Annotated in this window: 49 protein-coding genes and 2 riboswitches; of the genes, 29 read left to right on the plus strand and 20 right to left on the minus strand. The window is 68.0% G+C overall.

Annotated features, from left to right (window positions below; all coding sequences use genetic code 11):
- Positions 1–134: 134 nt before the first annotated feature.
- Together G6035_RS10285 and G6035_RS10290 are read right to left on the minus strand one after the other, a co-directional pair.
- Entirely contained in the window at positions 135–1079 is a 945-nt protein-coding gene (locus tag G6035_RS10285) for an ABC transporter substrate-binding protein (RefSeq protein ID WP_176617001.1), read from the minus strand.
- A gap of 1 nt (position 1080) precedes the next feature.
- Entirely contained in the window at positions 1081–2154 is a 1074-nt protein-coding gene (locus tag G6035_RS10290) for a succinylglutamate desuccinylase/aspartoacylase family protein (protein WP_176617002.1), read from the minus strand.
- Positions 2155–2267: 113 nt separating this feature from the next.
- On the opposite strand from G6035_RS10290, the gene G6035_RS10295 reads away from it, so the two are divergent.
- The 3 genes from G6035_RS10295 to G6035_RS10305 all read left to right on the plus strand — a co-directional run bounded on the left by G6035_RS10295 (position 2268) and on the right by G6035_RS10305 (position 7478).
- Positions 2268–2915 carry a GntR family transcriptional regulator gene (locus tag G6035_RS10295; RefSeq protein WP_176617003.1) on the plus strand — a complete coding sequence of 216 codons (648 nt, stop codon included), beginning with the start codon at positions 2268–2270 and terminating at the stop codon, positions 2913–2915.
- A 569-nt stretch (positions 2916–3484) separates the two neighbouring features.
- Positions 3485–6673 (plus strand): DEAD/DEAH box helicase, encoded by a 3189-nt coding sequence (locus G6035_RS10300; protein ID WP_371130967.1) that lies wholly within the window; start codon positions 3485–3487, stop codon positions 6671–6673.
- Entirely contained in the window at positions 6666–7478 is an 813-nt protein-coding gene (locus tag G6035_RS10305; RefSeq protein WP_176617005.1) for an SWIM zinc finger family protein, read from the plus strand. Before G6035_RS10300 ends, G6035_RS10305 begins: the two co-directional genes overlap by 8 nt.
- 552 nt (positions 7479–8030) lie before the next feature.
- On the opposite strand, the gene G6035_RS10310 is transcribed toward G6035_RS10305, so the two are convergent.
- Complete coding sequence (locus G6035_RS10310) at positions 8031–9488, minus strand: MFS transporter (RefSeq protein WP_176617006.1); 1458 nt, start codon at positions 9486–9488, stop codon at positions 8031–8033.
- 325 nt (positions 9489–9813) lie between these two features.
- On the opposite strand from G6035_RS10310, the gene G6035_RS10315 reads away from it, so the two are divergent.
- Both G6035_RS10315 and ppsA read left to right on the plus strand, forming a co-directional pair.
- Positions 9814–10632, plus strand: coding sequence for a pyruvate, water dikinase regulatory protein (locus G6035_RS10315; RefSeq protein WP_176617007.1), 819 nt, complete (start codon positions 9814–9816; stop codon positions 10630–10632).
- Between the two features lie 143 nt (positions 10633–10775).
- Positions 10776–13190, plus strand: a complete 2415-nt coding sequence (gene ppsA / locus G6035_RS10320) for a phosphoenolpyruvate synthase (protein ID WP_176617008.1) — start codon at positions 10776–10778, stop codon at positions 13188–13190.
- A gap of 529 nt (positions 13191–13719) precedes the next feature.
- Here ppsA and G6035_RS10325 read toward each other — a convergent pair.
- On the minus strand, positions 13720–15219 hold the full coding sequence (locus tag G6035_RS10325) for a SulP family inorganic anion transporter (protein ID WP_176617009.1): 1500 nt from the start codon (positions 15217–15219) through the stop codon (positions 13720–13722).
- Between the two features lie 248 nt (positions 15220–15467).
- Complete coding sequence (locus tag G6035_RS10330; protein ID WP_256884310.1) at positions 15468–16394, minus strand: 2-hydroxyacid dehydrogenase; 927 nt, start codon at positions 16392–16394, stop codon at positions 15468–15470.
- A gap of 199 nt (positions 16395–16593) precedes the next feature.
- Between G6035_RS10330 and G6035_RS10335 the strand changes: the two genes are divergently transcribed.
- From G6035_RS10335 to G6035_RS10345, 3 genes are all read left to right on the plus strand, one after another.
- Positions 16594–17787: a pyridoxal phosphate-dependent aminotransferase gene (locus G6035_RS10335; protein ID WP_371130961.1), complete on the plus strand. Its 1194-nt coding sequence runs from the start codon at positions 16594–16596 to the stop codon at positions 17785–17787.
- 76 nt (positions 17788–17863) lie between these two features.
- Positions 17864–18517 carry a helix-turn-helix domain-containing protein gene (locus G6035_RS10340; RefSeq protein WP_176617011.1) on the plus strand — a complete coding sequence of 218 codons (654 nt, stop codon included), beginning with the start codon at positions 17864–17866 and terminating at the stop codon, positions 18515–18517.
- A complete protein-coding gene (locus G6035_RS10345; RefSeq protein WP_218063106.1) occupies positions 18514–19230 on the plus strand; it encodes an SRPBCC domain-containing protein in 717 nt (238 codons plus the stop codon). The genes G6035_RS10340 and G6035_RS10345 overlap by 4 nt, the downstream gene beginning before the upstream one ends.
- 46 nt (positions 19231–19276) lie before the next feature.
- Here G6035_RS10345 and G6035_RS10350 read toward each other — a convergent pair whose 3' ends face one another.
- The gene (locus G6035_RS10350; RefSeq protein WP_176617012.1) at positions 19277–20539 is read right to left on the minus strand and encodes a CAP domain-containing protein; all 1263 of its coding nucleotides are present in this window, start codon (positions 20537–20539) and stop codon (positions 19277–19279) included.
- A 259-nt stretch (positions 20540–20798) separates the two neighbouring features.
- Here G6035_RS10350 and G6035_RS10355 point away from each other — a divergent pair, with 259 nt between their 5' ends.
- Positions 20799–22190, plus strand: coding sequence for an MFS transporter (locus G6035_RS10355; RefSeq protein ID WP_176617013.1), 1392 nt, complete (start codon positions 20799–20801; stop codon positions 22188–22190).
- A gap of 2 nt (positions 22191–22192) precedes the next feature.
- Positions 22193–23005 (plus strand): 3-hydroxybutyrate dehydrogenase, encoded by an 813-nt coding sequence (locus G6035_RS10360; RefSeq protein ID WP_176617014.1) that lies wholly within the window; start codon positions 22193–22195, stop codon positions 23003–23005.
- Between the two features lie 224 nt (positions 23006–23229).
- On the opposite strand, the gene G6035_RS10365 is transcribed toward G6035_RS10360, so the two are convergent.
- On the minus strand, positions 23230–24138 hold the full coding sequence (locus G6035_RS10365) for a LysR family transcriptional regulator (RefSeq protein ID WP_176617015.1): 909 nt from the start codon (positions 24136–24138) through the stop codon (positions 23230–23232).
- Between the two features lie 158 nt (positions 24139–24296).
- On the opposite strand from G6035_RS10365, the gene mmsB reads away from it, so the two are divergent.
- Genes mmsB through G6035_RS10385 form a run of 4 tightly spaced genes read left to right on the plus strand, consistent with a single transcriptional unit; the run spans position 24297 to position 28782 of the window.
- Positions 24297–25223 (plus strand): 3-hydroxyisobutyrate dehydrogenase, encoded by a 927-nt coding sequence (gene mmsB / locus G6035_RS10370; RefSeq protein ID WP_176617016.1) that lies wholly within the window; start codon positions 24297–24299, stop codon positions 25221–25223.
- A 13-nt stretch (positions 25224–25236) separates the two neighbouring features.
- Entirely contained in the window at positions 25237–26733 is a 1497-nt protein-coding gene (locus tag G6035_RS10375; RefSeq protein ID WP_176617017.1) for an aldehyde dehydrogenase family protein, read from the plus strand.
- A complete protein-coding gene (locus tag G6035_RS10380) occupies positions 26726–27976 on the plus strand; it encodes a CaiB/BaiF CoA-transferase family protein (RefSeq protein ID WP_176617018.1) in 1251 nt (416 codons plus the stop codon). The genes G6035_RS10375 and G6035_RS10380 overlap by 8 nt, the downstream gene beginning before the upstream one ends.
- A complete protein-coding gene (locus G6035_RS10385; protein WP_176617019.1) occupies positions 27973–28782 on the plus strand; it encodes an enoyl-CoA hydratase/isomerase family protein in 810 nt (269 codons plus the stop codon). Before G6035_RS10380 ends, G6035_RS10385 begins: the two co-directional genes overlap by 4 nt.
- Before the next feature lie 179 nt (positions 28783–28961).
- Here G6035_RS10385 and G6035_RS10390 read toward each other — a convergent pair whose 3' ends face one another.
- Both G6035_RS10390 and G6035_RS10395 read right to left on the minus strand, forming a co-directional pair.
- A complete protein-coding gene (locus G6035_RS10390) occupies positions 28962–29633 on the minus strand; it encodes an ABC transporter ATP-binding protein (protein ID WP_176617020.1) in 672 nt (223 codons plus the stop codon).
- 3 nt (positions 29634–29636) lie between these two features.
- Positions 29637–31094 (minus strand): ABC transporter permease, encoded by a 1458-nt coding sequence (locus tag G6035_RS10395; protein WP_176617021.1) that lies wholly within the window; start codon positions 31092–31094, stop codon positions 29637–29639.
- A 162-nt stretch (positions 31095–31256) separates the two neighbouring features.
- Between G6035_RS10395 and G6035_RS10400 the strand changes: the two genes are divergently transcribed.
- Positions 31257–32330 (plus strand): peptidoglycan bridge formation glycyltransferase FemA/FemB family protein, encoded by a 1074-nt coding sequence (locus G6035_RS10400; RefSeq protein WP_176617022.1) that lies wholly within the window; start codon positions 31257–31259, stop codon positions 32328–32330.
- 256 nt (positions 32331–32586) lie between these two features.
- Positions 32587–34014, plus strand: coding sequence for a threonine/serine exporter ThrE family protein (locus G6035_RS10405; protein WP_176617072.1), 1428 nt, complete (start codon positions 32587–32589; stop codon positions 34012–34014).
- Between the two features lie 37 nt (positions 34015–34051).
- On the opposite strand, the gene G6035_RS10410 is transcribed toward G6035_RS10405, so the two are convergent.
- Together G6035_RS10410 and G6035_RS10415 are read right to left on the minus strand one after the other, a co-directional pair.
- Positions 34052–34906, minus strand: a complete 855-nt coding sequence (locus G6035_RS10410; protein ID WP_371130963.1) for a siderophore-interacting protein — start codon at positions 34904–34906, stop codon at positions 34052–34054.
- Positions 34907–35002: 96 nt separating this feature from the next.
- Positions 35003–35758, minus strand: coding sequence for a uracil-DNA glycosylase (locus G6035_RS10415; protein ID WP_176617024.1), 756 nt, complete (start codon positions 35756–35758; stop codon positions 35003–35005).
- 143 nt (positions 35759–35901) lie between these two features.
- On the opposite strand from G6035_RS10415, the gene G6035_RS20105 reads away from it, so the two are divergent.
- Both G6035_RS20105 and G6035_RS10425 read left to right on the plus strand, forming a co-directional pair.
- Positions 35902–36201 (plus strand): DUF3263 domain-containing protein, encoded by a 300-nt coding sequence (locus tag G6035_RS20105; protein WP_371130968.1) that lies wholly within the window; start codon positions 35902–35904, stop codon positions 36199–36201.
- Positions 36202–36243: 42 nt separating this feature from the next.
- Positions 36244–36840: a LytR C-terminal domain-containing protein gene (locus G6035_RS10425; RefSeq protein ID WP_176617025.1), complete on the plus strand. Its 597-nt coding sequence runs from the start codon at positions 36244–36246 to the stop codon at positions 36838–36840.
- Positions 36841–36886: 46 nt separating this feature from the next.
- Here the strand turns inward: G6035_RS10425 and G6035_RS20110 are convergent, their stop codons facing one another.
- A complete protein-coding gene (locus G6035_RS20110; protein WP_176617026.1) occupies positions 36887–37426 on the minus strand; it encodes a TM2 domain-containing protein in 540 nt (179 codons plus the stop codon).
- 418 nt (positions 37427–37844) lie between these two features.
- Between G6035_RS20110 and groL the strand changes: the two genes are divergently transcribed.
- Together groL and G6035_RS10440 are read left to right on the plus strand one after the other, a co-directional pair.
- Positions 37845–39479, plus strand: a complete 1635-nt coding sequence (gene groL, locus G6035_RS10435; protein WP_176617027.1) for a chaperonin GroEL — start codon at positions 37845–37847, stop codon at positions 39477–39479.
- A 90-nt stretch (positions 39480–39569) separates the two neighbouring features.
- Positions 39570–40532 (plus strand): ribonuclease HI family protein, encoded by a 963-nt coding sequence (locus tag G6035_RS10440; RefSeq protein WP_176617028.1) that lies wholly within the window; start codon positions 39570–39572, stop codon positions 40530–40532.
- A gap of 58 nt (positions 40533–40590) precedes the next feature.
- Here the strand turns inward: G6035_RS10440 and G6035_RS10445 are convergent, their stop codons facing one another.
- The 3 genes from G6035_RS10445 to G6035_RS10455 all read right to left on the minus strand — a co-directional run bounded on the left by G6035_RS10445 (position 40591) and on the right by G6035_RS10455 (position 43362).
- The gene (locus G6035_RS10445; RefSeq protein WP_176617029.1) at positions 40591–40884 is read right to left on the minus strand and encodes a WXG100 family type VII secretion target; all 294 of its coding nucleotides are present in this window, start codon (positions 40882–40884) and stop codon (positions 40591–40593) included.
- Between the two features lie 109 nt (positions 40885–40993).
- Positions 40994–42646 (minus strand): cell wall metabolism sensor histidine kinase WalK, encoded by a 1653-nt coding sequence (locus G6035_RS10450; RefSeq protein ID WP_176617030.1) that lies wholly within the window; start codon positions 42644–42646, stop codon positions 40994–40996.
- Between the two features lie 5 nt (positions 42647–42651).
- Positions 42652–43362 (minus strand): response regulator transcription factor, encoded by a 711-nt coding sequence (locus tag G6035_RS10455; protein WP_176617031.1) that lies wholly within the window; start codon positions 43360–43362, stop codon positions 42652–42654.
- A 264-nt stretch (positions 43363–43626) separates the two neighbouring features.
- Between G6035_RS10455 and G6035_RS10460 the strand changes: the two genes are divergently transcribed.
- Entirely contained in the window at positions 43627–44244 is a 618-nt protein-coding gene (locus G6035_RS10460) for a TetR/AcrR family transcriptional regulator (RefSeq protein WP_176617032.1), read from the plus strand.
- Positions 44245–44762: 518 nt separating this feature from the next.
- Here G6035_RS10460 and G6035_RS10465 read toward each other — a convergent pair.
- From G6035_RS10465 to G6035_RS10480, 4 genes are all read right to left on the minus strand, one after another.
- Positions 44763–45554, minus strand: coding sequence for a class I SAM-dependent methyltransferase (locus G6035_RS10465; protein WP_176617033.1), 792 nt, complete (start codon positions 45552–45554; stop codon positions 44763–44765).
- Between the two features lie 114 nt (positions 45555–45668).
- Positions 45669–47327: a DNA repair helicase XPB gene (locus G6035_RS10470; RefSeq protein ID WP_176617034.1), complete on the minus strand. Its 1659-nt coding sequence runs from the start codon at positions 47325–47327 to the stop codon at positions 45669–45671.
- Complete coding sequence (locus G6035_RS10475) at positions 47324–49927, minus strand: helicase-associated domain-containing protein (protein ID WP_176617035.1); 2604 nt, start codon at positions 49925–49927, stop codon at positions 47324–47326. Before G6035_RS10475 ends, G6035_RS10470 begins: the two co-directional genes overlap by 4 nt.
- 51 nt (positions 49928–49978) lie before the next feature.
- A complete protein-coding gene (locus tag G6035_RS10480; protein ID WP_176617036.1) occupies positions 49979–50218 on the minus strand; it encodes a hypothetical protein in 240 nt (79 codons plus the stop codon).
- Positions 50219–50418: 200 nt separating this feature from the next.
- Between G6035_RS10480 and G6035_RS10485 the strand changes: the two genes are divergently transcribed.
- The 3 genes from G6035_RS10485 (at position 50419) to G6035_RS10495 (ending at position 51920) form a co-directional block, all read left to right on the plus strand.
- The gene (locus G6035_RS10485; RefSeq protein ID WP_176617037.1) at positions 50419–50799 is read left to right on the plus strand and encodes a cold shock domain-containing protein; all 381 of its coding nucleotides are present in this window, start codon (positions 50419–50421) and stop codon (positions 50797–50799) included.
- 11 nt (positions 50800–50810) lie between these two features.
- Positions 50811–51359, plus strand: coding sequence for a DUF3027 domain-containing protein (locus G6035_RS10490; RefSeq protein WP_176617038.1), 549 nt, complete (start codon positions 50811–50813; stop codon positions 51357–51359).
- A 159-nt stretch (positions 51360–51518) separates the two neighbouring features.
- On the plus strand, positions 51519–51920 hold the full coding sequence (locus G6035_RS10495) for a nuclear transport factor 2 family protein (protein WP_176617039.1): 402 nt from the start codon (positions 51519–51521) through the stop codon (positions 51918–51920).
- Positions 51921–52025: 105 nt separating this feature from the next.
- Here the strand turns inward: G6035_RS10495 and serC are convergent, their stop codons facing one another.
- Positions 52026–53153 carry a phosphoserine transaminase gene (gene serC / locus G6035_RS10500; RefSeq protein ID WP_176617040.1) on the minus strand — a complete coding sequence of 376 codons (1128 nt, stop codon included), beginning with the start codon at positions 53151–53153 and terminating at the stop codon, positions 52026–52028.
- A gap of 249 nt (positions 53154–53402) precedes the next feature.
- Here serC and G6035_RS10505 point away from each other — a divergent pair, with 249 nt between their 5' ends.
- The 5 genes from G6035_RS10505 (at position 53403) to G6035_RS20115 (ending at position 57663) form a co-directional block, all read left to right on the plus strand.
- Positions 53403–54098, plus strand: a complete 696-nt coding sequence (locus G6035_RS10505) for a metal-dependent transcriptional regulator (RefSeq protein ID WP_176617041.1) — start codon at positions 53403–53405, stop codon at positions 54096–54098.
- 174 nt (positions 54099–54272) lie between these two features.
- Positions 54273–54532, plus strand: a riboswitch (cyclic di-AMP (ydaO/yuaA leader).
- A gap of 185 nt (positions 54533–54717) precedes the next feature.
- Positions 54718–55350 carry a M23 family metallopeptidase gene (locus G6035_RS10510; protein WP_176617042.1) on the plus strand — a complete coding sequence of 211 codons (633 nt, stop codon included), beginning with the start codon at positions 54718–54720 and terminating at the stop codon, positions 55348–55350.
- A gap of 151 nt (positions 55351–55501) precedes the next feature.
- Positions 55502–55687, plus strand: a riboswitch (cyclic di-AMP (ydaO/yuaA leader).
- A gap of 3 nt (positions 55688–55690) precedes the next feature.
- Positions 55691–56461, plus strand: coding sequence for an NlpC/P60 family protein (locus tag G6035_RS10515; RefSeq protein WP_256127891.1), 771 nt, complete (start codon positions 55691–55693; stop codon positions 56459–56461).
- Between the two features lie 249 nt (positions 56462–56710).
- On the plus strand, positions 56711–57343 hold the full coding sequence (locus G6035_RS10520; RefSeq protein WP_371130965.1) for a molybdenum cofactor guanylyltransferase: 633 nt from the start codon (positions 56711–56713) through the stop codon (positions 57341–57343).
- Between the two features lie 35 nt (positions 57344–57378).
- Entirely contained in the window at positions 57379–57663 is a 285-nt protein-coding gene (locus G6035_RS20115) for a DUF6457 domain-containing protein (protein WP_256127892.1), read from the plus strand.
- The last annotated feature ends 8 nt before the right edge of the window (positions 57664–57671 follow it).

Below are 57671 nucleotides of genomic sequence, written 5' to 3' on the forward strand. Positions count from 1 at the left end.
CAACCCGGCCAGCACCGCCGCAACGATCACCACCGCGGCCAGCCAACGGCCTGGATGACGAACCGGAATTGCCTTGATGAGGGGGATTTCGTCCATGGCGGTGTATGAGTGGCGCGTTGAGACCAGAGTCTGTGTCATTGGGCTGCCTCGGGGTTGACCACGGCCGTCTTGATGGCGAGCACTCCGACGCCCCACCGGTCCATGATCTTGGCGTACGTGCCGTCGGCAATGAACTTGTTCATCACTTTTGCCACCAGGTTCGCCAGCGGCATGTCGTTCTTGGCCACGGCGATGCCGACCGGCGTCGGGCTGTACTGTTTGCCCAGCAGCTCCAATTGGCCGCTGGTCTGGGTCAGTGCGTAACCAATGGTGGTGCTGCCGGAGACCATGGCATCGATCCCACCACTGACCAGGCGCGTGGTGATGTCCGATTGGGTGGGCAGGCTCGTGACGACTATGGCGGGCTTGCCGGCCTTGACACACGCGGCGGACCGGCCGGAGAGGTCCGGGTCCGCCTGGGTGGAGCCGGTCTGGACCCCCACGTTCTTCCCACAGAGGTTATCGACGTGGATATTCCGGGGGTTGCCTTTCTGTACGGCAAAGACGGAACCCGCAGCGTAGTAATCAACGAAGTTCACGGCCTTCATGCGCTCCTTGGTGATGGAGAACGCAGAAATCCCCAGATCGTACTTGGCGCCCAGCGACGGCAGGATCGTGGTGAAGCCGGCCGTATCGAAATCGACCTTCAGGCCCAACGTGGCCCCGATGGCGTTGGCAAAGTCCACATCGAACCCCATGGGGGTCTGACCGTTCGCGCCGCCCAGGAACTCGGCAGGGGCGAAGGTAGTATCCGAGCCCACCGTCAATGTCCCGGCGGACTTGATGGCCGCCGGGACCAGTGCGGCCAGGGCGGCATCCTTGGGGACCGAAGCCACGTCAAAGCCGGCCGTGCCAGATGTCGCGCCGGTTCCCTGCGTTCCCACGGACTGGGAGGCGGTGGTGCAGCCACTGACGGTGACCATGCCGCCGAGCGCGGCAACGGCAACGAGGGCAAGGCGGATCCGTCGGGAAGTTCTCATGTCAGCTTTCCAATCGTGAGGAGGATTCAAGAGGAACGACGATGTTCACCAAGGTGGTGCCGGTTTGGACAAGGGTAGGGTGGCGCAGGGTGCCGACAAGTCCGTCCATGTGTGCGTGGTACTCCTGCCAGGGCCGCCCCAGCTCTTCGATGAAGTGGATGCGACCGATGAGGTCGCCGACGGCAACCGGCTGGCCGAGGTCGACGGAGGGTTCAAACAGGCCCGCCGCACGCGCCATGACAGCCGAGCGGGGACCCAGTTCGAGGTATGTGATGCCGGGGCCGGCCACGGCGTCAGCTTCGGGGTCGATTCCACGGTGGGGGCCGGCGTCGTCCGTTCCCGATGGCGGGGCGATGACGCCAACGTGGGCGAGCAGCCGGTACAGCCCGGCGCGGGCATCGGTGAGGACGCGGCGGTTGATGGTGCCGCGGCCGGCAAGTTCTGTGGAGATCATGGTGACGCCGGCCCGATCGGCGGCGCCGCTGATGGAGCCGGAAACGAAGTCCGGTGAGACGATGACGCAATACGGCTGCCCGAAGGCCTCGACGGCGGCCACCTTGCGGGACCAGTCCGTTTCAGTGGGTCCGGAATAGACAAAAGCGGAGGGAACGTATTCGTTGACCGACCCGCCCGAATGTATGTCCAGGACAAAGTCCGCCATGGGAAGCAGCACGCCCTCGATGATGTGGGCGATCTGGGCCGTGGGTCCGCCCTCGGCGTCGCCGGGCAACGCCCGGTTGAGGTTGGCGCGGTCAACGGCTGAAACGCGCCGTCCCTCGCGAACGGCCGGCAGGTTCAGTGACGGAAGGACGATGATGCGGCCCCGGACTCGTGCCGGATCAAGCTCCCGGATGAGTTCATGGAGCAGCACCTGGCCCTCATATTCGTCGCCATGTGTGCCGGCCGTCAGCAGGACGGTGGGGCCTTCTGCCGGCCCGGAAAGGACGGCAATCGGCACCGGGATGACGGCGTCGTCGTGCTCGTTGTCGGAGTGCACGACGGCCAGGTGGCCAAGCTGCCTGCCCGCAGCAGCAAAGTCAATGCCGACTATCGCGTCGATGGTGTGGGAACTCATTATGTTTGTATCCAATCTCTAAGATTGGATACAGCGTAGCCAGGGGATACGGTTGGGTGCAATACTTTGGCCAAAAGTAATATTAAAAAAGTCCATGTATCGGTGTGGAAGCGATGGGAGAAAAAGTGAAGGGAACGGCCGTCAGGGATGCCCGGCCGCTGGCCGAACGCGTCTATGACTTGGTGTGCGACGACATCGTCAATGGGACTCTCGCCCCCGGTGCGCAGTTGGTCCAGGACCAGCTCGCCGCCGACTATGGGGTCTCGCGCATGCCGGTCCGGGATGTGCTGACCCGGTTGGTGCATGAAGGCATGGCCGACTTCATTCCCGGGCGCGGCTACTTTGTGAAGGTCCTCAGCTATGCGGACGTGATTGACGTGTACGAGGTCCGCCGCGAGGTGGAGGCCCTGGCCATCCGCCGCTTCGAGGGCAGGTACTCGCCAATGGAACTGGCACGGCTTGAGATGTCGTTGGTGGAGGCGGAGGCTGTCACCGATGCGGATTTTGACGAGATTTTCCGCACCAGCACCGATTTTCACCTGGCCCTCGTGGCGCCGTGCCCCAACAAGTACATGCTGCATTCCCTGCAGGGTATTTGGGAAAATCCAGTTCAGCGTCGGATCATCCGCTCCTACAAGAACGACGGCGCCAAGGCCGCCGGTGTGGCGGCCAAGCACCGGCGGTTGCTGGGCCTTGCCCGTGCCGGCAAGACCGAGGAATTGATCAAGGAGCTGGCCAGCTGCCACACTCCCGACACCTAGCCACATTGGCTTCCTGCCCGGAAGCCCAGACCCGGACGGTTCGATGCGGGAAATCGCGGAGCTCCACCGGCTTGCAGCCGGTGCCGGCAGCTATTGGGGCAAGACCACATGTGCAGCCTGGGTGCGCCTCCTGACAACCGGGGCGAGGCGGTTCGTTCCCTTGGGCATGGCCAGGCCACGGCTTCGACTCGGCTTCGGACACTCTGGAACCGGGTACAAGGTCCGACGCCATTGCAGCGGAAAATCCCCCGCGGAGGGCTGGCGCCCTGCGCACCATCGGCACAGACCGACCAGCTGGTTCCGCCTGGGGCCGGAACGGCACCGGCTTTGTTGCGGGAACTGTCGCATTGTCCCGAAAGAATGGCAACGCCAGCTGACTGCGCTTCGAACTGGGAAAGCGAAGTCAAGTCCCATTACGTGGTGTAATTTTTTTGTTTCCTTTGCCCGGCGGACAAGCTGAACGGCCCTGCCACGGTTTTTCCATGGTCCGAAGCCCGCGCCCGGAGCGCGGTCTGCGGTGGTAGTCTGGGCTGTCGAATTTTCCGGCGAGAAAGGCAACACCATTGTTGGTGCTTCACGCATTCTGGTCGCTTGACCACGGCCCGGGCCTGTGGGCCGAAGATTCCGAAAAGCCGGTGACGAGCGTCCAGCAGGGGTTGAAGTCGGCCCGGCCCCACCCCTTTGCGACATCTGCGGAAACGCTCATGAAACTGCAGGCGGGGGAGCCTGGCCAGACGACGCTGTTGCTGCCGTCCCTGCGACGCTCGCCGCTGGACTCTCCGGAGATTGTGCGCATCGCCCCCCGGCCGACCAGTTCAACGGTCCCGTCGCTGCTGCCCTGGACGGTTCCCGTGCTGTGGGTCGATCCGCAGGATCTGGCCGCCACCATCAACGATGACGACGGCGCGGACCCCGCCGCACTGTTCTTTCCCAAGCTTTCCCTCAGGGACGGCTCGGAACAGCTGGGCGATGTCCGCATTGCCGCCTCCGTGCGGTACCTGGCCGAGCTGGTCCGATTTGCCGGTGAGCTGGCCGGGCGCGCGCGGGTGCTTCCCGGAATTGTCTGGGTGGCCGGCGCCGGGCACGACGACGACGCTGACGCCACGCCCGGCGATCCCACCCCCGGCGGTCCCACCGCCGGCGACGGCCTCGCGGCCGAGGCCCGGTGGCGGGCGGTGTTGCGCGGCCCCGATGCACTGGCCTTCGGCGATCTCATTGTCGGCATGCCGCCGTCTTTCCGGTCCGCACCGGATTCGGAGGACGCGGGTGCGCTGGCAGCCTTGGCCCTTGATGCACTTGTTGACGCCACGGTGAGGGGCCGGCTGCCTGAGGGAATGGCCATGCTGCCGCCCCGCCGCGGACGCAAACCCCGCCAAGTGCCCGCCGTCGAGGCCTGGGTGGAAGCCCTGCAAGGGCCGGACGCCCGCATCCGCGTGCCGTCCACCATGATCGCTGAGCTGGAGCACGAACTCGCCCCCTGGCGCAGCTATGCAAGGGAGGCCAACGCGCCAGCACGGGCCACCTTCCGGCTTACCGAAAATTCCGGCGGCCCGGACGCCCAGGACATCCTCGACACGCCTGACGCCGCAGCCCAAACCCACCCCTGGAAGGTGGATTTCCTGCTCCAATCCGCAGCGGATCCCAGCCTGTTGGTGGCGGCCGACCAGGTGTGGCGTGACGGCGACGCCCTCGCCCGGTGGCTTGGCCGCCCCCAGGAGGTGTTGCTGGCGGAACTTGGCAAGGCCGCACGCGCCTATCCCGGCCTTGAACCGGGGCTTCGGCAGAGCCGGCCCACAGGTTTGGAACTCACCAGCGAGCAGGCCTTCGCGTTCCTGCAGGACGGGGCACCTGCCCTGGACGGCGCCGGGTTCGGTGTGCAGCTGCCCGCCTGGTGGGACAGGCAATCGAAGCTGGGCCTGAAGCTTTCGGCGGCCACGCCGATGGGCGACGACACCGGCAAGCCTGCCGCCTTCGGGCGGGAGCAGCTGTGCGACTTCCGCTGGAGCCTGGCCGTGGGGGAGCACACCCTCAGCGACGAGGAGATCGCCGCGCTGGCGCAGGCCAAGGCTCCGCTGGTCCGGCTGCGCGGCCAGTGGGTGAGCGTCAATCCCGAACAGTTGCGCCGCGGGATCGACTTCCTGCGCCGCGGAGACCTGCAGCGTGGCACGGTGGCGGACGTGCTCCGCCTGGCCGGTGCGCACCCCGACGACGCCGGGCTGCCGTTGGAAATTGCCGCCGTCACAGCCGATGGCTGGTTGGGTGCGCTGCTTGACGGCTCGGCGGAGGCCAGCCTCCAAACGGTTGCGCCGCCGTCGAATTTCACGGCAACACTGCGCCCCTACCAGGAACGGGGGCTGGCCTGGCTGGACTTCCTTGGCTCGCTGGGGCTCGGGGCGTGCCTGGCGGACGACATGGGGCTGGGCAAGACCATCCAGCTGCTGGCGCTGGAGGCGCTCAACCGCGAACGGCAGCCCGACGCCGGCCCCACCCTGCTCGTGTGCCCCATGTCGCTGATTGGAAATTGGGAGGCCGAGGCGGCAAAATTTGCGCCCGCCCTGCGCCTGCGGGTGCACCATGGTTCGGAGCGGCGCCGTGGTGAGGAGTTCGACGACGGTCTGGATGGCGTTGACTTGTTGGTCACCACCTACACCACGTTGACGCGTGATGTGGAGGTGTTTGAGGCGGTGTCCTGGAACCGTGTGGTCCTCGATGAGGCGCAGGCGGTGAAGAACCGGCTCTCCCGTGCCGCGAAGGCCGTCAAGCGGCTCACCGCCGCACAGCGGATTGCGTTGACCGGCACCCCTGTGGAGAACCGCCTGGGGGAGCTGTACTCGATCATGGACTTCCTCAACCCCGGCCTGTTGGGCACGCCGGAACTGTTCCGCACCCGCTATGCCATCCCCGTCGAACGCCACCGCGATGAAGGTGCCGCCGAGCGGATGCGCGCCATCACCAGGCCGTACCTGCTGCGCCGGGTGAAGACCGATCCGTCCATCATCGACGACCTGCCGGAAAAAATTGAGATCAAGCAGTACTACACGCTCACCAATGAGCAGGCGTCGCTGTACCAGTCGGTGGTTGACGACATGATGGAGAAAATCGACGGCTCGGACGGGATTGAACGCCGGGGCAACGTGCTGGCCGCAATGGCCAAACTGAAGCAGATCTGCAACCACCCGGCCCAACTCCTACACGACGGCTCGGTTGTGGGCCAACGCAGCGGGAAGGTGGAACGGCTGGAGGAAATACTCGAGGAGATCCTTGCCGAGGGCGACAAGGTGCTGTGTTTCACGCAGTACACCGAATTTGCCGAGATGCTGCTGCCACACCTGGGCGCCCGGTTCGACACCGATGTGGCCTACCTGCACGGCGGGACCTCCCGGCAAAACCGCACCGAGCTGGTGCGCCGCTTCCAATCCTCCGACGGCCCGCCCATCTTCCTGCTCTCGCTCAAGGCCGGCGGCACCGGCCTGAACCTGACCGCCGCCAACCATGTCATCCACCTGGACCGGTGGTGGAATCCCGCCGTGGAGAACCAGGCCACGGACAGGGCTTTCCGCATCGGCCAGAAACGACGGGTGCAGGTGCGCAAGTTCATCTGCCGGGGCACGCTGGAGGAACGGATTGACGCCATGATCGAGGAGAAAGCCTCGCTGGCGAACATGGTGGTGGGTGACGGCGAAGGCTGGCTGACCGAGCTGTCCACCGAGAATCTGCGTGAACTGTTCGCACTGAGCAAGGAGGCCGTCAATGAGTAGGCGCCGCTACGAGTCCCCGTTCTACCCGCACACGGTCCCGCGCAGCGTGGAAGGCGGGGTCAAGGCCAAAAGCGTCCGCGGCGCCATCGGCACCACCTGGTGGTCGGGCCGGTTCATTGAAGTGCTGGAAGGGCTGGGCGTGGGCGGGCGGCTGCAGCGCGGACGCAACTACGCCAGGCGCGGGCAGGTGATTTCCCTGGAGGTCGGTGCCGGCACCGTCACCGCCAGCGTCCAGGGCTCACGGTCGAAACCCTACCGTGTTCGGATCGGCATCTCCGCCTTCGGCAAGTCCGAGTGGACCGCCGTGGAGGAAGCGCTCGCCGGCAACGCCTGGTATGTGGCAACGCTGCTGTCCGGGGAAATGCCGGCCGACATTGAAGATGTCTTCGCGACGGCGGGGCTGTCCCTGTTCCCAGGCAGTGCACGGGAGCTGGGCATGGACTGCTCCTGTCCCGACTGGGAGGTGCCCTGCAAGCACCTGGCCGCCGTGTTTTACCTGCTGGCCGAACAATTCGATGAGGACCCGTTCCGGATCCTTGCCTGGCGGGGGCGGGAACGTGAGGACCTCCTGGGCCGCCTGCACACGGCGGACGGTGATTCCGGGGCCCGGGCGGGTGCGCCCTTGACGGAAGTGCTCGAGACCTTTTTTGCGGCGCCCGTTCCGGTGCCCCTGCGGCGCGGGTCCAATGCCCGGGGGTTGCTGCTTGACCAGGCGCCGGCGCTCAACGTCACGGTCCGGTCCCGGCCGTTGGCGGAGGTGCTGGGCCCTGCCTATGTGGCACTACGCGCGGCGGGGGAGGGTTGAGCGGTTCCGTCGACCCGTGGCGCTGGACCGGCAGGATTTTGCCGATTCATGGATCATGAGCACCAAGGCCCGCGAATAAACGGCATTTGGGCAATGGGTTGCCGAAATGCCGGAACGCACCATTCGTGCCATCGAGACCGGTCAGGGGAACCCGTCCTTGCGCTCGGCTGCCCCCGCGGCCAATGTTTTGGGCCTTCAGGTGGCAGTTGTTCGATGACGCAGGACCTGCAGGACCTTAAAAAGGCGGCGACTCACCGACGTTTACAAGCGCGCGGGTGCCGGTGCCCCGCTGACCCGAATGGCAGAGATAGACGGATTCGTTTCGGGTACCGGGCAGGCCATGAAGCGGCCGCCCGGAATCCAGTCGCGTTCGCGCAGGACTTGCGGCGCACGCCGGATCAGTCGATCATCACGGCCTGCCGGGAGTCAAGGACCAGGGAGGGCCCGGCTCCCGCTGGCCGTTCAAACGCACGGCGGGCGCCCGCCGTCGTACGCCGGAGGGCGCCTCAGCGCCGGGCGCCTCAGCGCTGGGGCGCCTCAGCGCCGGGCGCCTCAGCGCTGGGGCGCGTCGGCGTCGAGCTCGAAGTCGGGCTCGGAAAGGACGACCATGTGGGCAGCTTGCCGGCGGGGCCGGGGGATGCACAGTGCCAGCACGCCGGCGGCCACGGTGGCGCCGAGGGCGATGACATAACCCAGCTGGAAGCCGGCCGCCGTCGGTGCCTGGTGGCCAACGCTGGATGCCGCCAGGACAGCACCCATGACGGCGGCCGCGCTGCTTGTGCCCAGGGAGCGCATCAGGGAGTTCAACCCGTTCGCTGCACCCGTTTCCGTAGGTTCCACCGCGCCCATGATCAACAGCGGCATGGAGGCGTAGCCAATGCCGATGCCGGCCCCCACCAAGGCGTTGGCCACCAGGATTTGCCAGATCTCTGAAGACGCCAGCAACGCCAGTGCGTAGGCAAAGCCAATGACAATGACGCTGACCACCATCGTGGCACGGCCGCCGACGGTCCGGTTCAGACGGGCGGCCACCGGTGCCATGGCGACCTGCACCACGCCAGCAGGGGCAAGGATCAGGCCAATCGAGATCAGGGTCTGGCCCAGTCCGACTCCCGTGCCCGTCGGCAGCTGAAGCAACTGGGGAAAGAGCACCTGCGAGGAAAAGAACGCAAAGCCCAGGGCGACCGAGGCGAGGTTCGTCATGAGGACGGCCGGGCGCGCAGCAACACGCAGGTCAACCACCGGGTCCTTGAGCCGCAGTTCAAAGGCGCCCCATGCCAGCAGCAGCACAATGCCGCCCGCACCCGTGGCCAGGGTGGCCGGCGATGCCCAGCCCCACGCGTTGCCCTGGGCAACAGCCACCAGGATGCCGGACAGGCCGGCCGACAGGCCCGCTGCGCCGACGTAGTCAAAGCTGCCCACGGCAAACTCGGCATCCTTGGGCACGATCAACGCCACGAGGAACAGCAGCACCACACCCATCGCCGCGCCCGTCCAAAACAGGGCGTGCCAGTCCAGGGTTTCTGCAATAAACGCGCTGATGGGAAGGCCCAGCGCGGCTCCGAAGCCAAACGAGCCGCTGATCAGCGCCACCGCCCCGCCAACCCGCTTTGCCGGCAAATGATCGCGCAGCACGGCAATGCCCAGCGGGATGACGCCGCTCATCAGCCCCTGCAGGGCGCGCCCCACCAGCAGCATGGACAGGCCTGTCGAGACGGCGGCCAGGATGTTGCCGATGACCAGCGCCACCAATAGCACCAAGATGATCTTGCGTTTGCCGTAAAGGTCGCCCAAACGGCCGGCGATCGGTGTGACGACGGCCGAGGTCAACAGCGTGATGGTCACGACCCACGCCGTGGCCCCGCGCGGCGCATTCAACAGCTCCGGCAGCTGCGCCTGGATCGGCACCACCAGCGTGAACATAAACGATGCGCAGGCGCCGGTGACTGCCAGGACGGCGATGAGCGGCCACGAACGGCGGACGATGACGGATGGTTGGACTGTTTGCATTGCTTCTTTCGTGACGGCACCAGGCGACGCGCTGTGGGGCCCGACGATGTGCGAACGACGTGTCAAACCAATTGTGACAACCCGATGCCACTACCTAAGTATTCCCCATTCCGGATCCAGTCCACACCGTGGAATCGCCACAAGGACGGCGGCGGGAACCTGCCCGCTGCCCGGAGACGGGTCTGTGTCTGACCCGATGAACGGTAGTGGTTGAATGCGGCGCCTGCGGCAACTCCTCCGGCCCGCCTGCCCCGGGGCGCCGGCCCGAGGAAACACGCATGCCGTCCAAATTCCTCCCCGTGACGTCCGTGGTGCACAATGCCTTATGACCAATGACGTTCCCCGGCCCGTCTATTTTCTCTCAGACAGCACCGGCATCACCGCGGAGACGCTCGGCAACACCTTGCTGACGCAGTTCCCGGCGAACAATTTTGACCGCAACACCATCCCCTTCATCACCACCGCGGAACAGGCGCGCTCGGTCGTGAGGACCATCGATGGGCTCGCCGCCACCGGCCCGCTGCCGATAGTCTTTTCCACCGCCGTCGGCAGTGACATCCGCCAGGCCCTGGGCACCTGCCAGGGAATCCTCGTGGACCTCATCGGCACGCATGTCGGCCAGCTGGAGCAGGCACTTGGGGCGCACGCGAGCGGGGAGCCCGGGCGGGCCCACGGGTTGGGGAACGCCGCCCGCTACCAGTCGCGGATGACGGCGGTCGAGTACGCCATGGAGCACGACGACGGCCAGAGCCTGCGCGCGCTGGAAAAAGCGCAGATCATCCTGGTGGCCCCGTCCCGCTGTGGCAAAACGCCCACCACAATGTACCTGGCGTTGCAGCACGGCATCTTCGCCGCGAACTTCCCGTTGGTGGACGAGGACTTTGAGCACGAAGGCCTCCCCAAGCCATTGACACCGTTTGTGTCGAAGTGTTTCGGCCTGACCACCAATCCACTGCGACTGAGCCAGATCCGCACGGAACGACGGCGCGGCTCCTCCTACGCATCCCTGCGGCAGTGCGGGTTCGAGTTGCGCAGCGCCGAGCGATTGTACGAGTCCCACGGGATTCCGTATATTAATTCGGCCACGGTCTCCGTGGAGGAAATGGCGGCCACAATACTGCAAAAGATGCAATTCAAGCATTAGGGAAAAATTTCACATGCGGGGTGTGGCGCATGTCATGTGGAAACCCTTTTGCAGACCTGTCACTGTGGACTGGACGCGCAACGCCGGCCCCCCGCCACCGGCGCCGTGCATCTGCGGCAACACACTACAAAGGAGTAGCAAACATGACGACAGACATCCTGTGGTTTTCCGAACTCGGCCTCAAGGATCTGGACCGGGTGGGCGGCAAGAATGCCTCCCTCGGGGAGATGGTGCAGAACCTGACTTCGGCCGGCGTCCGGGTGCCCGACGGCTTCGCCACGACGGCGGACGCGTACCGGCAGTTTCTGGCCGGTTCGGGCCTTGGCCAGCGGATCATCGACAGGATGGAAGGCCTGGACACCGACGACGTGACGGCGCTCGCCGCCGCCGGCCAGGAGATCCGGCACCTGATCCGCGAAACGCCGTTTTCGCCCGGCTTCGAAGCGCAAATCCGCGACTCCTACCAGCAGCTGGTCCAGAAGCACGGAGCCGACGCCGACCTGTCCTGGGCCGTGCGTTCCAGCGCGACAGCGGAAGACCTGCCGGATGCCTCCTTCGCCGGACAGCAGGAGACCTACCTGAACGTCCGCGGAATCGAAAACATCCTGCAGGCCATCAAGGACGTCTTCGCCTCGCTCTACAACGACCGCGCCATCGCCTACCGCGTGCACCACCAGTTCGAGCACTCGGAGGTGGCACTTTCCGCCGGGGTCCAGCGCATGGTCCGCTCCGACGTCGGCGCCTCCGGCGTCATGTTCACCATGGACACCGAATCGGGCTTCCAGGACGCAGTGTTCGTCACCTCCTCCTACGGCCTCGGCGAGGCAGTGGTCCAGGGCGCCGTCAACCCGGACGAGTTTTACGTCCACAAGCCCGCACTGAAGGCTGGCCGCCCCGCCATCCTCAAGCGCGGGCTGGGTGGGAAGGCCCTCCAGATGACGTACACCGACAGCCGCGAGATCGGGCGCACCATCGACTTCGTCCCGGTCGAGCCGGCCCTGCGCAAGCGCTTCAGCCTCACCGACGACGACGTCGAACAGCTCGCCCGGCACGCCGTTGCCATCGAAAAGCACTACGGGCGCCCCATGGACATCGAATGGGGCAAGGACGGGCTCGACGGCGGCCTGTACATCCTGCAGGCGCGCCCCGAGACGGTCCAATCCCGGCGGGCGCCCGGCACGCAGAGCCGCTTCCGCCTCAACGGCTCCAGCGAGGTCCTGGCCGAAGGGCGCGCCATCGGGCAGCGGATCGGGGCCGGAAGCGTCAAGATCCTCACCTCCATCGACCAGATGGCAGCCTTTGAAAACGGCGACGTCCTCGTGGCGGACATGACGGACCCGGACTGGGAACCGATCATGAAGCGCGCTTCCGCCATCGTCACCAACCGCGGCGGACGCACCTGCCACGCCGCGATCATCGCGCGCGAACTGGGGATTCCCGCCGTCGTCGGAACGGGCCATGCCACGGAGGCCCTGTCCGACGGCGTCGACGTCACCGTCTCCTGCGCCGAGGGCGAGGCCGGCTTCATCTACGCCGGACTGCTGGACTTCAGCGTCGAGGAAACCTCGATTGCCCAGATGCCCGAGGCGCCCGTGAAGGTCATGATGAACGTGGGCACACCCGAACAGGCGTTCACCTTCGCCCAGCTGCCCAACCACGGTGTGGGCCTTGCCCGGCTGGAATTCATCATCAACCGCCAGATCGGCATCCACCCCAAGGCGCTGCTGAACCTGGACAGCGAGCCGGAGGACGTCGCTGCGGAAATCCGGGAGCGGATTGCCGCATACGACGGGCCGCGTGACTACTACATCAAGCGCCTGGCCGAAGGGGTCTCCACGATCGCGGCCGCGTTCGCGCCGGAGCCGGTGATCGTGCGGATGTCTGACTTCAAGTCCAACGAGTACGCGAACCTTATTGGCGGGCCCGCCTACGAGCCGCATGAAGAGAACCCGATGCTTGGCTTCCGGGGCGCCTCACGGTATCTGGAGCCCTCCTTCAGGGACTGCTTCGATCTCGAGTGTGAGGCACTGGCGTTTGTCCGCAACGAGATGGGACTGACCAACGTCAAGCTCATGATCCCGTTTGTGCGGACCCTGGACGAGGCCCGCGGCGTCATCGATCTGCTCGCCGAGAACGGGCTGCGGCGTGGAGAAAACGGACTCGAGGTGATCATGATGTGCGAGCTTCCGTCCAACGCGCTGCTTGCCGATGGCTTCCTCGACCACTTCGACGGATTCTCCATCGGATCCAATGACATGACGCAGCTGGCCCTGGGCCTGGACCGCGACTCCGCCATTGTTTCGGGCGGCTTCGATGAGCGGAACCCGGCGGTCAAGAAACTCCTGAGCATGGCAATCAAGGCCTGCAATGCGCGCGGCAAATACGTCGGCATTTGTGGCCAGGGCCCCAGCGACCACGCGGACTTCGCCGAGTGGCTGGTCGAGGAGGGCATCGATTCGGTCTCGCTCAACCCCGACACTGTGGTGGACACCTGGCTCAGGCTTTCCGGCGGCACCGTTGGCGAGACCAGTGCCGCCGCCGGAGTGCTGGCGGGCTGATCGGGGTCCCGGCTGCGGCGCATTGGACGGAGCGGAGCCCTGGCAGACGGGACTGGGCAGGAGGGCGGGGCAGCGCATGAATCCGGCCCGAACCGTCCGCGCGTGTTGGACGCGATGGTAATTCGGGTGGCAATTCGCGCAAGCGGGAAAGGCCCTGCCTTTGCTGGTGCTCCACGCGTTTGGGTGACTCGGACGCGGCCCCGGGCTGTGGGCCGGGGACTCCGAAATGGTGGTGAAGAGCGGGAGCCGGCGCTGAAGTCCGCCCGGCCTCATCCCTTTGCGGCACCGGCCGGCCTCGTCGCCGGGCTGCAGGGAGGGGAGGCCGGTACCGGGGAACCCGCAGGCCAGGGTGAAAATGGGAGGCCTGGGGCGTTCCTGGCATCGACGCTGTTCCCCGAGCAGTTTCCCGGCGTCGTTGCGACACCGGAGGACGTGCGGCCCCCTCCTGCACGGGCCGGACGCGCTGGCCTTCGGTAACCTGGTCGCCGCCACCCCGCCCGCTTTTCGCGCCGAATCGGCCCAGGCCCGGTCAGCTGCCGAGCTGGCCGGTGAGGCGCCGGTGGAACCCGGCGCTGCGCTCGTCAAGGCCGGTGATCGTCACGGTGGCGCCGTGGTCGCGGTATTTCGTCTCGATGGAGTCCAGGGCGGCAACGGTTGAGGCATCCCAGATCTGGGCCCGGCTAAGATCAATGTCCACCACGGCCGGGTCGTCTGCGTACGCGAACTGGTCCACCAGGTCATTGCTGCTGCCGAAGAACAGCGGCCCGACCACCGCATACCGGACCGTCGCGCCGTCGTCCGCCAGGGTCCGGTCAACGCTGATGACGTGGGCAACCCGGCGCGCGAAGAGCACCATGGCGAGAATGACGCCGACGACGACCCCAAAGGCGAGGTTGCCGGTCAGGACCACCACGGCGACGGTGACCCCCATGACGATCGTCTCGGGGACCGGCATCCGTTTCAGGGTGGCCGGCTTGAGGCTGTGCCAGTCCACGGTGGTCACGGCGACCACCATCATGACCGCGGCGAGGGCGACCATCGGGATTTGCCCCATGACCTCGCTGAGCCCGGTCACCAGGGCCAGGAGAAACACCCCGGCCACGAACGTGGAGATGCGGGTGCGGGCCTGGCCGGTCTTCACATTCAGGACCGTCTGGCCGATCATCGCACAGCCGGCCATGCCGCCGTAGAACCCGGACAGGATGTTGGAAACGCCCAGCGCCCAGGACTCGCGGCCCTTGTGTGAGCGGGAGTCGGTGATTTCGTCGACGAGCTTGGACGTGAGCAGGGTTTCCATGAGGCCAACGAACGCCACGCTCAGCGCCGTCGGCCAAATCAGCTGCAGGGTCGCCAGGTCCAGCGGCACCAGAAACGGCGTGATCCCGGGCATTGATCCGGTGAGCGGGCCTTCGTCGGCAACGTTCGGGACGGCGAGGCGGGCAATGATGACGATTGCCGTGACAATGACGATCGCCACCAGCGGCGACGGGACGGCCTTGGTGAAACGTGGAAGGATGAAAATGATCCCGAACGTCACGGCAAACAGGACGTAGGCGAGCCAGGGGACATTGAGCACGTGGGGCACCTGCGCCATGAAAATCAGCACACCCAGGGCGTTGACAAAGCCGGTCATCACCGACCGCGGGATGAAACGCATCAGGCGGGCCAGCCCGCCCAGGCCAAAGATGATCTGGATGAGGCCGGCCAGGACCACCGTCGGCAGGACATACCGGACGCCGTGCTCGTGGACGAGCGGGGCGATCACGAGGGCGACGGATCCGGCGGCGGCGGTGATGACCCCCGGGCGGCCGCCAAGGATCGACATCGTCACGGCCAGCACGATGGAGGCGACAAGGCTGATCATGGGATCGACCCCGGCGACGATCGAGAACGAAATGACCTCCGGGACCAGCGCGAGGGTGGTGACCATGCCGGCGAGCACCTCCCGGGACAGCTGCCGCGGTGAGCGCAGGGCGCCCAGGACCGTGATCTGGCTGCGGACCGGGCGTGGGCGTTCGGCAATGGTCAAGGGGCGACTCCAGGAGCTTGGCTCTCGCGGGAGAGCAGTGGGTGACACGGGGTGCGCCACGGTGCGCACGAATCCGGCCCCGCCATGCTAGGCAATGGGTGGGGGGGGATAAGGCAGGCCGGTGTCTTGCCGGCCGCGCATGCAACTTTACCCCAACGTGGGGGTTGGACCGGATGGCGGCGTGATGGCGGCCGGGCACGCCAGGGGCCCCGGGGCAACCCGTTCGACGCCGGGCGGCCCCGCCGCGGTCAGCTGCGCAAGACGACGTTCTCCGGGTCTTCGCCGCGCAGGAGCGCTTTGACCTGGCGGTGCAGCAGGCGCGCCATCCGGGGCATCATGGCGCTGGACGCACCGCCGACGTGCGGGGTGATCAGGACGTTCGGCAGGGCAAACAGCGGATGGCCGTCCGGCAGCGGTTCGGGGTCCGTCACGTCCAGTGCGAGCCGCAGGCGGCCGCGGCGGGCGTGCTCCAGCAGCGCCCCCGTGTCCGCGACGGCGCCGCGCGAAATGTTCACCAGCAGCGACCCGTCCTCCATGAGTGAGAGGAACCGGTCGTCGATGAGGTGGCGGGTGTTCTCGCCCAGCGGCACCCCGACCACCACAATGTCAGCCTGGGGAAGGAGCGCGGCGAGTTCATCGATGCCGTGCACGTGCCCGTTTTCGCCGTCGCGGGCCCGGGAGGCAACGCGCACCACGGTCGTTTCGAAGCCGCGCAGCCGTTCCTCGATGGCCTTGCCGACGCCGCCGTAACCGACGAGCAGCACCGTGCGGTCGGCGAGGGAGGCGTGCCGCGCGGGCGCCCACGTGCCCTCTCCCGCTGCGCGCACAAAGTCGGGCAGGCCCCGCTGGGAGGCGAGGATGAGCGCGAGGGCAAGTTCCGCCGTCGAGGTTTCATGCACGGACACCGCGTTGGCGAACACGTGGCCCGGCGGCAGGGCATCGGCCACGCCGTCGAAGCCGATCGACTGGCTCTGTACGAGCTGGGTCGCCACGCCGTCCAGCGCCGCGAGCACAGCCGTGCCGCTCATGTAGGGAGGGACCACGACGTCGATCGCGTCCACGGGCGCAGGGCCCGCCATGTCCCATTCGATGACGTCCACGCCGTCGGGAATGTCACCGAACGCCCGGCGCAGGGCCTCGTCCGGAACGCTGACCACCAAGTCCTTTTTGCTCACACAAGGGAGCCTATCCCACCGTGGTCCTGCCGTCCGGAAAATTCGCCCCACAGTGGGTGCAGTGCTGCTTCCCGCCGGCTGGCGGACGGGGCGGGACAAAAATTTCCCGCCGCCGGCCCATTCCGCCCAAGCCGTCGGTTATGATGGCGCCAATGGGCCCTTGGCAGCGAGGAACCATGACCCGGCAGCGAGGTGGCACGTGGAACTTGCACAGCGATTAGGCAGACTCGGCACCGAGACCGCGTTCGAGGTCTCCAGGACCGCGGCGGAATGGGCCGCGAAGGGCAACCGGATCTACCCGTTCCATCTCGGGGACATCGACCTGGCGACCCCGGCAAACATTGTCGAGGCGATGGGCAAGGCCATCGCCGAGGGCAGGACCGGCTATTGCCCGGGCGCCGGGATCCCGCTGCTGCGCGAAGTGCTCGCCGAGGACATTGGCGCCAAGCGGGGCATGGCCGTCACGCCCGGCCAGGTGACGGTGCACCCGGGCGGCAAGCCGGTCATCACCAAGTTCATCCAGGCATTGATGGACCCCGGGGACGAGGTCCTCTACCCCAACCCCGGCTACCCGATCTACGAAAGCCAGATCGAGTACTTCGGCGGCGTGGCCCGCGCCTACCGCTACATTCCGACGCCGGCCGGCTTCGCCATCGACCTGGAGCAGGTCAGGTCGATGATCGGGCCCCGGACCAAGGCCATCATTTACAACGACCTGCAAAACCCCATCGGCGCCGAGTCCACCGACGCGGAGCGCGAGGCCGTGGCCGAGCTGGCCCGGCGGCACAATTTGTGGGTGCTTTCCGACGAGGCGTACTTCGAGATGCGCTACTCGGGCACCTCGCAGTCGATCGCGGCACTGCCCGGCATGGCCGAGCGCACCGTGATCCTCTATACGTTCAGCAAGAAGTTCGCCATGACGGGCTGGCGGCTGGGCTGCGCCGTCGCCCCCGAGAAGGTCTCGGAGGCCTTTGCGAAACTCAACACCAACAACGAGTCCTGCACCACACACTTTGTGCAGTACGCCGGCGTGGAGGCGATCCTGGGCGGGCAGTCCGGCCCCCAGGCGATCCTGGCCGAACTGGAAGCCAGGCGCGATGCGACCGCCGGGCTGCTGAACTCCATGCCCGGGGTCACCGTGGCCGTGCCCAATGCCACCTTCTACCTCTTCCCCGACGTCACCGAGGCGATGGCGGCCAAGGGCATCGCCGACCTGCCGACGTTTGCCGCCGAGGCACTGCACGCGACGGGGGTGTCGTTCTGCACCCGGCTGCACTTTGGCCGGCCCCAGCCGGGGGAGGACCGCTCCTACCTCCGCCTGGCCTACTCCGGCCTGCCGGTGGGGGACATCCAGGAGGGCCTGGGCCGGCTCAAGGCCTGGCTGGAGGGCTGAGCCTGCACGGTCCCACGGGGTCTCCGAAGAATAAATAATTCTGGACAAATAAATTGTTCGGTGACATGATGGATCCATGTTGGACGTGGCAGTGATCGAAGAGCCGGCAGCCGCCGCAGCGGTGCTGGATCCGATCCGCGCCCGGCTGCTGGCCGAACTGCGCACCCCGGCGTCGGCCGCCGCCGTCGCGGCCCGGATCGGCCTCCCGCGTCAGAAGGTCAACTACCACCTGAAGGAGCTGGAAAGGCACGGCCTGGTCCAGCTCGTGGAGGAGCACCGCAAGGGCAATGTGACGGAACGGATCATGGGGGCCGCCGCGAGGTCGTTCGTGATCTCCCCGGCCGCGCTGCCCGGCGTCGCGCCGGACCCCGCGCTGGAGCCCAACCGTCTCTCGGCCCGCTGGATGCTGGCCGTGGCCGCCCGCCTGGTCCGGGATGTGGGTGCCCTGATCACCGGGGCCGACCGTGCCAACAAGCGGCTGGCCACCTTCGCCCTCGACGGGGAGCTGACCTTTGCCAGCGCCGCGGACCGGGCGGCCTTCATCGCCGAGCTGGCGGCCGGCACGGCCCAACTCGTGGAAAAGTACCACAGCGCAACCGCCGCCGGCGGGCGCAAGCACCGCCTCGTCGTCGCACTTCACCCCAGCGTCAAGCCGGTTTCCGGCGTCAAGGCGCCCGAAGCACACCCCCAACTACCCGCCGGAACACCCGGCCTCGCCAAGGAGCAATGATGGCCAAGGAATTCAAGATCGTGCACGAATCGGAAATCGAGGGCACGCCGCAGCAGGTGTTTGACGCCGCAACGCTCGGCAACTCGGGCTGGCTGTGGCCCATGGAGATCGAGCCGAAGCTCGGCGGCGCGGGCCCGTTCGGCAGCACCGTCACCGTCTGGGAGCCGCCGCACCGCTTCGCCAACCACATGGAGGGCGAAGGCGGCTTCTTCAACACCCTCGAATACGACATCTCCGAGCGCCCAGGCGGCAAGTCCTGGCTGCGCTACGTGCACAGCGGCGTGTTTTTCGAGGACTGGGACAACCAGTACGACGGCGCCGCCAAGCACACCGCGTTCTACCAGCACACCCTTGGCCAGTACGTGAAGTACTTTGCCGGGAAGCAGGCCGCCTTCGCCGACGTCCAGGGACCCGCGGCGTCCAAGGCCCCCGGCGCCTTTGATGCGGTCAAGTCCGCCCTGGGAATCCACGACGCCGGCGCCGGGGGACACGTCAGCGTCGCCATCCCGGGGGTCGGCACGGTGGACGCCGTGGTGGACTACCTGGCTGAGAACTTCGTGGGGCTGCGCACGCCCGACGCCATGTACCGCTTCTTTGGCCGCAACGCATTCGGCGCCGTGGTGGGCATGACCATCCACCTGTTTGCCGACGGTGCCGACGGCGGGGCCGCGGGCACGGCCTGGGGTGCCTGGCTGAACGGGCTCTACGGGTAGGGCCCGCCTGGATCGTCAGCTGCTGGCGGCGTTTGCAGGGCGGGGCTTAGCTGCCCAGCAGCAGCGGGCCCCAGCCGCCGGTGCCGACCTGGGCGCGGGCGCCCCAGCCGTTCTTCAACACCGGGTAGTGCAGCAGGTTGCCGGTCCCGGTCCGGGCCAGGATGCCCTGGCCGCCGTCGCCCAGGTGGTTGGTGATGCCGGAGAGGAACGTCATGGAGCCCCAGCCGGTTCCTACCACCCGGCGCGCCTCATAGATGAAGCCCCCGGCGCCGTTGCCACGGTAGAGCAGGAGCTGGCCGGCGCCGTTGCGGGCGAGGATGTCCATCCGGCCGTCGCCGTCGAAGTCGCTGGCCATGATGGCCAGGGGCCCCCAGCCGGTGCCGATCTTCAACCGTGGGGAGAAATTGGCGCCGTTCCATGACGGGTAGTAGAAAAGGTCGCCGCTGGTGCGGTTTTTGGCCACGATGCCCGGGAACCTGTCCGTGGTGCGCCATTTGGTGGCGACAATGTCATAGGGACCCCATCCGGTCCCGATGCGCACGGCGGTCGTGAGCGTCCCGTTGGCCTGGCCGTAGCTGACGGTGAGGTCCCCGTTCGCCCATTTGGCGACGATGTCCTGCAGCCCGTCAGAGTTCAGGTCGACCATTTCCAGCTGTTGCGTGCCCGTCCATCCGGAGGAGACGAAGGTGCGCTGCCACATGTCCCCGCCCCGCGCCGAACCGTAGATGAACAGGTTCCCGGAGGGGTCGACGGCGGCCACGTCGCCGTCGTTGGCCACCGGCCGGGGCGCCGGCTGGGGCTGGGTGGCGCGCGTGGCGGGGTACCCGGCCAGGTTGGCGACCACCACGGTCATGCCGTTCCAGCCGGCCTTGGTGGTGGTGGCCACGCCCATGCCGATGTCCGTGGCGCGCTTGTCCAGCAGGGCAGCGCGGTGGCCCGGCGAGCCCATCCACCAGTCGACGATCTGCTGGGGCGTGTTGTTGATGCCGATGATCTCCGAGAACATGTCAGAACCCTGGGGCAGGATTGAGAGTCCATAGTCGGTCCGGTGCAGCTTGGCCATGTCCAGGGTGCCGGCGTTGATCTGGCCGTTCAGCTTGGTGGCCCATTGCTGGGAGCCGGTGGCGATGGCCGGGTTCCAGGTCAGGGGCCCGGCGCCGTTGGCCCAACGGACCTTGTTGGCGGCGGCGAGGACCTGGGCCAAAAAGGGGTCCGGCACGTTGCTTGCCGCCGGCGCCGGGGCCACCCCCACGACCAACAGTGCCGCCGTCAGGACCAGGGCGCCGAGGAAGCTGAAATATTTGTGCATGAAGTTAGCCTCGTCTTGAACGCTGAGCCGTTGGGTTGAGGGTGAAGCACCACCATCCTAGCCGTTGTCCCGGCCCTGTCGGCGGTTGTGCGTAAACGTTCACCACGTCTGCGGTAATGGACATTGATGCGCACAGGCGGCTCCTGCCATACTCACAGGTAGCGCCGGAATGTGCGCTGGGTCACAGGGGGCGGAAACGCTTCCGAAGACCATCTCTGATGGGACGGCACGCGCCAAGGGTGGCGCGGAGGAGATACAGATGAGTCAGCAAAACGGGCCGGGCACCTCGGTCAAGGAATCAGGGCTTCGCAAGGTGGTGGCGGCCTCCATGGCCGGGACCGTCGTGGAATGGTACGAATTCTTCCTGTACGCCACGGCCGTGAGCCTGGTGTTCGGCCACATGTTTTTCCCGAATGCCGGATCCGTGCTCGACGGGATCATGGCAGGGTTCCTGACCTACGCCGTCGGCTTCGTGGCGCGCCCCATCGGCGGCATCGTCTTTGGCCACTTCGGCGACAAGTTCGGACGCAAGAAGCTGCTGCAGCTGAGCATCGTCATGGTCGGCATCTCCACCTTCCTGATGGGCTGCCTGCCCGGCTTTGACCAGGTCGGCTACTGGGCTCCGGCGCTGCTGGTGGCCCTGCGCTTCATCCAGGGCTTCGCCGTCGGCGGTGAATGGGGCGGCGCCGTCCTGCTGGTGGCCGAACACAGCCCCAGCAAGTCGCGCGGTTTTTGGGCCTCGTGGCCGCAGTCGGCGGTGCCGATGGGCAACCTGCTGGCCACCGGAGTGCTCCTGTTCCTCTCGTCCACGCTCAGCGAGGCCGCCTTCATGGGCTGGGGCTGGCGCGTGGCGTTCTGGCTCTCCGCCGTCATCGTGCTGATCGGCTACTACATCCGCACCAAGGTCAACGACGCCCCGATCTTCCTTAAGGCGCACGCGGAAATCGAAAACAACCCAAACGCCGGCTATGGCGTCGTGGAGGTCTTCCGCCGCTACCCGCGTGGCGTTTTCACCGCCATGGGACTGCGGTTCGCGGAAAACATCCTGTACTACCTGGTGGTCACCTTCTCCATCACGTACCTGAAGGTCATCGTCAACATCGACACCTCGCGCATTCTGCTGCTGCTCCTGCTGGCCCACGGGGTGCACTTCTGCGTGGTGCCGCTGGTGGGCAGGCTCTCGGACAGGATCGGCCGCAAGCCCACATACATGCTGGGCGCGGTGGCCGGGGCGTCGTGGGGCTTCTTCGCCTTCCCCATGATGGACACGAAGGACGACTTCATGATCCTGGCCTCGGTGATGATCGGGCTCGTGTTCCACGCGCTGATGTACGCCGGCCAGCCCTCGATCATGGCCGAAATGTTCCCCACCCGCATGCGGTACTCCGGCGTCTCCCTGGGCTACCAGGTAACCTCGATTGTGGCGGGCTCCATTGCCCCGTTCATCGCCACCGGCCTGGTGGAGCGCTACCACTCGTCGGTGCCCGTGGCCATCTACCTCCTCGGAGCCTGTGTTGTCACGGCCGTGGCTGTGCTATTCCTGAAGGAGACCAAGGGAGTCTCCCTGCAGGATATTGACGACGCCGACGCCGCCGGCACGCTGGCCCTGGGCCGGGCCGCGGACGGTGCCGCCTCGACGAAAGTGGGTTAGCCATGGACTCAAGCGAAGCAGCGCAGCCGGCCGGGACGTCCGACGGCGGATCGGGCGGCGGCGGGCTGGCCGGGAGCGGGCTGGCCGGGAGGCGCGCGCTGGTCACCGGCGGTGCCGGGGGCCTGGGCGCCGCCATCTCACGGGCCTTGGCCGCGCAGTGCGCCCACGTGATCGTGGCCGACCGCGACGGGGCGGGCGCCGCCGCGGTGGCTGCCGAAGTGGGCGGTGAATCCTGGGAAGTGGACCTGCTGGAGACGAAGGCGCTGGAAACGCTCACGCTGGACGTGGACATCCTCGTCAACAACGCCGGCATCCAGACCGTCAGCCCCATCGAGGACTTTGACCCCGCCGCCTTCCACCGCATCATCACCATCATGCTCGAGGCCCCGTTCCTGCTGATCCGGGCCGCCCTGCCGCACATGTACGCGCAAAACCACGGCCGGATCATCAACATCTCCTCCATCCACGGGCTGCGGGCCTCCTCGTTCAAGTCCGCCTATGTGGCGGCCAAGCACGGGCTGGAGGGCCTGTCCAAGGTAACCGCCCGCGAAGGAGGCGCGCACGGCGTGACGAGCAACTGCGTGAATCCCGGCTATGTCAGGACACCGTTGGTTGAGGGGCAGGTGGCCGACCAGGCCCGGACGCACGGCATCTCCGAGGAACGGGTGGTATCCGAGGTCATGCTGGCCAACAACGCGATCAAGCGGTTCGTCGAGCCGGAGGAAATTGCCGGGCTGGTGGCCTGGCTGGCCTCCGGCCAGGCCGCCATGGCCACCGGCGCCTCCTATGTCATGGACGGCGGCTGGACGGCCTAAGAAAACGCTCGGTTCCAACCGGGGCTGCCAGTACCAACGCTCGGTTGCAACCGGGGCGAAGTTGGCGAACGCTCCCGCGCAATCGGGGCTGTGACTACCAACGCTCGGTTGCAACCGGGGGGAAATCGGCCAACGCTCCCCTCAGGGTGAGTGAGCGTTGCCCAATAACGCCCCGGTTGCAACCGAGGGTTGGTGGATAACGCCCCGGTTGCAACCGAGGGTCGTCAGGCGGGGACGAGCTGGGCTTGGCGGCGGCGGGATTCCTGCAGGAACGCCGCCACGACGGCCTGCACGGCGGGGGAGCGCAGCGACTCGGGCCTCGCCGCGGCCCAGAACTGCACCGTTTGCGAAACCTCTCCGGGCAGCACGCGGACCAGGCCCTCCTGCCGGTCCGCCATGAAGGCCGGCAGCATGGCGATCCCGGCGTTGGCCCGCACCGCCTCGATCTGGGCGAACACGCTGGTGGCCTGGAACTCGGCCGGCTCGCTGGTCAGGCGGTGGTGCTGCTGGGCCAGTTCGGCCACCTGCAGCGTGGATTCCACGTAGGAAATGAATCGGTGTTCCTTCAGCTCCTCCTCGGTCTGCGGCAGCCCGCGGGCCTGCGCATACCCCGTCCCCGCATACAGGCGCAGCGTGTAGTCGGAGAGGAAAATGACCTCCGCCCGGCCGGCGTCGACGCTGCCGGCAACCACCTCCAGGTCCACCCCGGAGCGGTTCCGGCTCAGCCGCCGCGTGGCGCTGAGCAGTTCCACCCGGAGCATGGGGTGCTTGCGCTGCAGCTTAACGAGGGCCGGCGTGGCCACCAGCGCGCCAAAGCCGTCGGACGCGCTGACCCGCACCATGCCGGAGACGGGGTCCATGCGCTGCTCCACGCCCGCGGCCAGCGAACTCAGGCTCGTTTCGATGCCTTCCGCCGCGGCAACGGCCGCGCGCCCCAGCTCCGTCAGCTCCCACCCCTGCGGCGTGCGTTCCAGGGTCCGTCCGCCCAGCTGCTTGTCGAGTGCCAGGATGCGCCGCGACACGGTGGTGTGCGTGGTTTCCAGTGCGTTGGCCACGGCGGTGAAGCGCCCCAGCCGGGCCACCGTCAGCAGCACCAGCAGGTCGTCCGGGCTCGGAAACCTCTTGAAATCCATCGCGGCTCAACCCCCGTGTGTCATCGAAGTGCAAATTTGCACAGCCCATCTGCCTATTTCGGTCTTGTTTGCACTCTATCAGGGTGTGATGCTAGTCATATCCGGCATTGAAAACGGGCCGGGGCATAATGAACTGTGTAGGCAAAGGGGCTTTCATCATGGCAGTTGTGGCATGGATCGGTTTGGGGCACATGGGCGGGCCCATGACGGCGAACATGGTCAAGGCGGGGCACACCGTCAAGGGCTTCGACCTCAGCGCACCGGCGTTGGAGGCCGCCGTCGCCACCGGTGTGCAGGCGGCAGCCTCGGTTGAGGCGGCACTCGAGGGAGCCGACGTCGTCTTTACCATGCTGCCCAAGGGCGACCATGTCCGCAACGTGTACTTTGGGGACGCCGGCATCCTGGCCAACGCCGCCAAGGACACCCTCCTCATTGACTCCTCCACCATCGACATCGAGTCAGCGCAGGCCGTGCACGACGCCGCCGCTGCCGCCGGCTTCCGCTTTGTGGACGCCCCCGTCTCGGGCGGCATGAGCGGGGCGGCCGCCGGGACCCTCACCTTCATGGTCGGCGGGGAGGCCGGCGCCGTGGCCGACGCGTCCGGCTTCATCAAGCCGATGGCCGCGAACATCATCCCGACGGGCGGCGCCACCACGGGCCAGGCCGCGAAGATCTGCAACAACCTGATGCTGTTCATCAACCTGGCCTCCACCTCGGAAGGCGCCGTTCTGGCGGACCGGCTGGGCCTGGACAAGCAGGTCTTCTGGGACATCGCCTCCGTCTCCTCCGGCGACAGCTGGGCGCTGCGCACCTGGTACCCGGTGCCCGGCGTCGTGCCCACCTCCGCGGCCAACAACAACTTCGCCCCCACGTTTACGGCCGAACTGGCCAACAAGGACATCGGCCTGGCCATCGCTGCCGCCCGCAGCACCGACACGCCGCTGGAAATCGGCGAACACGTCCAGCAGCTGTTCCAGCGCCTCATCGACGGCGGGCAGGGCGGCAAGGACTGCAGCATGATCGTTTCCCTGGTGGACGGCTCGCTCCCGGCGGGCGAAGCGGCTCCCGCCGCACACAACGGATAGGAAGGCAACTCCCATGACCGAGGTTTCAACGAACGCCGCCGTCCGCGACTGGCCCATGTGGATCGGGGGAGAGGAACAGCCCTCCGCCGGCGCACAGTGGCGCGAGGTCTTCAACCCCGCCCGCCGCGAAACAGTCATCGCACGCGTCCCCGCCGGCACCGTGGAGGACGTGGACCGTGCCGTGACCGCCGCCCGCGCCGCCTTCCCGGCCTGGCGCGCCCAGCACTTCACGGGCCGGGCCCGGGCGCTGCTGGCCATCGCCGACGAACTGGAGCAACGCAGCGAGGAATTCGCCCTGCTGACGGCCCTGGACACCGGCAACGCGCTGCGCACCCAGGCCCGCCCGGAATCCACCACCATGGTGGCGATGTTCCGCTACTTCGCCGGGATCGCCGGGGAGGTCAAGGGCACCACGCTGCCCGCCGGGGACAACCAGCTGCAATACACGCGCCTGGAGCCCCTCGGGGTCGTCGCCGCGATCCTGCCGTGGAACTCGCCGCTGATGATCGCCGCGTTCAAGATCCCCGCAGCGCTGGCCGCCGGCAACACCGTCATCATGAAGGCGGCCGACGACGCCCCGCTCACCATCCTCAAGCTGGCCGAGGTGTGCAACCGGCACCTGCCGGCCGGCGTCGTGAACGCCTTGACGGGCCGCGGCGGGGTGATCGGCAGTGCGCTGGCCAACCATCCCGGCGTCGACAAGGTCTCCTTCACCGGCTCCACCGAGGTGGGCCGCGAGGTGGCCGGCGAGGCAGGGGGGCGCCTGGCGCACATGTCGCTGGAGCTCGGTGGGAAAAACCCGTCCATCGTGTTCCCCGACGCGGCCGACGACGACGAACTCCTCGACGGCCTGCTCCTCGCCTCGCGCTTCACCCGGCAGGGCCAAAGCTGCACCGCCGGCTCCCGCCTGTTCCTGCACGAGGACATCTACGACGACGTGCTCTCCCGCCTCAGTGCCAAGCTGGGTGCGCTGAAGGTGGGCGACCCGCTGGACGAGGCCTCCGACATGGGCGCCATCATCAACCACAAGCAGCACACCTCCATCACCGGGTTCCTCGACGAAGGCCGCGCCACCCCGGGCATGAAGGCGGTGCTGGGCGGCAGCGCACCCGCCGAAGGCCCGCTGACCGAGGGCTACTTCCACCTGCCCACCGTCTTCAGCGGCGCCCGCAACGACTTCCGGCTGGCCCGGGAGGAGATCTTCGGCCCGGTCCTGGTGGCCATTCCGTGGAGGGACAGGGAGGACGTGATCCGCATGGCCAACGACACCAACTACGGGCTGGCCGCCTACGTGTGGAGCCACAACCTGGACAACGCACTGGACACCGCCCACCGGATCGACGCCGGCTGGGTGCAGGTCAACCAGGGCGGCGGGCAGGTGGTGGGCCAGTCCTACGGCGGGTACAAACAAAGCGGCATTGGCCGGGAGGTGTCCCTGGAAGGCATGCTGGCCGGGTTCACGCAGACCAAGCAGATCAACGTCAAGCTGCGCGGGGTGACCAATGGGTGACGGCCTGCCGCTGGAGGGCGTGCGCATCCTGGACCTCAGCCGCGCGCTCGCCGGCCCATATGCCACCGCCCTGCTGGCCGATCTCGGCGCGGAAATCATCAAGACCGAAAGCATCAAGGGCGGGGATTCCAGCCGGTCCTGGCCGCCGTTTGAGGACGACCACAGCCTGTACTTTGACTCCGCCAACCGGGGCAAGGAGTCCATCGCGATCGACTTCTACAGCCAGGGCGGCCGGGAACTGCTGTGGAAACTGGCGGTGGCCTCCGACGTCGTGGTGGAAAACTTCCGCCCCGGCGTGCTGGCCACGATGGGCCTGGACCCGGAGGCGCTGCGCGCAGCCAAGCCCGGGATTGTCATCGCCTCCGTCAGCGGCTTCGGCGCCACCGGCCCGCTGAGCCAGGCGCCCGGCCTGGACCAGGTGGCGCAGGGCATGAGCGGGCTGATGTCCGTCACCGGCGCCGACGCGGACCACATGTACCGTGTGGGCGTGCCGATCATTGACATGGTGGCCGGCATCAACACGGCCCTCGGCATCGCCGCCGCCCTGGTGGGCAGGGACCGGACCGGCGTGGGCGCGGAGGTTTCGACGTCGCTCCTGGAAACGGGCCTGGCGCTGGGCGCGTTCCAGGGCCAAAAATATCTCAGCTCCGGCGAGGTCCCGGAGCCGCAGGGCAACAACCACCCGGTCCTGTCGCCGTACGGGGTGTTTGCCACGGCGGACATCCCCGTCATCATCGCGGTGGGCAACCAAAAGCAGTGGCGGGACGCGTGCGTGCTGCTGGGCGACCCGGAGCTGGCCGGGCATCCGGACTACGCCACCGGCAAGCTGCGCAACGTGAACCGGGCCGCGCTGAAGTTGGTGCTGGAGGGGCTGCTGGCGCACCGGACAGCCGCCGAATGGCTGCCGCTGCTGCGCGGCGCCGCGATCCCCGCCGGGCCCATCTACAACTACGAACAGGCGTTTGCGGACCCGCAGGTCCGGGCGCTGGACATGGTGCAGACCGTCCGGCGCACCGATGGTTCGGAGCTGCCCCTGGTCCGCGGGCCCATTTCCGTCAACCGGCAGGCGCCGCGGATCCGCAAGGCCCCGCCGGCCCTGGGCGGGGACACCCTCGCCGTGCTGGACCGGCTCGGGCTCAGCGCCGAGCAGGTCGCCGGGCTGGTGGACGCCGGAATTGTGCTGGCGGCACCGGGGGCCGCCCCCGGGACGACGGCGGACGCCGCGTTGGGTGCCGCGCCATGAGCGGGCGCGGGACGGGCACCCTGCGGGTTGAGCGAAACGGGCCGGTGGCCACGCTGGTCATGGACAACCCCTCGATGCGCAACGCCATCACCGCGGACATGTGGCCGCAGTTCGCCGAGCTGCTGCCGTGCCTGGAGGACGACGACTCCGTGAAGGTCCTGGTGGTGCGCGGGGCCGGGACGCACTTTTCCGCGGGCGCGGACATCGCCTCGGTGCAGGACATCCTCCGCGACCCCGCCACCGGCCAGCGCGACGGAGGGGACATCACCCTGGCCGAGACCGCCCTGGCCCGCTTCCGGAAACCCACCGTGGCGGCCGTCGACGGCTACTGTGTGGGCGGCGGCTGGCAGATTGCCGGTGCCTGCGACATCCGGCTGGCGTCGGAGAACGCGGTGTTCGGCATCACCCCGGCCAAGATCGGCATCGTCTACCCGCTCTCCGGGATCCGGAAGCTGGTGGAACTCGCGGGACCGGCCGCGGCCAAGTACCTGCTGTTCAGCGCCGACATGGTCAACGCCGTGGAGGCCCGGCGGCTCGGCCTGGCGATCAAGGTGCTGCCCATTGACACTTTCTGGGCCGATGTCCAGGCATTTGCGCTGCTGCTGGCCGGGCGCTCGCAGTTTTCCATCCAGTCGCAAAAGGAGCTGGTTGACGCCATTGCCGGCCACCTCCCGGAAGCCGACCTGGCCGAACGCAACTCCTACTGGCAGCGTGAAATGGCGGCCAGCGCCGATCCGAGGATCGGCGTGGCCGCCTTCCTGGCAAAGGAAACGCCAAGGTTCACCTGGCTCCGCCCCCAATCCTGACCGCCCTTCCGACGCTCGGTTGCAACCGGGGCGGTTAAGCCCGGCCCTCGGTTGCAACCGGGGGCCGTTCGGGGATCGCTCCCGCAATCTTGCAACCGATGGTTGGTGGGATGTGCCCCGTTTGCGCGGGAGGGTCGCGGGAAAACGCCCCGGTTGCAACCGAGGGCTGGTTCGGGTGGTCAGTCCTCCGTGAGCTTGCCGTGGGCGAGGCGGAATTTTCTGTCCGTCTGGGCCGCCAGGGCGTGGTCGTGGGTGACGACCAGGATGGTGGTCTTTTTCTCGTGGGCCAGCTGGCGCAGGAGGGCGATGATGAGCTCACCCGTCTCGTCGTCCAGGTTGCCCGTGGGCTCGTCGGCCAGAATCAGCTTCGGGTTGTTGGCGAGGGCCCGGGCGATCGCGACGCGCTGCTGCATGCCGCCGGAAAGCCTGTTGGCCAGGCGGCCGTGCATTTCTTCGCCCAGCTCGACCTGGTTGAGCAATGCACCCGCCCGCTTGCTGCGTTCGGCATGGGAGACGCCGGCGAACTCCATGGGCAGCATGACGTTTTCCTTGGCCGACAGGTTCGGGATCAAGTTGTAGGACTGGAAGACAAAGCCGATGTCATCGCGGCGGTAGGCGGTGAGCTTGCGGTCCGGCAGCGTGGAAATGTTTACCTCGTCCACGAACACGTCCCCGGAGGTCGCCTTGTCCAGGGCGCCGAGGAGGGACAGCAGCGTGCTCTTGCCGCTGCCGCTCTTGCCCAGGATGGCGGCAAAGGTGCCCTGCTCCAGGCTGAAGCTCACCCCGTTGACGGGCTTGATGGTGCGGTCCCCGGAATTGAAGGACTTGACTACGTCTTTGACGTTCAGCATGGCTTACTCTCCTCGCAGGACTTCGATGGGGCGGACCTTGGCGGTCAGCAGGGCCGGTATCAGGGCGCCGATGGCGGCGATGGCCAGGATTCCGACGGCGCCCAGCACCAGCGTCTGCCAGCCGACGGAGGTGCTGATGGTGCCAATGAGCTGGCTGGCGCCGGCAAAGGCGCCGCGGGTGCGGGTGAACCCGCCGCTGAATCCGCCTCCACCGCCAAGTCCGCCGCGGCCCCCGAACCGGCCGACGGCCGCGTTGGTGGAGGTGGTGTTTCCCGCCACGAGGGCGCTGACGATGGGGTTGGAGCTGAAGGCCGCCACGGCGGCACCCACCACGCTGCCCAGGACCACCAGCACCATCGCCTCGATGACGAACTGGAGGCCGATGGTGCGGTTGGACGCGCCGATGGCCTTGAGGACGCCAATTTCACGGCGCCGTTCGCGCACCACCATGATCATGATCAGCAGCACGATCAGCCCTGCCGTCACGAGCGAGGCGATGAAGGCGATCAGTGAAATGTTCTGCACGCTGCCCAGGGACGTGATGGCGGCCTGCAGGTTGTTCGAACCGGCGGTCACGTCGACGTTGGAGGCGCCCAACGCGCTGGTCAGCGCGGCCTGGGTGGAGGAGACATTCTCAATGCTGTCCACGACCACGTTCAGGCTGCTCAGCTGCCCGGCCTGGTCCACCAGCGTCTGCGTGGCCGCGAGGGGCAGGTAGATGCCGTTGTTGTCGAACGCGTCGCCGGCGTCGAAAATGCCTGTGACCTTCATGGTGCGGCTTTGGACGGTGAAGGTGGAGCCCACCTTCAGGGAATTCTTGGTGGCCAGGGTGGAACCCACCAGGGCCTGGGTTGAATTGGCGGCAAAGTCCGTCAGCTGCGAACCGCCCGTCAGCTTGATGGCGGTTCCGGCCGCCGTGGCCGAGGTGGAGACGCCCGTGGCCTGGATCGGAATGCTGAAGGCCGGACGGGTGGTGGTGCTGCCGGAGCCGCCGTCAGGGGAGCTGCCGTTGCTGTTGTTGCGCTGGCCCAGCACGCCGGGGTCGACGGCGGAGACCAGGCTGGTGGTGCCGCTGGTGCCGAAGCGGCCGCCCCTGGATCCGCGGTCGGCGCCGCCGTTGCCGGAGGCGGAGCCCGCGGAGGCGGAGTCCGCGGCCGCGTTGGCCAGACGGACGGTGAGCGCCTCGTTGACGCCGGTCACGTGGGCGACGGCCGCCGCCTTGGTGGCGTCCGCCGTCGTCAGCGGGTTGCCGCCGCCAAGTCCGCCGCGGGACCCGGCGGGGTTGACCATGAGGGTGTTGCCCACGGAGGCCTTGAGTGAGTCGACCTTGGCGCCCACCGCCTGGTTGGCCACCAGCATGGCCAGCGCGAGGCCGATCGCCACCGCCAATATGACCACGACGGCGCCGCTGCGCACCTTGTTGCGGAACGCGTTGCCCACGCTCCGGGAAACCACACCCATGTCCTGCTCCCTACAATTGTGGCTGCCCGTGCGGCAGCCGTCCAGGTGCCATCCTCTGGCCGCGGACCGCGTGTTTCATTGGGACAGGCTGTGCGTGGGATGTGAGAATCCGGCCCGCTAGACTTGGACCAGCGAACACATGCCGACACAATTGAGGGTCTTTTGCTGGAATTTACCGCCCGATTTGCCACTGCCGCCGAGATTGAGAGCTGGGACACCCTGGTCACGGCGAACCCCAACGGCGGCAACCTTCTCCAGTCCGCTTCCTTCGCGGCCGTCAAAAGGATCCACGGCTGGACGCCCCAGTTCCTGGCGTTCGACAGCGCCGAGTACACCAGCTACAACCTGGCCCTGGAGAAGGGGTTTCCGGGGCTGGGGCGGCTGTGGTACCTCATCAAGGGCCCGGACACCCGCGAGGTGGAGCACCTCCCGGCGATGATGGCAGCGCTGCACGCATTCACCCGGCGCGCCAGGCTCAACGTCTTTGCCGCGAAGATCGAACCCGACATCGTGGCCTCCCCGGAGGCCCGCGCCGTGCTCTCCGGGGCCGGCTACGTCAAGGTCCCCGACCTGCAACCCAACGACAGCACCGCCCTGCTGGACATCACCGCGGAACCTAACCAGCTGCTGCGCAACCTCCACTCGCGCGGGCGCAACGCCGTGCGACGCGCCATCCGCGAGGGGGTGGAAGTGGTCCGCCCCGAAGCGACCGAGGCCACCATGCGCGCGCTCTACAACCTCATGGTGGGCACCTTCGAGGCCAAAAATGCGGGGGTGGCGCGTGAGTTTGGCTACTTCCGCCAGTTCTGGTCCGAGTTCGCCAGCCGCGGCCAGGGCCGGTTCTACTTTGTGCACGAAAACGGGGTCCCGTCGGTGGGCGCCTTCGTCATCAACTACGGCACCAAGGCCACCTACAAGGACGGCGGCTCGCTGCAGCAGCGCTCCCAGTACGGGGATTCCCACCTGATCCAGTGGGAGGCCATCCTGGACATGAAGGAGCTGGGCGCCGTCCAGTATGACTTCTGCGGCACGCCCCCGTCGGACAAGCTCAAGGACCCCAGCCACCCGCACCACGGCCTGGGCCTGTTCAAGACCAGCTTCACGAAGACGGTCACGGATTTCGTCGGCTGCTGGGATGTGGTGTTCAGCCCCGTGCGGTATAAATTGTGGACGGTTGCGGGGGAAAGGGTGTTGCGCCAGCTGTACACCCGACGCACGGGCCAAAAGTTTTACTAGCCTTTTTGACCATGGACACGTCCGACGGCGGCCCCTCCGGCCGCTGTTGTGTCCGGTGGGGCACGTCCCCTGAGGAGAACGGATGAGCAGCAGCTCCAACAACCGGGACAAGCGGGGCCCGGCGAAGCGCGGCCCGGCGAAGCCCACCGCACCGCCGGGGGAGGCCGCGCTGTCCGGGCAACCCGAAAAGGGTCCCTCGGCCACGCGCGACGTCCCGGCAGCCGGGCCGATTCCGCTGGTGCCGGCGCCCCTGCACATGCCACCGCTGCTCCCGCCGCCGCGCCCCAACAAGGCCGCCCGCACCGTGCTGCGACGCCTGGTGCAGGGGGAGACCCCGCCCACGGCGCCCATGAACATTGTGGAACGGCTCGCCGGCAGCCCGTACGCGAACCCGACGATCCAGGTGGGCCTGGCCGACGAATCGGCGCGCAAGACCATCGACTTTGCGCTGCGCCTGGCCGAGACCATGTTCCGGTATGGTGCCGGCGCGCTGGAGGTGGAGACGTCCATCATTGCCGTCACGGCCGCCTTTGGCCTGCGCAACATCGAGGTGGACATCACCAACCAGTCGGTCATCATCAACTACGCACACCGCGACGGCGTGCCCATCACCTTGCTGCGCGTGGTCCGGTCCTGGACCAGCAACTACGCCGGCCTGGTCCAGGTCCACGAGCTCGTGACGGACATCGTTTCCGGCGGCGTGGCCCGGGACGACGCCTACCGCCGCCTGGACACCATCATCAAGCGGCCCAAGCCGTTCCCGCGCTGGATGGTATCCCTGGCCGAGGCGGTGTTCGCCGCCGCCGTGGTCGGCGTGATCGGCGGCGGCCTGCTGGGCATGCTGGTGTCCCTGGTGACCATCCTGCTCGCCGGCCAGATTGCACGCGTGCTTGGCAAATGGCGGGTGCCGGACTTCTTCGTCACCGCCATCACCTCCTTCATCATCACCCTCGTGGCCGTGGTCTGTTTCATGTTCCACGTGCCGCTGAGCCCCTCGATGGTGGTGGCCGGCGGGATCCTGCTGATGCTGCCCTCGGGGCGGCTGGTCTCCGCCGTCCAGGATGCCATCAACGGCTTCCCCGTTACGGCGGCCGGGCGCTTCCTGTCCGCATTCCTGACGTTTGGCGCCATCGTCTCCGGCATCGCCGTTGCCCTGGTCAGCGCGTCCATGCTGGGCGGGGACCGGATCAAGGTGGCGGAACCGATCGTCGGGTCCCTGCCGCTCTACATCGTCCTGCCGCTGGTCGCCGTGGCCACCGTGACGCTGTGCATCGCCGAACAAACCTCCGTGCGCCTGCTGGTGCCCACCATGGCGGTGGCGCTGGCCGGCTACCTGGCCTATTACGGCGGGATCGAGCTGGGCCTCGGCGCCCGTTTTGCGCCCGCCCTGGCCGCGATCGTGGTGGGCATCCTGGCCCGCATCATCGCGCTGCGGCTGGGCGCCCCGCAGCTGGTGGTGGCCGTGCCGTCCATCATCTTCCTGCTGGTGGGCCTGTCCATCTTCCGGGCCATGTTCGTCCTGACGCTCACGCCGGCCGACTCGGTGACCGGCGCCGTCGGAATCTTCAATGCCCTGGTGGTCATCCTTGCGGTGGCGGCCGGGGTGGTCCTGGGCGACAACATGGCCCGCCCGCTCACCAGGCCCCGCGGCCAGCAGGTCCGACGCCGCAACCGTCGCCGCTGACCGCTGCCGCCCTCCCGCACGGCTGCCGCGGTGCGGGCTAGAGGATCTTGCCGATGGGCTGCTTCTTCTCCGCCTGGAAGTAGTCCTCGGTCCGGCCGTAGGCCCAGTAGCCCGAGAGGGACACCTGGCTGCGGGCCAGGCCGCGCTGCTTGAACAGGACGTCGCGCAGGGCCTTCATGTACTCGCGCTCGCCGTGGACGAACACGTCGACGGCGCCGTCGGGCCAGGGGCCGCCGGCAACGGCGTCCGCCAGCAGCGTGCTCGCGTCCGGCGTGGCGCCGCGCCGGAACAGCCACACCACCTCGACGCCGGCCGGCGCGGCGATCGGCTGGATGTCCGCTTCCGTGTCCACCTCAAGGTAGGCGTAGCCCACGGCCCCGGCGGGCAGCGCCTCAAGGGCCGCCGCAATGGCGGGCAGGGCCGCCTCGTCGCCGCCCAACAGGTACCAGTCCGCGTCCGGGTTGGGCCGGTAGGCGCCGCCGGGTCCGGAAAAGATGATCCGGTCCCCGGGGGCGGCAGCGGCAGCCCACGGTCCGGCCAGGCCGCTGTCGCCGTGAATGACAAAGTCGATCGCGAGCTCCTGTGCGGCCAGGTCCAGCCAGCGCACGGTGTACGTGCGGGTGGCTGGCCACTGTTCCCGCGGCATGGTCTCGCGCAGCGCAAACACATCCACGGGCTCGGCATAGTCCACGCCGGGCTGCAGGAAGTGGATTTTCACGTACATGTCGGTGGCGTCCTTGGCTTCAAAGGCGGCCAGGCCGGGCCCGCCGGCCACGACGCGCACCATGTGCGGGCTCAGCTGTTCCGTGCGCACCACGTCCAGCACGAACTGGGGCCGGCGCTTCACGGCCGGGGCAACCACCGTTTCCTTGCCGGTGTCAGCGGAATTCACAAATCGCTCCTGGGAAAAGGGGGCGTCGGCAGGACCGCCCATGAAGTCGGGTTGTCCTCACGCTATCAGGGGCTGCCGGCCGCTGCCTGCAGGTGGTCAGGCGGGCAGCCGCCAGTCGACCGGCCCGCTGCCCTGCAGCTCCAGCGACGCGTTGATGCGGCTGAACGGGCGCGAGCCGAAAAACCCGCGCGACGCCGACAGCGGGCTGGGGTGGGCCGCTTCAATGATGGCGGTGCCCGCCAGCAGCGGCGCCAGCTTTTGTGCGTCGCGTCCCCACAGCACGCTTACCAAGGGCTGTTTCCGCGCAGCCAGTGCCTTGATGACGGCCTCCGTGACGCCTTCCCAGCCACGACGCCGGTGCGAGCCTGCCGCGCCCGGCGCCACCGTGAGCACGCGGTTGAGCAGGAGGACGCCCTGGCCGGCCCAGGCGCTGAGGTCGCCGTGCGCTGCCGGGGCGATGCCGAGGTCGGCCTGCAGTTCCCTGTAGATGTTGTTCAGGCTGCGGGGGAGGGGCCGGGTGGCCCGGTCCACGGCGAAGGCCAGGCCCACCGAATGCCCGGGCGTCGGGTAAGGGTCCTGGCCCACCACCAGGACCTTGACGCCGGACAGGGGCGCGGCCAAGGCGCGCAGCACCCGGGCGGGGGGAGGCAGGAAGGAGGTCCCGGCGTCGTACTCCCGGCGCAGCATGCGCCCCAGGTCCCGAAGGGCATGTTCCTGGCCGGCCAGGGCCGCAGCCCAGTCAGGTGACAGCAGCGCGAGCGGGTCCGTGCCCAACGTGTCGAGTGCCTGCAGCTGCGCGGCGTCCCAGGCGGCCGGGGAGGGGAGGTCAAAAAGACCGGGGGTGGAGTCCATGGTTCCATTCTCACCGCATCCACGGAATGACACGGCTGTCATTCGCCTTTATCATGGAAGAGTGGCGCGCCGGCAGGGCGCCGCAGCAAAAACCGGGCCGGCAAAAACCGGGCCGGGATGTGGAACTGAAGGAGTGTGCAGTGGTGCCAGCAGCCGAACCGTCGCAGCATGTGCCCGCCGCAGGGCACGGTGACGCGGCAGGGCTGGGCGAGCGGGAGGCCCGGATGCTGGCCCTGGAACGGCAGTGGTGGAAGTATGCGGGGGCCAAGGAACAGGCCATCCGCGACATGTTCGACCTGTCCGCCACCCATTACTACCAAATCCTCAATGCGTTGATCGACACCGAAGCCGCCTTGGAGCATGACCCCATGTTGGTCAAGCGGTTGCGTAGACTACGTACATCGCGCCAAAAGGCCCGGACCGCACGCCGGCTCGGAAACTGACGCACGCTTCCACTGCCTCACCCCCAAGGACAGCACTGCACCATGACAAATTACCCGCGGGACGAATTTGACCGTGTTCCGGAGAACTCAGCGCGCCACGGCGTCCACCGTGCCTCACTGGAGGTCGCCTCGCGCAGCCTGGTGCCGCTGATGATCTTCGGTGTTGCGGCGCTGTGTGTGGGCCTGTTGGCGTTCCTGATCGTGCCCAAGTTCAGCGGCCACGAGATGGCCGCGATCCCGCCGGCCAGCCAGTCCGCCACCGCCCCGGCCACGCCGCACAGCAAGCAGCCGGCCACCACCAAGGCCCCCAGCGCTGCCCCGAGCACCGCTCCGGCCCCGACGCCGTCGGCCGCACCGGCTGCCACGGTGGACAAGTCCACCGCCGTCGTGGTCTTCAACGCCACCGGCATCGGCGGACTGGCGGCCCGGTACAGCGGACAGCTTGCCGCGAACGGCTGGACCGTTGCACAGACCGGCAACTGGTCCGGCTCCCCGCAGGGCATTTCCTCCATCATCTACAACGGCGCGGCACAAAAGGCCAATGCCGAGGCCCTTGGCAGGCTGCTGAACATCTCCACGCTGCTGGACTCCGCCGAGATGGGTGTTCCGCTGACGATCATCCTCGGCCCGGGCGCGTAGGGGCACCACCCACGCGCCGGTGCCTCCTGCGCCCCGGTTGCCGGCGTCAGTCCTTGAGCGGAATGCCCCTCGCGTCCGTGCGGAAACCATCGTTGCCGACCAGGATCAGGATCCCCTCGACCAGGCCCCAAATGGCGATGGCCCAGGCGAGGGCGCCGAAGCTGATCACGGAAATGAGCAGTTGGATCAAGGCCTTCTTGGTATAGCCGAGGTAGAAGTTGTGGATGCCGAGGGAGCCCAGCAGTATCCCCAGGACGCCGGCTGCAACCTTCGACTTTTGCCCTCCCTGGGGCAGGCCGTAGCCGGGCTGCTGGAACTGCTGTTGCGGCTGCTGGTAGACCGGCGGTTGCTGGTATGGCTGTTGCGGCTGCTGGTAGACCGGCGGTTGCTGGTATGGCTGTTGCGGCTGCTGGTAGACCGGCGGCTGCTGGTATGGCTGAGGCGGCTGGCCGAAATAGGCTGGCGGCCCCTGGCCGGCGGGTTGCTGGTGCGGCGGCTGTCCATGGCTGGGCGGGGCAGGCTGGTCATAGCCGGCCGGGACGCCGGGCTGCCGGGCCGGATCGGCGGGGTTTGGGTTCTCGGTCATGGGGGCTCCTTGGTGTCGCGGACGTTGGCAGTTCCAGCGCCCCTGCGGCCGGTGCACGTGCCCCAGGTGCTGTGCTGACGACTTTCTGTGATTAACGCTAGCCGCTTATGCGAAACAGTGAAAGCATTCAGCGCCCGGCCATGCACCCGGCCAGGCGCCCCTGCGTTCGCCCGCAGCACACATGAAGGCCGCGCGCTTGCACTCTTAGGTGTCGAGTGCTAATTATTGACTTAGCACTCTGAGGTGGTGACTGCTAGATCCTAGCCAGCCGTCCGCCGTCGGAGGTCAATACCTTTCCTCCAGTGGTGAGGATTCCGGGGCAGGCGTGAAAGAGATCGCCGGCTTTGGGTCCGTCCGTCGCGGGCACCACTTGGGGAGCAGAGTCCATAATGACTGTCCCGAAAGGACTGAAGCCTACATGGCCAAGATCATTGCATTCGATGAAGAGGCACGCCGCGGCCTTGAGCGCGGATTGAACATCCTCGCCGACGCCGTCAAGGTCACATTGGGCCCGCGCGGCCGCAACGTCGTCCTGGAAAAGAAGTGGGGCGCCCCCACGATCACCAACGATGGTGTTTCCATCGCCAAGGAGATCGAGCTGGACGATCCTTATGAGAAGATCGGCGCCGAGCTGGTCAAGGAAGTCGCCAAGAAGACCGACGACATCGCCGGTGACGGCACCACCACGGCCACCGTGCTGGCCCAGGCCCTGGTCAAGGAAGGCCTGCGCAACGTCGCCGCCGGAGCAGACCCGCTCTCGCTCAAGCGCGGCATCGAGAAGGCCGTTGCGGCCGTCATCGACCAGCTGCTCGTCTCCGCCAAGGAAATCGAGACCAAGGAAGAGATCGCGGCCACGGCCTCCATCTCCGCCGGCGACACCGAAATCGGTGCCCTCATCGCCGAGGCCCTGGACAAGGTTGGCAAGGAAGGCGTCATTACGGTCGAGGAGTCCAACACCTTCGGCCTGGAGCTGGAACTGACCGAAGGCATGCGCTTCGACAAGGGCTACATCTCCGCCTACTTCGTCACCGACACCGAGCGCCAGGAAACGGTCCTTGAGGACCCATACATCCTGATCGTCAACTCCAAGATCTCCAACGTCAAGGACCTCGTTGCCGTCCTCGAGAAGGTCATGGCGTCCAACAAGCCGCTGCTGATCATCGCCGAAGACGTTGAGGGCGAGGCCCTGGCCACGCTGATCGTCAACAAGATCCGCGGCCTGTTCAAGTCCGTCGCCGTCAAGGCACCGGGCTTCGGCGACCGTCGCAAGGCCCAGCTGGCAGACATCGCCATCCTCACCGGTGGCCAGGTCATCGCCGAGGAAGTCGGCCTGAAGCTGGAAAACACCACGCTGGACCTGCTCGGCAAGGCCCGCAAGGTTGTTGTCACCAAGGACGAGACCACCATCGTTGAAGGTGCCGGCGACGCCGACGCCATCGCCGGCCGCGTGGCCCAGATCCGCGCCGAGATCGAGAACTCCGATTCCGACTACGACCGCGAGAAGCTGCAGGAACGCCTGGCCAAGCTGGCCGGTGGCGTTGCAGTCATCAAGGCCGGTGCCGCCACCGAGGTTGAACTCAAGGAACGCAAGCACCGCATTGAGGACGCAGTCCGCAATGCCAAGGCTGCCGTGGAAGAGGGCATCGTCCCCGGCGGTGGCGTGGCCCTGATCCAGGCCGGCGTCAAGGCGTTCGACGCCCTGGACCTGACCGGCGACGAGGCCACCGGCGCCAACATCGTCAAGGTTGCCATCGACGCACCGCTGAAGCAGATCGCCTTCAACGCCGGCTTTGAGCCCGGCGTGGTGGTTGACAAGGTCCGCGGCCTGCCCGTGGGCCACGGCCTCAACGCCGCCACCGGCGTGTATGAGGACCTGCTGGCTGCCGGCGTCAACGACCCGGTCAAGGTGACCCGTTCGGCACTGCAGAACGCGGCCTCCATTGCAGGGCTGTTCCTGACCACCGAAGCCGTTGTGGCTGACAAGCCCGAAAAGGCTGCACCGGCCGGCGGCGGCGACGACATGGGCGGCATGGGCGGCATGGGCGGTTTCTAAACCCCTGCTTCCCCAATGGGCGTCCCCTCCCACGGTGGAGGGGGCGCCCATTGGCGTTTAAGTGTCGGATTCATCTGAAAGTATTGGGCCATGACAATTGTTGCGGCAGCCGATGGTTCGGCTTTGGGAAATCCCGGCCCCGCCGGATGGGCCTGGTATGTGGACGAGAACTGCTGGCGGGCCGGCGGCTGGCCACACGGGACAAACAACATGGGAGAGCTTATGGCCGTCCTTGACCTGTTCAAGTCCACGGCGCACCTCCCGCAGGAACCACTGCACATCCTGTGCGACAGCCAATACGTCATCAACTGCATCACCAAGTGGATGCCCGGCTGGAAACGCAAGGGATGGCGCAAGGCCGACGGCAAGCCCGTGCTGAACGTGGACCTGCTGAAGGAGATCGACGCCGCCATCGTCGGACGCAAGTACAAGTTCGAGTGGGTCAAGGGCCACGCCGGCCACGACCTCAACGAAGCCGCGGACGACCGGGCCCGCGACGCCGCCACAGCCTACCAGGCCAAGCGCGAGCCCAGGCACGGCCCCGGCTTCCCCGGCGCCGCACCGGCCGGAGCACAGGCTCAGGAGCCCGTCCCGGACCCTGCACTGGCCCGTGCCCCAATAACGGTTCCTGCCCCGGCAACGGCCCCCGCACAGCCCGAGCTGTTTTCCATGCTCGATGACGAACCGGACCCCGCCTTCGCGCCCCACCCTGCCGCCGCACTGGAAACCGTGGTGGAACTGGAGCGGGAACTAATGGACCCGGCGGTCCGCTCCGACCCCCTACGTGCCGGAGAACTCCTGCATCCGGATTTCGAGGAGATCGGTTCGTCCGGGCGCCGGTGGTCGCGCCAGGAAATCCTGGCCATGTTCAGCGACGGAGAAGCTGCGGAGGCAGGCCTTGAGGTCCTGACCCTCAACCGGCTCGACGCGGCCACGGCCCTGCTGACCTACCGCAGCACCGGCCCGAGGGGGAACTCGCTGCGCAGTTCCATCTGGCAGCACGAGAACGGCCGCTGGCAGGTGCGCTTCCACCAAGGCACCACGGAGGCGTAGCCCCGCCTCCTGCCGGGGCTGCCGCCGTGCCGGAGGCAGCCCCCTGCCGCCGGCCGGGTCAGCGCACCGTGAACATGCGCGCGTTCGCCTCCTCCGCCTGGGCATACTGGGTGGCCGCCATGGACAGGGCGGAGTTGATGCTTTCCAGTGACGCCTCGACCTTGACCTGGGTGGTGTGCCATTCCTGAAGCAGCGCCTGGAAGTTGGTGGCGGCCGCACCGCTCCAGGTGGCCTGCAGGTCCATCAGGTTGCGCTTCATGCCGTCGACCTCCATCCTGATGCGGTCCACCGAGCCCTTGACCGCGGTGCTTTTGACGGCGAGGTCGTCGCTGTTGACGTTGAACTGGGCCATGGGGTCCTCCTGCTCGTGGGGTTCCACCGCGTGGAACGCTGCCTGGACCTCCCACGCTAGGGCCGCGGCCGGCAGGGGCGCCACCGCAGTTCAGGCATGTGTGGGCACCTCAGCCGCCGGATGCCCCTGTGGAGGAAGCATCACCCTGCTGCGCCGTGCGGCCGGGGGCGCGGCCGGCCTCCCGGGGCACGGAACTGGGCACGGAACGGGGCTCAGTACCGGGCCCGGAACCGGGCGCCCGCAGGGGCTCGGGCGGGACGGGACGGTCAGCCGACGGCGCGTCCGGGGTGCCGGCGTCGTCCGGTTCCGCAAAGGGGAGTTCGATGACCATGGTGGCCCCGCCGCCCGGCGTCGGGTCCACCCGGACCGTGCCATGGTGCGAGGCGACGATGGCGGCCACGATGGCCAGGCCCAGTCCGCTGCCGCCGGTGTTCCGGTCGCGGGAGGAATCGGCGCGGTAGAACCGCTCAAAGATGCGGGGGGCCTCCTCGGCCGAGATGCCCGGGCCATGGTCGCGGACCTTGATGACGGACACCTTGTGACCGTCCGCCCGTTGCGTTCCGACCATGATTTCCACGGGCGAGCCCTCCGGGGTATAGCGCAGGGCGTTGCCCATGAGGTTGGCCACGACCTGGCGCAGCTTGGCCTCGTCGCCCAGGGTGGGCGCGGCGGCCCCCGTGCCGCCGTCGAGCCCCACGACGGTGAAGGCGCGGTCCCTGGCCGAGGCACGGGCGTCCAGGACGGCGTCGTGCCCGATGATCAGCAGGTCCACGGGCTTGGGCAGCAGCGGGCGCTGCTCGTCCAGCCGGGCCAGCATGAGCAGGTCCTCGACGAGCTCGCCCATGCGCTTGGCTTCGCTCTCAATGCGGCCCATGGCCGTGCCGACGTCGTCCGGGGTTTGGAGCGCGCCATGCCGGTACAGCTCGGAAAAGCCGCGGATGGTCACCAGCGGCGTGCGCAGTTCATGGGAGGCGTCCGCCACGAAGCGGCGCATGCGTTGTTCCGACGCCGTCCGGGCCGCAAAGGCATGCTCAATATGGGCCAGCATGGTGTTCAGGGAGCCGGAGAGCCGCCCCACCTCCGTGGAGGGGTTTTCAATGTCGACGCGGCGGGAGAGATCGCCGGCGGCAATGGCGGCAGCCGTCTTTTCCACCCGGCTCAGCGGCCGGAACGAGCGGCTGACCGTCCAGTACGCGATCATGGTGCCCAGCGTGATGGCCAGGATGGCGACGCCGGTGATGACGATGGCCAGCCGCTCCATGGTGGTGTTCAGGCTCTCGTAGGGCAGGCCCACCACCACATAGCCCTGGTATTCAGGCCGGCTGCCCAAAAGGTTCGCCGGGCCGTAGTTGAAGCTTGTGGGTGCGACGACCGTGATCCGCCAGGGGGCGCCGCCGTCGGTGCTGGGCACCGTGAACTTCTTGCCGTTGAGGGCCGTGGCCTGCTTCAGGGTGTAGTTCGGATAGACCGGCTTGTCCTGGCCCGAACGGTTCTGGTCCGCCAGGTCCGAATCGGAATAGTGGAACCCCACATAGTAGTCAAAGCCGAACGGCGAGTGGCCGGTGCTTGAGGAATCCAAGGTGCCGTAGACGGCAATCGAGCGTTGAAAGGTGGTCAGCTGCGCATCCATCTGGTCCTGCAGGAAGGAGCGCAGCAGCAAAAACGTTGTGGCCCCCAAGGCCAGCAGCGACAGCGCCAGCAGGGCGCTGATGATGGCCACCAGCTGCGAACGCAGGGAGGCGTTCTTCCACAACGTGATCAAGGTGGCTAGCGCTTGTCTGCTGTCCGCAGCACGTAGCCCACACCGCGCTTGGTCTGGATCAGGGCGGGCAGGGAGGAATCCGTGTCCACCTTGCGGCGCAGGTAGGAGATGTAGGACTCCACAATGGAGGCGTCACCGTTGAAGTCATACTCCCAGACGTGGTCCAGGATCTGCGCCTTGGAGAGCACCCGGTTGGGGTTGAGCATCAGGTAGCGCAGCAGCTTGAATTCAGTGGGGGAGAGCTCCACGGTCTTGCCGGCGCGGCGCACCTCGTGGGCGTCGTCGTCGAGCTCCAGGTCGGCAACGCGCAACACGGCGTCGTCGTCCTCCATGGGCTGGGTGCGCCGCAGTACGGCGCGGATGCGCGCCACCACCTCGTCCAGGCTGAACGGCTTGGTCACGTAGTCGTCGCCGCCGACCGTCAGGCCGGTCACCTTGTCCTCGGTGTCGTCCCGGGCCGTCAGGAACAGGACGGGGAAGTGCCGCCCGGCCGCGCGCAGGCGGCGCGTGACGGTGAACCCGTCCATGTCCGGCAGCATGACGTCCAGCACCGCCAGGTCTGGGTTGTGCTCTTCAGCCGCGGCCAGGGCCTCGCGGCCGTTGGCGGCCGCCACCACTTCGAATCCGGCGAACCGGAGGGAAGTGGAGAGCAGTTCGCGAATGTTGGGCTCGTCGTCAACAACGAGCAGCTTTGCTTCAGGTCCGGTCTTCTTCACCGTTTAAGTCTCCGACCATTGGCTGGGAATAAACTGACTATTCTGTGGGTAGTTTCTGTCAGCATACGCCCAGCTTGTTCCCAGCGGCTAGTATGGAACGGTGAAAAATTTCCCCCGCCGTGCCTGGTGCGACGGCGGGTGCGGCTCCCGTGGGCGGCCCGCGGGTCCGGGCGGCAGGACGGCGCCACACACGGTGTTTGGGTGGACCGTCTACTGGCGCCCGGCACCCTTGTTTCCCTAATGGCATTAGGGGACAATGGAGACATGGAAAAAGTACCGGATCGTCGCCGGGTGGGCAGGGACACCACGATGGGGGAAATTCTGGGCGCCGCCGTCGAGCTGATGGCCCGTGACGGCGTGGCGGGGATGTCGCTGTCCGCAGTGGCACGCCGCGTGGGCATGAAGCCGCCGTCCCTGTACGAGTACTTTCCTTCGAAACGCGACCTCTACGACGCCCTTTTTGAACGCAGCGCCGCCGGGCTCCGGGACGCCGTGGCCTCGGCCGGCAGCCAGCATCCGGACCAGCCCGTCGCCGCCCTGCGCGCCGGCGCCCGCGCGTTCGTGCAGTGGTCGGTGGGCAATCCTGTTGCGGCGCAGCTGGTCAACTGGCGGCCCGTGCCGGGGTTTGAGCCCTCGCCGCAGGCCTATGTGCCCAGCCAGGAGACGGTGGCACTGCTACGGGCGCAAATCAAGCTGGCCGTGTCACGCAACGAGCTGCGCGCGTCCGCGGCAACGGAGGAAGCCGTGCTGCTGTTCACCACGGTGGTGGCGGGAGTGGTCTCACAACAATTGGCCAACGAACCTGCAGGCGGTGGGTCCGGACGCTATGCGCGGCTGGTCGAACCGGCAGTTTCCCTGTGGCTGGAGCACTACTCACCCTAGGAAGGAACCAGCCCGTTTCCGCCACTGCCATTCCGGCAGCCCAACGCGCCACCTCAGCAGCCCTTTGCCTTGCCGTCGTGTCCGGCATTGCCGGGTTCCTCAACAGCCTGCCGGAGGCGCTGTGGCACGCCGGCACGGACTGCGCCGATGGAGCTCCGCGACGTCGCAGCCCACCTGGCCGGGGCCCGGGAAGACATCCTCAGCGTCCGCGCCACGCTGCGGCACCGCCAACTTGGACGACGCCGGTACCCCACCTTGGGGCGTTGGACGCCGCCAACCAGGTGCAGGTGGAGGAAAACCGGGGCCTTACCCCGGCGGACGCTGCCGTCCGCTACGCAGCCGGGGCAGCCAAGGTGGCATGGCGGCCAGGGCTCGCAAACCCGGCTGTCCGGCGTAGGGCTGACTTTGCCAGCGGGCTCTCCGGAAGGACCCCCGATTCGGGGCTGCGCTGCCTGGCGGGCGACCCGGCGCAGGCGGACCGGCTCGCCGGAACTGCGCGTAGTGTTTTAGGCCGCGGATCAGGGCCGATGGGCGTAGATTTCCACCGGTGCCAGCAGGCCCGCGCGGAAGGCGTCCAGAAGATTGCCCAGCGCCGGCCCTGCCAGCCCCAGCGGGGCGCCGCCATCGAGGGCCCGCTCCAGGAAGGCGATGCCCTCCGCGAGCGGCTTGGCCTCACTGTCCACCTCGAGGCCCGCCTGGCCCATGGCATCGCTGTAGGCCAGGGGCGGCTGCGGGAACGATGTCTCCCTGGTGGCGGCCCACGGCAGCGGGTAGGCCTCGATCCCGCCGCCCGCCAGCATGATGTCGTACACGGCCAGGACGCCGCCCGGGCGCAGGACACGGGCGGCCTCGGCCAACAGCCGGTCCTTGTCGCGGATGTTCATGCCCACATGGATCACCACGGCGGCGTCGAAGGAGCCGTCCGCCACCGGCAGGTCCAGGGCGCTGCCTTGGGTGAACTGCACGGAACTGACCAGCCCCGTGCGTTCGGTGAGACTTCTGGCGGCCGCCACGAACTCCGGCGTGAGGTCCACGCCGTGCACGTCGGCACCAAATTCGCCGGCCAGGTGGCGGGCCACCCCGCCCAGTCCGGAACCGATGTCCAGCACACGCGTCCCGGCCTCGATTCCGGCCCGCTCCGCCACCCGCGAGGTGGCGGCGCGGCCGCCGATGTGGAGCTGGTCGGTCCCGCGCAGTTCCGCCGGCGCAAAGTGCGCCGGATCGCCGCCGGCGTTGCGCACCACGGCCAGCAGCCGTTCCAGGACGTCGGCGCCGCCATAGTGCGCGGCCACCGATTCTTCGTAATCCATGACGCCTCCAGCTGCTGTGAACCCCGTGGCAAGTGATCCTACTCCGCGACCCCAGACGCTCGGTTGCAATCGGGGCGTTTTTTCCCAACGCCCGGTTGCAACCGGGGGTTGGAGTTAGGGGGCGTCGATGATGCGGTACGCGTAGCCTTGCTCGGCGAGGAAGCGCTGGCGCTTGGCGGCAAAGCCGGCGTCGACAGTGTCCCGCGCCACCAGCGTGTAAAAGCGCGCTGTGCGGCCGTCGGCCTTGGGGCGCATGAGCCGGCCCAGCCGCTGCGCCTCCTCCTGCCGGGAGCCGAAGGACCCCGAGACCTGGATGGCCACGGACGCCTCGGGCAGGTCGATGGAAAAGTTGGCCACTTTGGAAACCACGAGGGTGTGGATGAGCCCGCGCCGGAACTCGTCAAACAGCCGCTCGCGTTCCCGCACCGACGTTTCACCCTTGATCAGCGGCGCGCCGAGCCGTTCGGCAATCTCGTCGAGCTGGTCGATGTACTGCCCGATCACCAGCAGCTGCTCGCCTGCATGCTCGGCCGCCAGCCGTTCCACGACGGCGGACTTGCTCTCGCTGGAGGCGCACAGGCGGTACTTGTCGGCGTCGTCCGCCATGGCGTAGGCCATGCGTTCGTCCTGCGGCAGGTCGATCCGGACCTCCACGCAGTCCGCCGGGGCAATGTATCCCTGCGCCTCGATGTCCTTCCACGGGGCGTCGTACCGCTTGGGCCCGATCAGCGAGAACACCTCGCCCTCGCGGCCGTCCTCCCGCACCAGCGTGGCGGTCAGGCCCAACCGGCGGCGGGCCTGCAGGTCGGCGGTCATGCGGAAGATGGGGGCCGGGAGCAGGTGGACCTCGTCATAGATGATCAGCCCCCAGTCGTTGTCATTGAGCAGTTCCAGGTGCGGGTGGAGTCCGCCGCGGCGCACCGTCAGCACCTGGTAGGTGGCGATGGTGACGGGCCGGACCTCCTTGGCGGATCCGGAGTATTCGCCAATCTCAGCCTCCGTCAGGGACGTCCGTTTCAGCAGCTCGGCTTTCCACTGCCGGGCGGAGACGGTGTTGGTGACCAGGATCAGGGTGGTGGTGCCGGAGACGGCCATGGCCGCGGCGCCCACAATGGTCTTCCCGGCCCCGCAGGGCAGCACCACCACGCCCGAGCCGCCCGCGCAAAAGTTCTCCACGGCCAGGTTTTGGTAGGGGCGCAGCGACCACGCCCCGTCCTTGGGCGGCACGGCGTCGGCATCCCCGGCGGTCAGGGCAATGGGGTGCGGGGTGCCGTCAACGTAGCCGGCCAGGTCCTCCGCGGGCCAGCCGGCCCGGAGCAGCAGCTGCTTGAGCGCCCCGCGCTGGGAGGAGTGCACCACCACTGTCAGCGGGTCGATCCGCGGCCCCAGCAGAGGGCCGATCTTCTTGGCGTGGACCACCTCCTCCAACACGGGAAAATCGGTGGTGCGCATGACCAGCCCGTGGACGGGGTCCTTTTCCAGGCGCAGCCGCCCGTACCGGGACATGACCTCCGCAATGTCGATCAGCAGCGGATGCGGCACGGGGAAGCGCGAGTACTTCAGCAGCGTGTCCAGGACCTGCTCGGCGTCCAGCCCGGCGGCCCGCGCGTTCCACAGGCCCAGCGGCGTGATCCGGTAGCTGTGCATGTGTTCCGGCGCGCGCTCCAGCTCGGCAAAGGCCGCAATGGCGTGCCTTGCCTCGGTGGCCTGCGGGTGCGCCGTCTCCAGCAGGATGGTCTTGTCGCTTTGGACTATCAACGGCCCGTCGTTCATGCCCTGCCCTTCGTCCCTGTGCCTTCGATCAATTCCACGTCCATGACCCTGTGGAGGCTGAAAACGCGTTCGCTGTCCCGCCCGGGGTCGAACGCCCGCACCCGCCCCTCCGCGACGGTCGACGGGTGCACGCGCAGCCTTTCAGGCCGGCCTTCGCCGCTGACGGTGGTCAGCCAGACATCGGCCCTGTCCCGGATGGCGCGCTGCAGCTGCTCCCGGACCAGGGCGGGCGCAGCCTCCCCCCGCCCCGGCGTCCATGCCGGACGGCTGCGCAGCACGGCCAGCTGTGCCTCTGCCGCACCCCGGGGATGGCCGACGCCGTTCCCCGCCTCCCGCCGTTGGGCGGCCGCCGCGCCGTCCCCCGGGGTTTCGGCGGCGGGGGTTTGGGCGGCGGGGTCCCCGGCGTCGGGTGCATCGTCGGTCCTGCCTGCATCCGTCCCGTATTCGGCGGCCAGCAGGCGGGCGGCCTCGTACGGTGCCAATGCCTGGTGCGGTACGGCAGGGGCGGCGCGCCAGGCCCTGCCGGCGGGCCGGTCCGGTTCCGCCGCGGCCAGGTCCCCGGACAGGGAAGGGGAGTGCCCGGCGTCGAGCATTTCCCGGGCCAGGTCGGCCGGCGCCAGGGCAGAGACGGCCACGGTGGGCGAGACGGCCGTGAGCTGCAGGCGGGCGGCCCGGTCCCCGGCCAACAGCTCCGCCATCAGCGCCGGATCCTCCGTGCTCACCACGGCCGAGGCGGCGCCCAACGTGAAACGGCCGTGGCGTGAGTCGGCATCCGCAATGAGGTACGCCAGCGGCTGCGGCACGGACGTGGCCGAGTGCGCGGCCAGGAACTCCATGATCCCGGCCCCGGTGCGGCCGGCGGCCAGGGCCCGCCGGATCGAGGCGGGCGTGAAGCGGTACACGCCCGCCGTGCCCCGGCCCTCCGGCTCGGCGAGCAGGGACAGCTCCGCGGAGAGGGCCGGCGAGAGGTAGCCCGGCGCCACGGCGGTGAGGTCGCCCTGCAACAGGACATGTTCCACCGGGTCCGGCAGGGCGGCGGCCAGCAGGTCCAGGGCGCCGTCCCAGTCGCGCTCGATCACGGCCAGGCCCAGTTCCGTCAGCGCGGAGGCCCCGGTCAGGCCCAGGATCTCGGCCTCGGCCAGGAAACCGGCCAGGGCCCTGGCGATCCGGCGGGCCGGGCGCGGGTGGTGCCAGGCGTAATGCTCCAGGACCTGTTCCGGGGTGGGTGCCGGAACCATGCCGGGCTGTGCAGGAGCCTGCTGCTCCGTCGGGGCCGTTGGGGCGTTCGCTGCAGTGCCCCGGTGCAGGGTGGCGAGCACCTGCAGGGAGGTGGCGCGCAGTGCCGGCGCGTCCGCGCGGTGCGCCTCGCCGGCCAGCACGTTGACGGCAGGGGAGCCGGTGCCCACGAGCGAGGGCAGCCGGGCGGCGTCGAGCCAGGCGGAGGCCAGCCACAGCCACTGCTCGGCGCGGTCGCGCGGGCGCCAGCCCGACGCCGTGGCCTTCCACAGCGAGGTGTCCGGATCCAGCGTGATGAGCTTCGCCATGGCAGCCAACTCCAGATAAAAGTACGACTGTGCCATTTCAATTTCGAGGTCCCTGGCCAGGGCGCGCACGGCCCGCACGCCAACCCCTCCGGCCCGCAACGTGGCCAGCGGCGCGCCTTCCACGGAATCCAGCAGCCGGCCCATTGTCCGCAGCACGGCGGCGACCGCTCCCAAGGCCGCGTTGTCGCGCAACGCAGTGCGGACCTGCGCAACGGGGGTGCCGGGCGGTTCGGGTGCAAAGCGGGCCACCACCTTGCCGTGCCGCAGCAGCAGGCCCACCTCGCGGGGCAGCTCCACGTGGTCGTCGTCGACGGGAACCAGCAGGCCGTGCCCCAGCAGCCAGTTGACGGCCCCGCCTCCTTCTCCGGGGTCACACGGGCTGTCCGGGCCGCCGGGGTCGCGCAGGGCATGCCCCACCCGGCCCAGGGGGCCGGCGCCAAACTTGGCCAGCAGTTCCGCGGTGCCATCCGGTGCGCCCGCCAGCAACCGGGCAGGGTCCGTGTAAGAGCAGAGGTGGCGGTGCAGCGCAGCCGCGGGCCCGGCCGTCGTGCCGGGCAGCTGCAGGGCCGCCGCGATCCCGGCCAGCCGGTCCCGGCAGCCGGGGAGGGAATCGGCCAGTTCGGCATAGCTGCGTCCCAGACCGGCCGGGTGTGCGCCCAACACCTCACGCAGCGAGGTGACGGGCAGGAAAAGCCGGGGGCCGGCGTCGTCCGTCCCCCGGGGTGTAGGGAGCACCAGGGCCAGCCCGTGCAGTTCCGCGAGGAGCGCCTCCACATCCCCGGGCGTGGCGCCGCCCACGGCGTCGGCCAGCTGTTCGGCGGTGGCGCCCGACTCGGGACCGGCCGTGACCACCAGTGCGGTCAGGACCTGCAGCTGCGGCTGGTTCAGCCGGTCCAGGGCGCGTGAGAGCCCGGCCCGGCTGGAGGCACGGGCGGCGAGGGCGGCGAAATCGGCGGCCGGGGGATCCATCAGCTCCGGGCGCAGCGAAAGCAGCCGCAGCAGCGAGGGATCGGGCCGGGCAGCAAGGTCGGAAATCAGGAGCCGCAAGGTGGACATCAGCTCAACGCTACCGCGAAAAGCCGCCGCGGGACCGCCGGTGCGGGGAAGCTAAAGGCGCCGGCGCCTGGACACGGCATGGATGACACTGCCGCCCATCATGATGAACGCGGCGGGCAGGCAAAGCATGGCAACCCACGTGTAGCCGGTCCAAGGCTCCCCGCCGGCCCATTTCGTCAGCAGCAAAATGGCCAGGGCGGCCACCCCTGCCAATGCCAGCACGAGGGCTGCGAGATTGAAGGCCTGCCAGCCCCGGCCGTCGGAGGCAGGTGCCGTGTTGTGGGAGCTCATGGCCATAACGCTAACAGCGGACAGTGGCGGCACAAAGCGCGCCGGCATTCTAAGGACGCGGTAACCTTGAAGGGAATGGACCAGCACGCCCCGAACCTGTTTGCACCGGCCGCACATTTCACGGCCACGGGTGCGCACGGCCCTCCGCCGCGCAGGTCCCCGGCGTGATCCCGACAGATGAAATATACGAGGTAAAGCAAGTGCCGATCGGCAAAGTGAAGTGGTACGACAATGAAAAGGGCTTCGGCATCCTGACCGCCGACGACGGCCGGGAAGTCTTTCTGCGCGCCAACGCCCTGCCAGCCGACGCCGGTGACATCAAGCCCGGCATGCGCATGGAATTTGGCGTGGCCGACGGCCGCAAGGGTGCCCAGGCCATGGCCGCAAAGCTTCTGGACCGGGGCCAGTCCGTGGCCAAGGCCAAGCGCATGCCGGCCCGTGACCTCGCCCCGATCGTGCAGGACCTGGTGACCTTGCTGGAACATTCAGTGGGATCCCTGACCAACGGCAAGTACCCGGAAGGCGACGCGGGCAAGATTGCCGCAGCGTTGCGCAAGGTTGCCGACAACTTCGACGCATAACGGTGCCCACCATGACCGAACTTCCCACCGAACCAGCCACGCCGTCCACTGGCGGGCCACAGGCCGCGCCGCCGGCAGCCGACGCCCCGCGCCCCGGCGTCCCGGTCTGGCGGGTCGGCAAGCCCGACGCCTTCCTGGCCACGGCCATCGACGTGGCCCGCAATGCCGTGCTGGACATCGCGACGCCGGAGAACATCGGCGCGCATGCCGCCGTGCGCAGCGAAGGTGTCCGGACGGTCACGCACCTTTTTGAATGCCTGCTGCCCGGCTACGTCGGCTGGCAGTGGTTCGCCACGCTGGCCCGCGTCTCCCGTTCCAAGGACGCCACTGTCAACGAGGTGGGGCTGCTCCCCACCAATGGCTCCCTGCTCGCCCCGCCGTGGGTCCCCTGGGCCGAGCGGGTCCGCCCCGAGGACGCCCAGCCCGACGACGCCGGCACCGAAGACGCCGGTACCGAGGCTGGCGCCGACGCCGCGGGGGACCCTGACGGGGATGTGGACGCGGAGTCCGGGCACGACGCCGGGTCCCCGGCGGAGGCTGACGGCCCGCCGGAGGACTGAGCCGCCGGCCGCGGGCTCCCTTTCGCTGGCCTATGTACATGTATGGCGGCCCCCGCCCGGCGGAGGCCGCCATACATGTACTTTCGGCGGGGCGGTCCGGACTTTCGGGCAGAAAAACCGTGGTTGACGCCGGCCCCGCCGCAGGAACAAGCTGTGTGCATGGATGATGCAGCAGTGGATCTGGTGAGGCGTTTCTATGATTCCGTCGCCGAGCGCGACCTGGCCAAGGCCGAGTCCTGCTTTGCCCCGGATGCCCGGTGGCACCTGCCGGGGAAGGGGCCCATTGCCGGCGACCACGTGGGGTGGCCGGCCATCCGGGACGAGTTCCTGGTGAAGCTGGGGCCGCTTTCCGGAGGCACGTTCAAGGCCGAACTGCTGGATGTGGCGGTGGGCGGGCGGTACATCGTGGCCGTCCAGCACGCCACCGGCGACGTTGGCGGGCGGGTCCTGGACATCACCGGCTGCCAGTTGATGCGTGTGGAGGACGGGCTGATCCGCGAGGTCCGCGGCCACTACTCGGACCAGGAAGCGCTGGACGCGTTCTGGGAGGAACCCGCCTGACGGAACCCGGCCGCCGTCGAACGTAAACGCCTCAGGGCCCATGGCGCAGAAAAGGCGCCCCGCGAACAAGCCGGGGCGCCTTTTCTGCGCTTGGTGGTGGGGCCGCTAGAGGTTTTCGATGACGTAGTCGATGCACCGGGTCAGTGCGGTGATGTCCTCCGGCTCGATCGCGACAAAGGTGGCGATGCGCAGCTGGTTGCGGCCCAGCTTGCGGTAGGGCTCGGTGTCCACGATCCCGTTGGCACGCAGCACCTTGGCCACGGCAGCGGCGTCCACCGACTCGTCAAAGTCGATGGTGACGATGACGTTGGAGCGGTCTTCGGCCCGGACGACGAACGGGGTGGCGACGGCGGACTGCTCGGCCCAGGAGTACAGCCGGCCCGCGGATTCGGCGGTGCGCCGGGCGGCGAAGTCCAGGCCGCCGCTGGCGTTGAGCCACTTGACCTGTTCGTTGAGCGTGACGAGCGTGGACAGGGCCGGCGTGTTGTACGTCTGGTTCTTCAACGAGTTGTCGATGGCCGTGGTGAGGTTCAGGAAGTCCGGCACCCAGCGGTCGCTTGCACCAATGCGGGCTGCGCGCTCCAGCGCGGCGGGGGAGAACAAGCCCAGCCACAGGCCGCCGTCGGACGCAAAGTTCTTTTGCGGGGCGAAGTAGTAGACGTCCGCCTCGGCGACGTCCACGTGCAGGCCGCCCGCGGCCGAGGTGGCGTCGACCAGGACCAGGGCGCCGTCGTCGGCCCCGGGAACCCGCTTCACGGGGGCGGCCACGCCGGTGGAGGTTTCATTTTGCGGCCAGGCGTACACGTCGACGCCGGACTCGGCCGCCGCCTCGGGGCGCGTGCCCGGCTCGGAGGTGATGATCGAGGAGGCCTCAAGGAACGGGGCCTTGTTCGTGGCGGAGGCAAACTTGGAGCCGAATTCGCCGAAGGAAAGGTGCTGGGCCCTCTTCTCCACGAGCCCGAACGAGGCCACGTCCCAGAATGCGGTGGACCCGCCGACGCCCAGGATGACCTCGTAGCCGTCGGGGGCGTTGAAGAAGGTGGACAGGCCGCTGCGGACCTCGCCCACCAGGTTCTTCACGGGCGCCTGGCGGTGGGAGGTGCCCAGCAGGGACGCGCCGGCGGCAGCCAGGGCGGACACCTGCTCGGGGCGGACCTTCGAGGGGCCTGCGCCAAAGCGGCCGTCGGCCGGACGCAGGTTGGCGGGGATGGTGAGGGGCGTGGATTCGCTCACGGGCTGCTCCAAATATTAAGCGATGGATTTTAAGGCGCCAAGGGCCTGCGGCCAATTCTGCCGCACGGCCCCGCCCATTCCGAAATGCGGGCCGCATGGTGAAATGTTTCCCCCGCTGCACGGAGACGGGCAACAAACGGGTGGCGCAGGGGAACAAGGGGACGTTTTCCGCCCTTGTATTAAGCAGGATAACGTTAGAGACAAAAGGCCTGTTGCCGGAATCTCGCTCAACCCCAGGAGGAATCTGACGTGACAGATTTGATTGACACAACGGAAATGTATTTGCGCACCATCCTGGAGCTCGAAGAAGAGAACATCGTGGCGCTGCGGGCCCGCATTGCCGAACGTCTGCACCATTCCGGCCCCACCGTCTCCCAGACCGTCGGGCGGATGGAACGCGACGGCCTGGTCATCGTCTCCGGTGACCGCCACTTGGAACTGACCCCCGCCGGGCGCGACAAGGCCACGCGCGTCATGCGCAAGCACCGCCTGGCCGAAAGGCTGCTCTCGGACGTCATCGGCCTGGACTGGGCCTATGTGCACGACGAGGCGTGCCGCTGGGAGCACGTCATGAGCGAGCGGGTCGAGCAGCGGCTGTTCGAACTGCTGGGCAAGCCGGAGGAATCGCCCTACGGCAACCCCATCCCCGGGCTGGAGGAACTGGGCGGCAACGTGGCCCCCGTCTTCGCCGCGGGCCTGGTCACGCTGGTGGACGCCATGGCCTCCTATTCCCCGGAACAGTCCGTGACCATCCACCGGCTCTCCGAGCGCATCCAGGTGGAGCCGGAGCTGCTGACCCAGCTGGACGAGGGTGGGCTGCGTCCCGGCGCCACCATCTCCCTGGCCCAGGTGGGCGAATACATTTCGGTGCGCGTCCCCGGGATCGACGGCGCGCTTGAGCTGCCGCCCGAGGTCGCCTCCCACGTCTTTGTCTCGATGAGCTAAGCGGCCCGGGACGTATCCGGTCCGCACCGGCGGGCCGCAGCCGGCCGGATTGCGGCCGTGGCTGCGGCGGAACGCGTCAGGCGCTTGACGCGCAGCCCGCCAAATATAACGGAATTATCACGGCTGTCGTTTTTACCGTATAGTAACTACGTGGCGCTGTAACCAAAGCGTTACCAACCTCTGACACCGAGCCTTGCCTTCAGAGGGGGAATGAACCGTTTCAGGCAAGGACGGGGGAACCACAACCGGCAGGCCGAGAAGCCTGCCTTGGGGTGAAGCCAGGTCTCGCACCACCCGCAACCCATCAGGCACCATGCCCAGGACGGGGCGGGAGCCGGTGCATTGCGCGTGCCGCGGGCCAGGCCGGATCAACCATTGCACTCTCTGATCCGAATCCGACAGCTAACTCCGCAGGTGCTTCGCAGAGAGGTTTTTAGTGTCAGAGGTCAAGCAGCGCGGACGCCGCCGGGCGGGTCCACCATGTACCGAACCGGCAGCGACTGCCCAGCCAACCCGCCGGGAGCTGCTCGCGGCCGAGCGGTCGGCCGTAGCACCCCACCCCACGTTGGGCGGGCTGATCCGCAGCAGCATTGGACGCGGGGCCGGCCAGAAAGTCGGGATGGCACTGGCCGCCACCGGCCTGGCCCTCGCCGTGACCGTGCCGTCGGCCGGCGGGGCGCTTCAGCTGGCCGGCAGCGACACCCCGGCCGGACCGGCCGCGTCGCAGTCACTGGTCACCGCGGCGGCAGATGTGCCGATTACCTTTGAAGCGCCGTCCATTGCCAGTGCACTCAACCCGGATGGACAACTGAAGGAAACGCTGAAGGTCAAGGCCTCCAACGTCACGCCGCAGGCTGCCAAGGGAACGCTGTCGGCGCCGTTGAAGGTGCTCACGCCGTCCTCGCCGTTTGGCTCACGCCTCAACCCCCTGACCGGGGCGATGGGGGAAATGCACACGGGGCAGGACTATGCCGTCTGGTGCTCCACGGCCGTGTTCGCCGCGGCCGGCGGCACGGTGGCCTTTACCGGCTGGCACCCCTACGGCGGAGGGAACCGCGTGGTCATCGACCACGGCAACGGCCTCTCGACGTCGTACAACCACCTGAGCTCCATCGGCGTGAAGGTGGGCCAGGAAGTGGAGCGCGGGCAGCAGGTGGCGCTCAGCGGCACCACGGGGGCCTCCACCGGCTGCCACCTGCACTTTGAGGTCATGGTCGACGACCAGACCGTTGACCCGACCGGATGGCTTTAAGTCCTCCACAAGGGGGGCCAGGTCACGACTTAGAGACACGACCGTGACCTGAACGTGACATTGGAAAAAATCTGTTGTACCGTCGTAACCGCGCCAACTTCGAATCAAGCTGGCGCCTGTGAGTGGATTGCCTAGCTCTGCCACCGCTCACGGTCCGTTCGTATCAATCGTCTGGCAGGGGCGGGGGAACCATTATCGGGCTTCTTTTATGGAAGTCCTAGGGGTGAAGCCGCGAAGCGTCCGTCCATGGAAAACAATTCCTGGAACGGGTGTGGAGCGGCCGGGTGACTCCCATCCGAATCCGACAGCTTACCTCGCAGGCTTTGGGAGAGGATCCTTCTTGTCTTCAAACACTGCCCTTGGGCGTCACCGCGCCGAGGTTGTTAAGACCAGCCCGATCTCCGTCATCACGAAAGCCGTCGGCTCCAACGTCGGTGGTGTCGGACGCCAGGCCGCTGTAATCGCAGCAGCTTCCGGACTGGTCCTCACTTCCGGCATTGCAGCAAATGCCGCCACCCCCACTGTGGAGCGCGCCTCCGACGGTGGCACCACGCTTAGCCAGAACACGCAGCTTGCCTCGGCAGTGACTGCAAAGTCGACCGTGAAGATCTCCTTCGCAACCCCCAAGGTGACCTCAACCCCGGCTCCCGTTGTTGTTACGCCCCCCGTGGCCGCGCAGAGCAGCGACGTTGCCCAGGTGCCCGCCGCCCAGGCCCCTGCAGCGGCTCCGGCCGCCACGGTCACCACCACCGAAGCAGCCCCCCAGCCCGCCACCAAGAGCGGCATTGGCGCCACGATCGCCGCTGCGGCCCTGGCCCAGCTCGGCGTGGCCCAGGACTGCACCATGCTGGTCACCAACTCGCTGGCAGCGGCCGGGATCAACTACCACGGCTGGCCGGCCGGCTACCTCTCCCTCGGCCGCACGGTTTCCGAGGCTGAAGCACAGCCCGGTGACCTGATCTACTACGCCGACGGCGGCCTGGGCATGGCCCACATTGCCGTTTACATCGGCAACGGCCAGGCCGTCCACGGCGGCTTCCACGGCAGCACCGTCGTCTGGTCGGTCGACGTTGGCGGCTCGGCCCCCGTGTTCATCGCGATGGGCCACTAGTCCCGAAAAGCTTCCAAGCACCGGCCCCGTCCATAGGACGGGGCCGGTGCTTTTTAATGGCAGGCCGCCGACGCAGGCAGCCGCGGCCCAGCGCCCGGCGTCCGTCACAACACCGCCGGCAGCCGTGCCCGCGGTGCGCGGCCCGCCGTCTGGCTTGGCATCCGGCACGGTCCTGTCCGGGCCGGTGCAGACGTTCGTAGGAACGGGGCGGGCTAGCATGGGGTTCATGGACAGTGGAAGCGGGCAGCCGTGCAGGCCGTGATATTGGCCGGAGGGCTTTCACGCCGCCTCGGCGGCGTGGCGAAGGCCGGCCTGCTGGTGGACGGGGAAACGCTGCTGGCGCACACCCTGCGTGCCGCCCAGGCCGTGGTGGACGCGACGTCCGCCGGGAACGCACGGGGGAGGACCGCCGTCGTCGGCCCGGTGGGGCAGCTGGCCGCCTGGCTGGGTCCGGGCCGGCGGTCCGGGCGGTTGGAATTGGTGCAGGAGGACCCGCCGTATTCCGGCCCGGCGGCCGGCATTGCCGCGGGCATCTCGGCCCTGGACGGCACCGGCGGCCGGGTGCTGGTGCTGGCCTGTGACATGCCGCAGGCCGGGCCGCTGGCAAAACTGCTGGCCGAAGCCGCCGCCGGGTGCGGCGCCTGGGAGGCGGTGATGGCCGTGGACGGCGGGCGCCGCCAGCCGTTGGCCGCCATTTATCCGTTGGCGGCGCTGCAGGCCGCGGTGGCGGAGGCCCGGGCGGCGCACCGGCTGGAAAATGCGTCGGTCTTCTCGCTGCTTGCTAGTGTGAACATCAAGGAATGTGCCGTGCCGGCGGGGCTGGCGGCGGACATCGACACTTGGGACGACGCCCGCCTGCACGGGATCGGCGCCCCGCTTTGAGCTGGCCGGGCAACCCGGACGGGAAGGGCACGGACATGGAGAACAACGACGAGGTTTTGGACGCGTGGCTGGCAAAACTGCTGGCCGCCTTTGAGATCGCCGACATTGAGGTGGACGTCCATGCCGTGCTGAACCTGGCCGGCGTGGCCGCGCATGCAGTGGTGCGCCCCGCGGCGCCGCTGACCACCTTTGTGGCCGGGCTGGCAGCGGGTCTGGCGGCCGGGTCGGGCCAGGCGGATTCCGCACAGTCGATGGCTGCCGCGCTGGGCCTGGCCAAGAAGCTGGCCGCCGCCGAAGCGCCGGCTTCCGCCGCCGAATAGGGGGCCAG

This window comes from Arthrobacter sp. SDTb3-6 (assembly GCF_013376095.1).
Lineage (GTDB): Bacteria > Actinomycetota > Actinomycetes > Actinomycetales > Micrococcaceae > Specibacter.

Bases quoted from the DNA above. Each gene is read 5' to 3' on its own strand.
- G6035_RS20110 (WP_176617026.1), bottom strand. From the start codon at position 37,426: ATGACCGAGAACCCAAACCCCGCCGATCCGGCCCGGCAGCCCGGCGTC.
- G6035_RS10340 (WP_176617011.1), top strand. From the start codon at position 17,864: ATGTTGGACGTGGCAGTGATCGAAGAGCCGGCAGCCGCCGCAGCGGTG.
- G6035_RS10510 (WP_176617042.1), top strand. From the start codon at position 54,718: ATGGCACTGGCCGCCACCGGCCTGGCCCTCGCCGTGACCGTGCCGTCG.
- G6035_RS10305 (WP_176617005.1), top strand. From the start codon at position 6,666: ATGAGTAGGCGCCGCTACGAGTCCCCGTTCTACCCGCACACGGTCCCG.
- G6035_RS10350 (WP_176617012.1), bottom strand. From the start codon at position 20,539: ATGCACAAATATTTCAGCTTCCTCGGCGCCCTGGTCCTGACGGCGGCA.
- G6035_RS20115 (WP_256127892.1), top strand. From the start codon at position 57,379: ATGGAGAACAACGACGAGGTTTTGGACGCGTGGCTGGCAAAACTGCTG.
- G6035_RS10290 (WP_176617002.1), bottom strand. From the start codon at position 2,154: ATGAGTTCCCACACCATCGACGCGATAGTCGGCATTGACTTTGCTGCT.
- G6035_RS10285 (WP_176617001.1), bottom strand. From the start codon at position 1,079: ATGAGAACTTCCCGACGGATCCGCCTTGCCCTCGTTGCCGTTGCCGCG.
- G6035_RS10375 (WP_176617017.1), top strand. From the start codon at position 25,237: ATGACCGAGGTTTCAACGAACGCCGCCGTCCGCGACTGGCCCATGTGG.
- G6035_RS10445 (WP_176617029.1), bottom strand. From the start codon at position 40,884: ATGGCCCAGTTCAACGTCAACAGCGACGACCTCGCCGTCAAAAGCACC.
- G6035_RS10390 (WP_176617020.1), bottom strand. From the start codon at position 29,633: ATGCTGAACGTCAAAGACGTAGTCAAGTCCTTCAATTCCGGGGACCGC.
- G6035_RS10310 (WP_176617006.1), bottom strand. From the start codon at position 9,488: ATGCAAACAGTCCAACCATCCGTCATCGTCCGCCGTTCGTGGCCGCTC.
- mmsB (WP_176617016.1), top strand. From the start codon at position 24,297: ATGGCAGTTGTGGCATGGATCGGTTTGGGGCACATGGGCGGGCCCATG.
- G6035_RS10345 (WP_218063106.1), top strand. From the start codon at position 18,514: ATGATGGCCAAGGAATTCAAGATCGTGCACGAATCGGAAATCGAGGGC.
- G6035_RS10460 (WP_176617032.1), top strand. From the start codon at position 43,627: ATGGAAAAAGTACCGGATCGTCGCCGGGTGGGCAGGGACACCACGATG.
- G6035_RS10385 (WP_176617019.1), top strand. From the start codon at position 27,973: ATGAGCGGGCGCGGGACGGGCACCCTGCGGGTTGAGCGAAACGGGCCG.
- groL (WP_176617027.1), top strand. From the start codon at position 37,845: ATGGCCAAGATCATTGCATTCGATGAAGAGGCACGCCGCGGCCTTGAG.
- G6035_RS10425 (WP_176617025.1), top strand. From the start codon at position 36,244: ATGACAAATTACCCGCGGGACGAATTTGACCGTGTTCCGGAGAACTCA.
- G6035_RS10440 (WP_176617028.1), top strand. From the start codon at position 39,570: ATGACAATTGTTGCGGCAGCCGATGGTTCGGCTTTGGGAAATCCCGGC.
- G6035_RS10395 (WP_176617021.1), bottom strand. From the start codon at position 31,094: ATGGGTGTGGTTTCCCGGAGCGTGGGCAACGCGTTCCGCAACAAGGTG.
- G6035_RS10355 (WP_176617013.1), top strand. From the start codon at position 20,799: ATGAGTCAGCAAAACGGGCCGGGCACCTCGGTCAAGGAATCAGGGCTT.
- G6035_RS10415 (WP_176617024.1), bottom strand. From the start codon at position 35,758: ATGGACTCCACCCCCGGTCTTTTTGACCTCCCCTCCCCGGCCGCCTGG.
- G6035_RS10295 (WP_176617003.1), top strand. From the start codon at position 2,268: ATGGGAGAAAAAGTGAAGGGAACGGCCGTCAGGGATGCCCGGCCGCTG.
- G6035_RS10495 (WP_176617039.1), top strand. From the start codon at position 51,519: ATGGATGATGCAGCAGTGGATCTGGTGAGGCGTTTCTATGATTCCGTC.
- G6035_RS10470 (WP_176617034.1), bottom strand. From the start codon at position 47,327: ATGAACGACGGGCCGTTGATAGTCCAAAGCGACAAGACCATCCTGCTG.
- G6035_RS10380 (WP_176617018.1), top strand. From the start codon at position 26,726: ATGGGTGACGGCCTGCCGCTGGAGGGCGTGCGCATCCTGGACCTCAGC.
- G6035_RS10480 (WP_176617036.1), bottom strand. From the start codon at position 50,218: ATGAGCTCCCACAACACGGCACCTGCCTCCGACGGCCGGGGCTGGCAG.
- G6035_RS10490 (WP_176617038.1), top strand. From the start codon at position 50,811: ATGACCGAACTTCCCACCGAACCAGCCACGCCGTCCACTGGCGGGCCA.
- G6035_RS10315 (WP_176617007.1), top strand. From the start codon at position 9,814: ATGACCAATGACGTTCCCCGGCCCGTCTATTTTCTCTCAGACAGCACC.
- G6035_RS10365 (WP_176617015.1), bottom strand. From the start codon at position 24,138: ATGGATTTCAAGAGGTTTCCGAGCCCGGACGACCTGCTGGTGCTGCTG.
- G6035_RS10475 (WP_176617035.1), bottom strand. From the start codon at position 49,927: ATGTCCACCTTGCGGCTCCTGATTTCCGACCTTGCTGCCCGGCCCGAT.
- G6035_RS10405 (WP_176617072.1), top strand. From the start codon at position 32,587: ATGCCACCGCTGCTCCCGCCGCCGCGCCCCAACAAGGCCGCCCGCACC.
- ppsA (WP_176617008.1), top strand. From the start codon at position 10,776: ATGACGACAGACATCCTGTGGTTTTCCGAACTCGGCCTCAAGGATCTG.
- G6035_RS10465 (WP_176617033.1), bottom strand. From the start codon at position 45,554: ATGGATTACGAAGAATCGGTGGCCGCGCACTATGGCGGCGCCGACGTC.
- G6035_RS10360 (WP_176617014.1), top strand. From the start codon at position 22,193: ATGGACTCAAGCGAAGCAGCGCAGCCGGCCGGGACGTCCGACGGCGGA.